At 68.8% G+C, this 56,846-nt stretch carries 54 protein-coding genes (1 of these 54 running past the window's edge); 20 read left to right on the top strand and 34 right to left on the bottom strand.

The window, feature by feature from the left end; translation table 11 throughout:
- Both NM203_RS07485 and NM203_RS07480 read left to right on the top strand, forming a co-directional pair.
- A protein-coding gene (locus NM203_RS07485) for a M28 family metallopeptidase (RefSeq protein ID WP_255059199.1) crosses the window boundary here: on the top strand, nucleotides 1–1,208 show its 3' portion. It extends 289 nt beyond the left edge of the window; only the last 1,208 of its 1,497 coding nucleotides appear in the window; the start codon falls outside the window, past its left edge; its stop codon occupies nucleotides 1,206–1,208.
- Entirely contained in the window at nucleotides 1,205–2,632 is a 1,428-nt protein-coding gene (locus tag NM203_RS07480) for a M28 family peptidase (RefSeq protein ID WP_255059198.1), read from the top strand. Before NM203_RS07485 ends, NM203_RS07480 begins: the two co-directional genes overlap by 4 nt.
- Here NM203_RS07480 and NM203_RS07475 read toward each other — a convergent pair.
- The 4 genes from NM203_RS07475 to NM203_RS07460 are packed head-to-tail and all read right to left on the bottom strand — an operon-like array spanning nucleotide 2,629 to nucleotide 6,874.
- The gene (locus NM203_RS07475; RefSeq protein WP_255059197.1) at nucleotides 2,629–3,780 is read right to left on the bottom strand and encodes an aromatic ring-hydroxylating oxygenase subunit alpha; all 1,152 of its coding nucleotides are present in this window, start codon (nucleotides 3,778–3,780) and stop codon (nucleotides 2,629–2,631) included. The genes NM203_RS07480 and NM203_RS07475 overlap by 4 nt on opposite strands.
- A 50-nt stretch (nucleotides 3,781–3,830) precedes the next feature.
- Complete coding sequence (locus NM203_RS07470; RefSeq protein ID WP_255059196.1) at nucleotides 3,831–4,724, bottom strand: ABC transporter permease; 894 nt, start codon at nucleotides 4,722–4,724, stop codon at nucleotides 3,831–3,833.
- The gene (locus NM203_RS07465; RefSeq protein WP_255059195.1) at nucleotides 4,721–5,611 is read right to left on the bottom strand and encodes an ABC transporter permease; all 891 of its coding nucleotides are present in this window, start codon (nucleotides 5,609–5,611) and stop codon (nucleotides 4,721–4,723) included. Before NM203_RS07465 ends, NM203_RS07470 begins: the two co-directional genes overlap by 4 nt.
- A 15-nt stretch (nucleotides 5,612–5,626) precedes the next feature.
- Complete coding sequence (locus NM203_RS07460) at nucleotides 5,627–6,874, bottom strand: polyamine ABC transporter substrate-binding protein (RefSeq protein WP_255059194.1); 1,248 nt, start codon at nucleotides 6,872–6,874, stop codon at nucleotides 5,627–5,629.
- A 107-nt stretch (nucleotides 6,875–6,981) separates the two neighbouring features.
- Here NM203_RS07460 and NM203_RS07455 point away from each other — a divergent pair, with 107 nt between their 5' ends.
- Complete coding sequence (locus tag NM203_RS07455) at nucleotides 6,982–8,358, top strand: aspartate aminotransferase family protein (protein ID WP_255059192.1); 1,377 nt, start codon at nucleotides 6,982–6,984, stop codon at nucleotides 8,356–8,358.
- Nucleotides 8,359–8,365: 7 nt separating this feature from the next.
- Nucleotides 8,366–9,526, top strand: coding sequence for an ABC transporter ATP-binding protein (locus NM203_RS07450; RefSeq protein ID WP_408633312.1), 1,161 nt, complete (start codon nucleotides 8,366–8,368; stop codon nucleotides 9,524–9,526).
- On the opposite strand, the gene NM203_RS07445 is transcribed toward NM203_RS07450, so the two are convergent.
- Nucleotides 9,480–10,145, bottom strand: a complete 666-nt coding sequence (locus NM203_RS07445) for a TetR/AcrR family transcriptional regulator (RefSeq protein WP_255059191.1) — start codon at nucleotides 10,143–10,145, stop codon at nucleotides 9,480–9,482. The genes NM203_RS07450 and NM203_RS07445 overlap by 47 nt on opposite strands.
- A gap of 108 nt (nucleotides 10,146–10,253) precedes the next feature.
- Between NM203_RS07445 and NM203_RS07440 the strand changes: the two genes are divergently transcribed.
- Both NM203_RS07440 and NM203_RS07435 read left to right on the top strand, forming a co-directional pair.
- Complete coding sequence (locus tag NM203_RS07440; protein ID WP_255059190.1) at nucleotides 10,254–11,897, top strand: phytoene desaturase family protein; 1,644 nt, start codon at nucleotides 10,254–10,256, stop codon at nucleotides 11,895–11,897.
- A gap of 9 nt (nucleotides 11,898–11,906) precedes the next feature.
- Nucleotides 11,907–13,958 carry an acetate--CoA ligase family protein gene (locus NM203_RS07435; RefSeq protein ID WP_255059189.1) on the top strand — a complete coding sequence of 684 codons (2,052 nt, stop codon included), beginning with the start codon at nucleotides 11,907–11,909 and terminating at the stop codon, nucleotides 13,956–13,958.
- A gap of 164 nt (nucleotides 13,959–14,122) precedes the next feature.
- Here the strand turns inward: NM203_RS07435 and NM203_RS07430 are convergent, their stop codons facing one another.
- Together NM203_RS07430 and NM203_RS07425 are read right to left on the bottom strand one after the other, a co-directional pair.
- On the bottom strand, nucleotides 14,123–14,458 hold the full coding sequence (locus tag NM203_RS07430; protein ID WP_255059188.1) for a cupin domain-containing protein: 336 nt from the start codon (nucleotides 14,456–14,458) through the stop codon (nucleotides 14,123–14,125).
- Nucleotides 14,455–15,657 carry an NAD(P)/FAD-dependent oxidoreductase gene (locus NM203_RS07425; protein WP_255059187.1) on the bottom strand — a complete coding sequence of 401 codons (1,203 nt, stop codon included), beginning with the start codon at nucleotides 15,655–15,657 and terminating at the stop codon, nucleotides 14,455–14,457. The genes NM203_RS07430 and NM203_RS07425 overlap by 4 nt, the downstream gene beginning before the upstream one ends.
- A gap of 52 nt (nucleotides 15,658–15,709) precedes the next feature.
- Here NM203_RS07425 and NM203_RS07420 point away from each other — a divergent pair, with 52 nt between their 5' ends.
- A complete protein-coding gene (locus NM203_RS07420) occupies nucleotides 15,710–16,885 on the top strand; it encodes an acyl-CoA dehydrogenase family protein (RefSeq protein WP_255059186.1) in 1,176 nt (391 codons plus the stop codon).
- Nucleotides 16,886–16,904: 19 nt separating this feature from the next.
- Here the strand turns inward: NM203_RS07420 and ddaH are convergent, their stop codons facing one another.
- From ddaH to thiD, 10 genes are all read right to left on the bottom strand, one after another.
- Entirely contained in the window at nucleotides 16,905–17,678 is a 774-nt protein-coding gene (ddaH, locus tag NM203_RS07415; protein ID WP_255059185.1) for a dimethylargininase, read from the bottom strand.
- A 9-nt stretch (nucleotides 17,679–17,687) separates the two neighbouring features.
- On the bottom strand, nucleotides 17,688–18,122 hold the full coding sequence (locus NM203_RS07410) for an SRPBCC family protein (protein WP_255059184.1): 435 nt from the start codon (nucleotides 18,120–18,122) through the stop codon (nucleotides 17,688–17,690).
- A gap of 10 nt (nucleotides 18,123–18,132) precedes the next feature.
- Complete coding sequence (locus NM203_RS07405) at nucleotides 18,133–19,413, bottom strand: uracil-xanthine permease family protein (protein WP_255059183.1); 1,281 nt, start codon at nucleotides 19,411–19,413, stop codon at nucleotides 18,133–18,135.
- Nucleotides 19,414–19,424: 11 nt separating this feature from the next.
- Nucleotides 19,425–20,642, bottom strand: coding sequence for an APC family permease (locus NM203_RS07400; protein WP_255059182.1), 1,218 nt, complete (start codon nucleotides 20,640–20,642; stop codon nucleotides 19,425–19,427).
- Nucleotides 20,643–20,665: 23 nt separating this feature from the next.
- On the bottom strand, nucleotides 20,666–21,526 hold the full coding sequence (locus NM203_RS07395; RefSeq protein ID WP_255059181.1) for a polysaccharide deacetylase family protein: 861 nt from the start codon (nucleotides 21,524–21,526) through the stop codon (nucleotides 20,666–20,668).
- Between the two features lie 55 nt (nucleotides 21,527–21,581).
- A complete protein-coding gene (locus NM203_RS07390) occupies nucleotides 21,582–21,851 on the bottom strand; it encodes a DoxX-related protein (RefSeq protein WP_255059180.1) in 270 nt (89 codons plus the stop codon).
- 30 nt (nucleotides 21,852–21,881) lie between these two features.
- Nucleotides 21,882–23,369 carry a flavin-containing monooxygenase gene (locus NM203_RS07385; protein ID WP_255059179.1) on the bottom strand — a complete coding sequence of 496 codons (1,488 nt, stop codon included), beginning with the start codon at nucleotides 23,367–23,369 and terminating at the stop codon, nucleotides 21,882–21,884.
- Between the two features lie 30 nt (nucleotides 23,370–23,399).
- Nucleotides 23,400–23,828: a septum formation family protein gene (locus tag NM203_RS07380; protein ID WP_255059178.1), complete on the bottom strand. Its 429-nt coding sequence runs from the start codon at nucleotides 23,826–23,828 to the stop codon at nucleotides 23,400–23,402.
- A 247-nt stretch (nucleotides 23,829–24,075) separates the two neighbouring features.
- Nucleotides 24,076–24,690 carry an alpha/beta hydrolase family protein gene (locus NM203_RS07375; protein WP_255059177.1) on the bottom strand — a complete coding sequence of 205 codons (615 nt, stop codon included), beginning with the start codon at nucleotides 24,688–24,690 and terminating at the stop codon, nucleotides 24,076–24,078.
- Complete coding sequence (thiD, locus tag NM203_RS07370; RefSeq protein ID WP_255059176.1) at nucleotides 24,687–25,517, bottom strand: bifunctional hydroxymethylpyrimidine kinase/phosphomethylpyrimidine kinase; 831 nt, start codon at nucleotides 25,515–25,517, stop codon at nucleotides 24,687–24,689. Before thiD ends, NM203_RS07375 begins: the two co-directional genes overlap by 4 nt.
- A 144-nt stretch (nucleotides 25,518–25,661) precedes the next feature.
- On the opposite strand from thiD, the gene NM203_RS07365 reads away from it, so the two are divergent.
- A complete protein-coding gene (locus NM203_RS07365; protein WP_255059174.1) occupies nucleotides 25,662–27,425 on the top strand; it encodes an MFS transporter in 1,764 nt (587 codons plus the stop codon).
- A 3-nt stretch (nucleotides 27,426–27,428) separates the two neighbouring features.
- Here the strand turns inward: NM203_RS07365 and NM203_RS07360 are convergent, their stop codons facing one another.
- Entirely contained in the window at nucleotides 27,429–27,815 is a 387-nt protein-coding gene (locus NM203_RS07360) for a DUF7715 family protein (protein WP_255059173.1), read from the bottom strand.
- 167 nt (nucleotides 27,816–27,982) lie between these two features.
- Between NM203_RS07360 and NM203_RS07355 the strand changes: the two genes are divergently transcribed.
- Both NM203_RS07355 and NM203_RS07350 read left to right on the top strand, forming a co-directional pair.
- Nucleotides 27,983–30,742: a helix-turn-helix transcriptional regulator gene (locus NM203_RS07355; RefSeq protein ID WP_255059172.1), complete on the top strand. Its 2,760-nt coding sequence runs from the start codon at nucleotides 27,983–27,985 to the stop codon at nucleotides 30,740–30,742.
- A 47-nt stretch (nucleotides 30,743–30,789) separates the two neighbouring features.
- Entirely contained in the window at nucleotides 30,790–31,101 is a 312-nt protein-coding gene (locus tag NM203_RS07350; RefSeq protein WP_255059171.1) for a hypothetical protein, read from the top strand.
- Here NM203_RS07350 and NM203_RS07345 read toward each other — a convergent pair.
- The 3 genes from NM203_RS07345 to NM203_RS07335 are packed head-to-tail and all read right to left on the bottom strand — an operon-like array spanning nucleotide 31,071 to nucleotide 33,357.
- Nucleotides 31,071–31,865: an exodeoxyribonuclease III gene (locus NM203_RS07345; protein ID WP_255059170.1), complete on the bottom strand. Its 795-nt coding sequence runs from the start codon at nucleotides 31,863–31,865 to the stop codon at nucleotides 31,071–31,073. The genes NM203_RS07350 and NM203_RS07345 overlap by 31 nt on opposite strands.
- Nucleotides 31,866–31,867: 2 nt before the next feature.
- A complete protein-coding gene (locus NM203_RS07340; RefSeq protein ID WP_255059169.1) occupies nucleotides 31,868–32,761 on the bottom strand; it encodes an N-acetylglutamate synthase, CG3035 family in 894 nt (297 codons plus the stop codon).
- A 2-nt stretch (nucleotides 32,762–32,763) separates the two neighbouring features.
- Nucleotides 32,764–33,357 (bottom strand): peptide deformylase, encoded by a 594-nt coding sequence (locus tag NM203_RS07335; protein ID WP_255059168.1) that lies wholly within the window; start codon nucleotides 33,355–33,357, stop codon nucleotides 32,764–32,766.
- 142 nt (nucleotides 33,358–33,499) lie between these two features.
- Between NM203_RS07335 and NM203_RS07330 the strand changes: the two genes are divergently transcribed.
- The 5 genes from NM203_RS07330 to NM203_RS07310 are packed head-to-tail and all read left to right on the top strand — an operon-like array spanning nucleotide 33,500 to nucleotide 36,816.
- On the top strand, nucleotides 33,500–33,814 hold the full coding sequence (locus NM203_RS07330) for a nucleoid-associated protein NapA (protein ID WP_255059167.1): 315 nt from the start codon (nucleotides 33,500–33,502) through the stop codon (nucleotides 33,812–33,814).
- Between the two features lie 41 nt (nucleotides 33,815–33,855).
- Nucleotides 33,856–34,329 (top strand): LytR C-terminal domain-containing protein, encoded by a 474-nt coding sequence (locus NM203_RS07325; protein WP_255059166.1) that lies wholly within the window; start codon nucleotides 33,856–33,858, stop codon nucleotides 34,327–34,329.
- Nucleotides 34,330–34,338: 9 nt separating this feature from the next.
- Nucleotides 34,339–35,037: a superoxide dismutase[Cu-Zn] gene (gene sodC, locus NM203_RS07320; protein ID WP_255059165.1), complete on the top strand. Its 699-nt coding sequence runs from the start codon at nucleotides 34,339–34,341 to the stop codon at nucleotides 35,035–35,037.
- Entirely contained in the window at nucleotides 35,018–36,169 is a 1,152-nt protein-coding gene (locus NM203_RS07315) for a glutamate--cysteine ligase (RefSeq protein ID WP_408633311.1), read from the top strand. Before sodC ends, NM203_RS07315 begins: the two co-directional genes overlap by 20 nt.
- Nucleotides 36,170–36,195: 26 nt before the next feature.
- Nucleotides 36,196–36,816 carry an LON peptidase substrate-binding domain-containing protein gene (locus NM203_RS07310; protein ID WP_255059708.1) on the top strand — a complete coding sequence of 207 codons (621 nt, stop codon included), beginning with the start codon at nucleotides 36,196–36,198 and terminating at the stop codon, nucleotides 36,814–36,816.
- Here NM203_RS07310 and NM203_RS07305 read toward each other — a convergent pair.
- From NM203_RS07305 to NM203_RS07275, 7 genes are read right to left on the bottom strand one after another with little or no spacing between them, the layout of a single operon-like run.
- Nucleotides 36,802–37,611, bottom strand: a complete 810-nt coding sequence (locus tag NM203_RS07305) for an SAM-dependent methyltransferase (protein WP_255059164.1) — start codon at nucleotides 37,609–37,611, stop codon at nucleotides 36,802–36,804. The genes NM203_RS07310 and NM203_RS07305 overlap by 15 nt on opposite strands.
- Nucleotides 37,608–37,931 carry a monovalent cation/H(+) antiporter subunit G gene (gene mnhG / locus NM203_RS07300; RefSeq protein WP_255059163.1) on the bottom strand — a complete coding sequence of 108 codons (324 nt, stop codon included), beginning with the start codon at nucleotides 37,929–37,931 and terminating at the stop codon, nucleotides 37,608–37,610. The genes NM203_RS07305 and mnhG overlap by 4 nt, the downstream gene beginning before the upstream one ends.
- Nucleotides 37,928–38,206, bottom strand: coding sequence for a monovalent cation/H+ antiporter complex subunit F (locus NM203_RS07295; protein WP_255059162.1), 279 nt, complete (start codon nucleotides 38,204–38,206; stop codon nucleotides 37,928–37,930). The genes mnhG and NM203_RS07295 overlap by 4 nt, the downstream gene beginning before the upstream one ends.
- Nucleotides 38,203–38,739, bottom strand: coding sequence for a Na+/H+ antiporter subunit E (locus NM203_RS07290; protein ID WP_255059161.1), 537 nt, complete (start codon nucleotides 38,737–38,739; stop codon nucleotides 38,203–38,205). The genes NM203_RS07295 and NM203_RS07290 overlap by 4 nt, the downstream gene beginning before the upstream one ends.
- Complete coding sequence (locus NM203_RS07285) at nucleotides 38,736–40,340, bottom strand: Na+/H+ antiporter subunit D (protein ID WP_255059160.1); 1,605 nt, start codon at nucleotides 40,338–40,340, stop codon at nucleotides 38,736–38,738. Before NM203_RS07285 ends, NM203_RS07290 begins: the two co-directional genes overlap by 4 nt.
- Nucleotides 40,337–40,795: a Na(+)/H(+) antiporter subunit C gene (locus NM203_RS07280; protein WP_255059159.1), complete on the bottom strand. Its 459-nt coding sequence runs from the start codon at nucleotides 40,793–40,795 to the stop codon at nucleotides 40,337–40,339. The genes NM203_RS07285 and NM203_RS07280 overlap by 4 nt, the downstream gene beginning before the upstream one ends.
- Nucleotides 40,792–43,665, bottom strand: coding sequence for a Na+/H+ antiporter subunit A (locus tag NM203_RS07275; protein ID WP_255059158.1), 2,874 nt, complete (start codon nucleotides 43,663–43,665; stop codon nucleotides 40,792–40,794). Before NM203_RS07275 ends, NM203_RS07280 begins: the two co-directional genes overlap by 4 nt.
- Nucleotides 43,666–44,284: 619 nt before the next feature.
- Here NM203_RS07275 and NM203_RS07270 point away from each other — a divergent pair.
- Nucleotides 44,285–45,469 carry a hypothetical protein gene (locus NM203_RS07270; protein ID WP_255059157.1) on the top strand — a complete coding sequence of 395 codons (1,185 nt, stop codon included), beginning with the start codon at nucleotides 44,285–44,287 and terminating at the stop codon, nucleotides 45,467–45,469.
- A gap of 50 nt (nucleotides 45,470–45,519) precedes the next feature.
- On the opposite strand, the gene NM203_RS07265 is transcribed toward NM203_RS07270, so the two are convergent.
- On the bottom strand, nucleotides 45,520–45,957 hold the full coding sequence (locus NM203_RS07265) for a DUF1707 domain-containing protein (protein WP_255059156.1): 438 nt from the start codon (nucleotides 45,955–45,957) through the stop codon (nucleotides 45,520–45,522).
- A 198-nt stretch (nucleotides 45,958–46,155) separates the two neighbouring features.
- On the opposite strand from NM203_RS07265, the gene NM203_RS07260 reads away from it, so the two are divergent.
- Nucleotides 46,156–47,208, top strand: coding sequence for a class I SAM-dependent methyltransferase (locus NM203_RS07260; protein WP_255059155.1), 1,053 nt, complete (start codon nucleotides 46,156–46,158; stop codon nucleotides 47,206–47,208).
- 4 nt (nucleotides 47,209–47,212) lie between these two features.
- Here the strand turns inward: NM203_RS07260 and NM203_RS07255 are convergent, their stop codons facing one another.
- From NM203_RS07255 to NM203_RS07235, 5 genes are read right to left on the bottom strand one after another with little or no spacing between them, the layout of a single operon-like run.
- Entirely contained in the window at nucleotides 47,213–49,456 is a 2,244-nt protein-coding gene (locus NM203_RS07255) for an AAA family ATPase (protein WP_255059154.1), read from the bottom strand.
- Nucleotides 49,449–50,306: a CDP-alcohol phosphatidyltransferase family protein gene (locus NM203_RS07250; protein WP_255059153.1), complete on the bottom strand. Its 858-nt coding sequence runs from the start codon at nucleotides 50,304–50,306 to the stop codon at nucleotides 49,449–49,451. The genes NM203_RS07255 and NM203_RS07250 overlap by 8 nt, the downstream gene beginning before the upstream one ends.
- Nucleotides 50,303–51,019 (bottom strand): phosphatidylserine decarboxylase, encoded by a 717-nt coding sequence (locus NM203_RS07245; RefSeq protein WP_255059152.1) that lies wholly within the window; start codon nucleotides 51,017–51,019, stop codon nucleotides 50,303–50,305. The genes NM203_RS07250 and NM203_RS07245 overlap by 4 nt, the downstream gene beginning before the upstream one ends.
- 40 nt (nucleotides 51,020–51,059) lie before the next feature.
- The gene (gene moeA / locus NM203_RS07240) at nucleotides 51,060–52,253 is read right to left on the bottom strand and encodes a molybdopterin molybdotransferase MoeA (RefSeq protein ID WP_255059151.1); all 1,194 of its coding nucleotides are present in this window, start codon (nucleotides 52,251–52,253) and stop codon (nucleotides 51,060–51,062) included.
- 3 nt (nucleotides 52,254–52,256) lie between these two features.
- Nucleotides 52,257–53,177, bottom strand: coding sequence for an SDR family NAD(P)-dependent oxidoreductase (locus NM203_RS07235; protein WP_255059150.1), 921 nt, complete (start codon nucleotides 53,175–53,177; stop codon nucleotides 52,257–52,259).
- Nucleotides 53,178–53,200: 23 nt separating this feature from the next.
- Here NM203_RS07235 and NM203_RS07230 point away from each other — a divergent pair, with 23 nt between their 5' ends.
- The 3 genes from NM203_RS07230 to NM203_RS07220 all read left to right on the top strand — a co-directional run.
- A complete protein-coding gene (locus tag NM203_RS07230; RefSeq protein WP_255059149.1) occupies nucleotides 53,201–53,686 on the top strand; it encodes a PH domain-containing protein in 486 nt (161 codons plus the stop codon).
- Between the two features lie 35 nt (nucleotides 53,687–53,721).
- Nucleotides 53,722–55,128, top strand: coding sequence for a PH domain-containing protein (locus tag NM203_RS07225; RefSeq protein WP_255059707.1), 1,407 nt, complete (start codon nucleotides 53,722–53,724; stop codon nucleotides 55,126–55,128).
- A 116-nt stretch (nucleotides 55,129–55,244) separates the two neighbouring features.
- Nucleotides 55,245–56,846 (top strand): HNH endonuclease (locus tag NM203_RS07220; RefSeq protein WP_255059148.1); only part of this gene is annotated, 1,602 nt, incomplete at its 3' end.

The following is a 56,846-nucleotide window of genomic DNA, read 5'->3' as shown; positions in this document are numbered from 1 at the left end:
GGTTCGACGTCAACACCGACGAATTCGAGGTCAAACTGCCGTTCGCCGACGAACCGTCGGTCACCGTCGACGGGCAGGAGGTCAAGGCCGCGCCGCTCGGTTTCACCATCGGGACCCCCGGTGGGGGCGTCAGCGCGCGGTTGGTGCCGGTTCGCGCCGACGACACGCCGGGGTGCACGGCGAGCGACTACGACGGACTCGACGTCAAGGGCGCGATCGTCCTGGTCGACCGGGGCGCCTGCCCGTTCGGTGTGAAGCAGACGGTCGCCTCGGGCCTCGGGGCGGTGGCCCTCGTCGTCGCCAACAACGAGGACGGCGCCCCAGGCGGCGGCACCCTGGGCGAGGACACCGACGTCAAGATCCCCGTCGTGTCCATCGGGAAGGCCGACGGGGCGCGGTTGCGCGCCACCCCAGGTGAGACCGTGATCAAGATGAACGCGGGTGTGCGCGTCGAACGGACGCGCAACGTCATCGCCCAGACGAAGACCGGTTCCACGCAGAACGTCGTCATGGCGGGCGCGCACCTCGACAGCGTTTCGGAGGGGCCGGGCATCAACGACAACGGGTCGGGGGTGGCCGCCATCCTGGAGACGGCGATCCAGCTGGGCAGCTCGCCTCCGGTGAAGAACGCGGTGCGGTTCGGGTTCTGGGGTGCCGAGGAGGAGGGGCTGATCGGCTCCGCGAACTACATCGGGACGCTGGACCTCGACGCCCTCAAGGACATCGCGCTCTACCTCAACTTCGACATGCTCGGGTCGCCCAATCCCGGCTACTTCACCTACGACGGCGACCAGTCGGCGCCGCGCACCGACGCCGTACCGCGAGTGCCGGAGGGGTCGGCGGGTATCGAGCGCATGCTGGGCGCCTACCTGCAGGGTGCCGGAAAACCGCCGCGGGACACCGATTTCGACGGCAGGTCCGACTACGACGCGTTCACCCAGGCCGGGATCCCCGCTGGCGGTCTGTTCTCCGGCGCCGAGGAGAAGATGAGCCGCGAGGAGGCCGAACTGTGGGGCGGCGACGCGGGTGAGCCGTTCGATCCGAACTATCACAAGCCCGGTGACAACATCGACAACATCGACCGCACCTCATTGGAGATCCAGGGGCGTGGGGCGGCTTACGCGGTGAGCCTCTACGCGCAGGATCAGACCGGTCGCAACGGCGTGCCCGTGCGCGACGACCGCACCCGTCACGCGGTCGAGCAGTGAGGCGCGCGGCGCTGCTCCTCGGTGTCGTCCTCGTCGCCGCGGCCTGCTCGGCGCAGCCCGCCGATCCGCCCGACCCCGAGGAACTGGCGTCGAAGGTCACCGTCGACGGCATGTGGGCACGGCTGGAGAAGCTCTCGGAACTGACGCTGGCGGGCAGGGGTGGCCGCGCGGAGGGCACGTCGGGCTATGACGCGAGTGTCGACTACGTTGCGAACACGCTGCGCGACAGTGGCTTCGACGTGCAGACGCCGGAAGTCGACCGGCTGGCGCTGAAGAGCGAGGGGAAGCCCACGCTGACGATCGGATCGCGCGGATTCGCCGTCGACCAGGCGTCCCTGCTGACGTCGACCCCGCCCGGCGGGCTGTCCGCTGTGACGCTGCGTCCGGCGAAACCGTCCGGCTGTGCCGCGGCCGACTACGCCGGGGTCGACGTCCGCGGCGCGTTGGCGATCGTCGACGATGCCGTCTGCTCGGTCGTCGACAAGCAGAACGTCGCCGTTGCTAAGGGTGCGGTGGGCGTGCTGATGGTCAGCGATACCGGCACCGCGGGTGCGCGCGCCGGCCTGTTCCCGACCGGTTACTACGAGAAGTTGACGAGCCCCGTCGCGGTGATCGACGCGGCCGCCGACGCCGCGTTACGCCGCACGTCGGCGCCGGTTGAGTTGGTGCTCAACGCCGAGACGGTCCGGGTGAAGTTTCGAAACGTGGTGGCTCAGACCAAGACCGGGGACGCCCGCAACGTCGTCGTGGCGGGTGCGCATCTGGATGCGGCGGCGGGCAGCCCCGGTGTCAACGACAACGCGACCGGCGTCGCGGCGGTGCTCGAAACGGCGGTCGCGCTCGGTGGGTCGCCGCAGGTGACGAACGCCGTACGGTTCGCGTTCTGGGGTGCAGGCGGAGCGGGGCTCGAGGGTGTGACCAAATATGTTGCAGGGCTGGATCGTTCGGGGTTGGACGACATCGCGATGTATCTCGACTTCGATATGCTCGGCTCGCCCAACGCCGGTTACTTCACCTACGACGGCGATCAGTCCGGTGCCGCCAGCCCCGATTTCGCGGCTGCAAAGGTGCCCGATGGCTCGGCCGCCATCGAACGGACGTTGGCCGGCTACCTGAACCTGGCGGGAGTGCGGCCGGCCGACATGCCGTTGAGCCGGGCCGGCAACTACAGCCCGTTCCTGTCGGCGGGCGTTCCCATCGGTGGCGTGACCACCGGTGCGAGTCAACGGAAATCAGAAACGCAGGCCAGGCTCTGGGGTGGCCGCGCCGGTCAGCCCTTCGACCCCAACTACCGCACGCGCGGCGACACCCTCGACGACATCAACCGTGAGGCGCTGGGCATCACCGGGCCCGCCGTCGCCTTCGCCGTGGACACCTACGCGCGGTCCACCGGGGGCGTCAACGGGGTGCCCGCGCGGGGCTAGCAGCCCCGATAGGCCGTCGCCACCCGCGTGACGAACTGGTAGACGCCGTCCTCGTCGGGCGCCAGCGGACCCGGCTTGGCGTGAGGTGAGCTGAGGCCGCGCTGCACCGACTCGCACGCCGCCCAGTCCTGCCGGTTGGTGAGATCCCAGAAGTCCACCGCGTAGGACGGATCGAAATCCGGTTGCGCCGCAACCTCTTCGGGGAAGGCCCACGCGCACTCGACATGGGTGCGGTCGGCGGCGAGCGGCGTCATGAGATGTGTCATCACGTAATCGGGATGCAGGCTGACCAGGAGGTTGGGGTAGCCGACCAGATACATGACGCTGCGCAGCTCGTGCTCGGAGAGCCCCGTGATCGCCACCCCGCCGCTGGCACCCGACAGCGACATCGTGTCGGCACCCTCGATGATCGACATCCAGCCGCCCATCCACGTGCCCTCGAGGTCGAGGTTCTCACCGCTCGTCGGTGGGCTGATCCGGGACAGCTCGGGGTGGATCGTCGAGCAGTGGTAGCACTCCTGGTAGTTCTCGGCGATGATCTTCCAGTTGGTGGCCAGCTCGTAGGAATGCCGGGCCACCACGGTCAGATCCTCGGGCCGGTACGGGCCGACAACGTCCTCCAGACCCGCCACGTGGCTGTCGAATTCACCGCCTTCGCCGCTGCTGTCGACGAACAGCCAACCGTGCCAGTCGGTGATCCGTAGCGGGGTGAGCCCGAACTCGCCCGCGTCGAAACCGTCGTCGTCGGAGAAGCCGGGCGCGTTGCGCACCTGCCCGTCGAGCCGGTACGCCCAGGAGTGGTAGGGGCAGACGATGGTGCGCCGCTTGGTCGTCGCGCCGCACGCGAGCAGCTCGTGCCCGCGGTGTCTGCACGTGTTGGCGAATGCCCGCACCTGCGAGTCCTCGCCGCGCACCAGCAGCACGCCGTTGGCTCCCGATCCGACGGCCTTCTGCGCGCCGGCACCCACCAGATCGCTGGCGTGCCCGACGCAGATCCATCCGGAGAAGATGTTGGCCTGTTCCCACTCGAAGACCGCCTCGTCGGTGTACGCGACGCGCGGCAGCATGCGAGACCGTCCGAACGGCGCAAGGGCGGCGGCGAGCTCGTCGGCGGGGACGGGCGCCGGACCGTGCTGCTGTTTGAACATACAGTCAGGATAGTCGCTGAGCGTGCATCCGGTCTACCGCTGAGCACCACCTACATCTCGCCCGCGAAGGCGCCGATCCCGCGGTCCGCGGTGGTGTCGTCGTTGCGGGTCATCCTGCGGAACACCAGGTACCCGATGACGACGGCGGCGAGCGCGGTGAGCAGGAGCAGTGTGGCGAGCGCGTTGAGTGCGGGAGTGGGAGCGCCCCGTGCGGTGTTGTAGATCTTCACCGACACGGGTTCGGTGTCGGCGCCCCCGGACAGGTAGCGCACCAGGATGAAGTCGTCGATCACGTCGGCGAACACGAGCACGGTGCTGGCGAAGACCGCGGGCGTGAGCATCGGGAAGATGACGCGGCGCAGCGCTCCGAACGGCGATGCGCCGAGATCCATTGCGGCCTCTTCGTACTGGGGTCCGATGGTGGCCAGGCGGGCGCGCACCAGCACGGCGGGGTACGACACCTGGAACGTCACCAGGCCGATCACCTGGGCGGTGGTGCCGAGTTGGATCGGCAGCGCCACGGTGGTGATGACGAACAGCAGCGAGACCGCCAGCAGCACCTCGGGCAACACGAACGCGACGAGCATCAGGAAGTTCGCGCCGGCGGGCAGTTTCCCGCGCCAGCGGTCGATGCCGATGGCGAACAGCACGCCCAGCGGCACTGTGATCACCGTGGCGATGACACCGAGCTTCAGGGTCTGGAACAACGCGTCGTGCAGTGAGGCGTCGTGCCACACCGAGTGCGTGGTGTCACCCCAGTACCAGCGAAAGGAGAAGCCCTGCCACGTGGTTCGCGAGCGGCCGTCGTTGAAGGAGTAGAGCACCGCCACCAGCACGGGCAGCAGCGACCACAGCAGGTATCCGATCGTGACCGCGACGAGCACGCGCGGTGGTCGCCACGGGTCGTTCCACCATGCGATCGGACCGCGGATGCGTCGTGTCACGTCGCCACCTCGTCGCGGCGCCCCGTCACGCGGATGTAGTACAGCATCGGCAGCAGCGCCGCGATGAACACCAGCATGACGAAGGCGCCGGCCTGCCCGGTCTGCCCCGGACTCAGCACGCTGTTGTTGATCAGGTTGCCCACCATCGCGGTCTTCGGGGAGGCCGACAGCATGTCGCTGGTGAAGTAGTCGCCCAGCATGGGCAGGCACGTCAGCAGCAGGGCGGCGACGATCGTCGGGCGGCACAGCGGCAGCGTCACCCGCCAGAACGACGACAGCCGGTCGGCACCCAGGTCACGCGAGGCTTCGAGCATGGGCTGGGAGAGCCGATCGAGCCCGGCGTACATCGGCAGGATCATGTAGGGGACGTACCCGTACACCAGACCGAGGATGACGACGACGGGTTGTCCTGTGAGCCAGTCGATGTCGGGTTGGAACAGGCCGCCGAAGCTCAGCACCTCGTTGACCAGACCGTCGTCCTGCAACAGGTTGACCCAGGCGAACATCCGCATCATGTAGCTGATCCAGAACGGAGCGATCAGCAGTGCGAGTAGCAGACCCTTGCGGCGTCCTGCGAGCCGGGCCACGTAGTAGGACACCGGGAACGCGATCAGCAGGCACAGGGCGCTGGCTGCGACCACGTACACCGCCGTGCGCAGCAACGCGGGACCGAAGACGCCGTCGGCGCCGACGATGCGGGTGAGCACGTAGGTGAACTGAGTCGGGTCCCACTGCAGTGGATTCCAGGTGGGAACCGGGGTGCGGAAGATCGGGTCGACTTGACCGAACACGATGCACAGCACGACGTACATCGGCGCGAGGAAGAACAGCAGCAGCCAGATCAGGCCGGGCGCGGCGAGCGCGGGCCACAGGGCGCGGGTGCGCATCCGCAACACCGGGCGTTAAGCCCCGCCGGCCTTGAAGGTCCGCCAAACGTTCTGCCATGCTTCGTCGTTCGCGGCATCCAGCTCCAGCACCCGGTAACCGGCGTCGAAGAACTCGGGTTTGACGATCGACTCCTTGAGGTTCTCCGGGATGAACCCGTCGGCTACCAGCTTGTCTGGGTTGATCGAGTTCTGCGGCGGCTGGTAACCGATCTGCGCGTAGTTCTGCATCGCCACTTCGGGATCCAGCATGTGGTTGAGGAAGTGGTGGGCGAGCACGGGATTCCTGCCGCCCTTGAGGGTGACGAGCATGTCGTTGTCGACCATGCCCTTGCCGTCGGACGGGAACCAGTAACGCAGGACCTCCGGGCCGGTGCCCTCGGGCAGGTACGACTGAGCCATGATGATGTCACCCGACCACATCTGCGCCAGACCCAACTGCCCGGCGGGCAGATCACTGTAGGCGGTGATCGTGACGCGCGGAGACGTGTCCTGCACCAACGCCTTCAACTGCTCGCCGACCATCTTCAGGTCGTCCGGGTTGGACGTGTTGATATCGGTTATGCCCTGGCGCAGCAGGACCATCGCCATGGTGGTGTGCCAGTCGTCGAGGACGGCGACCTTGCCTTTGTACTTGGTGTCCCAGAACGCGTCGTACGGATTATCGAGGGCTCCGATGTCCTCGGGCACCTGGTCGGTCCGCCAGCCGATGCCCGTGGTGTAGATGGTGTACGGCACGGTGTAGCGCCACTCCCCGTCGTACCACGGGTTTTCGAACGTCGGCCACACGTTGGAGATGCCGGGGATGTAGGTGTGGTTCAGCGGGCGCAGCAGATCGCCGGTCACCAGCCGGCTGATCTCGGTGTAGTTGGCGTTGTAGACGTCGAAATCGACACCGCTGCGCAGCTTCGTCAAGGCCTCGCCGCCGTCGTTGTACGTCGACACCTCGACCTTCGTCTTGTACTTGTCCTCGAACGACTTCAGCGCGTCGGGGGCGAAGTAGTCGGCGTAGCTGTAGAGCTTGAGCGGGCCCTTTTCCGGTTCCAGCCCGTCACCGATCGGCTCGTTACCGGGGGCGATCGGCCACGTCACGGGATTGTCTGGCGCCGCGATGGTCAGAGTGGGCGTCGACGTTGCGGAGTCGGGCTTGGAACACGCCGCGAGGAGGGCGCCCAAAGTCGGTGCGCCAGCGGCCAGAATCGCGGCGCGCTGCAGGAACTGGCGGCGGTTGGGACTGCCTCGTCGGGGTCCGATGGGCACTGGCATTCAAGGCCTCCCCGAGGGTTGTCGGCGCGTGTCGCGTGGGTTTACTCTCACATAGACTGAATGCTCAGTCAACCGTTCACGGTCCTTTCCAGCGGGAGGTTTCCTCCGTGTCAACCCCGGTGCTCGAAAGCCCCGTGTCCGACGGCGTCGACGAACTGATCGCCGCAGAGCAGCGGGCGTTTCTGCGCAGGCAGCCGCGCAGCACCGAGATGATCGAACGGGCCAGCGAGCACCTCGCGGGCGGGGCCACCTCCAACTGGCAGATCGCCGACCCGCAGGCGGTCTGGATGAGCCACGGGGCCGGCTCCAAGGTCTACGACGTCGACGGCAACGAGTACGTCGACATGCACGGTGGCTACGGTGTTTCCATTGCGGGACACGCGCATCCGGCCATCGTCGCCGCGGTCAGCGACAGGGTGCGTCGCGGTACGCACTTCGCTCAGCCAACCGAGGACGCCATCTGGATCGCGGCCGAACTGGCGAGCCGCTTCGACCTGCCGCTGTGGCGGTTCGCGAATTCGGGCACCGAAGCCACCATGGACGCGGTGCATCTCGCCCGTGCGCTGACGGGCCGCGACCTCATCATCAAGGTCGAGGGCTGCTACCACGGCCACCACGACTCGGTGCAGGTGTCGGTGCTGCCGGAGGCCGACGAGGTCGGTCCGCGTGACCACCCGACGCGCGTGCCCGGTAACAGCGGCATTCCCGCCGCCATTCGCGATCTCGTCATCGTCGTTCCCTTCAACGACGCGCAGGCCGTCGAGCGCGCGCTCGCCGAGCACCGCGGACGGATCGCCGCGATGATCCTCGAACCGGTGATGATGAACGCGGGCATCATCGCGCCTGCCGACGGGTACCTGGCGACGATCCGAGACCTGATGCACCGGGCCGGCGCCTACCTGATCTACGACGAGGTGAAGACCGGCTTCACCACCGGCCCCGGCGGGGTGACCGCCCTGAGCGGAGTGGTGCCCGACATCGTCTGCCTGGCAAAGGCGTTGGGCGGTGGCATCGCCGTCGCCGCGATCGGAGGCACCACCCAGATCATGTCGGCCATCGCCGATGGGCGCTACGAACAGGTCGGGACCTTCAACGGCAACCCGCTGGCAATGGCCGCGGCCAGGGCGACGCTGTCCGAGGTGCTCACCCCCGACGCCTACCGGCACCTGGCGTCGGTATCGGCGCACCTGCGGACGGGGCTGGAGGCGGTGCTGGCTCGGCACGACCTCGACTGGCACGTGGTGTCCATCGGCGCCAAGGGCTGTGTGACCTTCCGGGGAGACCCGGTGCGCGAGTTTCGCGACTTCCTGACCGTCGACGCCCGATTCGGCCAGCTGCACTGGCTCATGCAGCACAATGGGGGCGTGTTCCTGCCGCCCTGGGGGAAGGTGGAGCAATGGCTCCTGTCCGTTCAGCACGACAACGACGACGCCGACCGGTTCATCGCGAACTTCGCGCGGCTCGCCGAAGCGGTGACGAACTGAGCGCGCGTTGGTAGCCGGTGTCACCGGTGGCGCGATCCGGTTGGTCGAACTCGCCAAGTCGTTCGCGGGCGTCCCCGCAGTCACCGGCATCGATCTCGACATCCCTGCGGGCCAGTTCTATTCGCTGCTGGGTTCGTCGGGCTGCGGCAAGACCACCACGCTGAGGATGATCGCGGGGTTCGAGAAGCCGGACTCCGGTCGCATCGAGCTCGACGGGCGCGACGTCGTGGGCGATCCGCCGCACAAGCGGCCCGTCAACACCGTGTTCCAGACCTACGCGCTGTTTCCGTTCATGACGGTGTGGGACAACGTCGCCTTCGGATTGCGCTACCAGAAGGCGTCGAAGGCCGAGTCCCGTAAGCGCGTGGGAGAGGCGTTGGAACTGGTGGCGATGACCGACTTCGCCACACGTCGCCCCGCGCAGTTGTCCGGCGGTCAGCAGCAGCGGGTGGCGCTGGCCAGGGCGCTGGTGCTGAGACCCAGGGTGCTGTTGCTCGACGAGCCGCTCGGTGCACTGGATGCCAAGCTGCGCAAGCGATTACAGCTCGAGCTACGCGCCGTCCAGCGCGAGGTCGGTATCACGTTCGTCTACGTGACGCACGATCAGGAGGAAGCGCTCACCATGAGCGATCGGATCGCGGTGCTCGCCGAGGGCAGGGTGGAACAGGTGGGCGCGCCAACCGAGATCTACTCGGCGCCGGCCACCACGTTCGTCGCGGGCTTCCTCGGTGCAGCCAACATCTTCGACGCCGATGTGCTCGAGAGCTCCGACGGCACCGCGATGTGCGCGGCGTTCGGCACCCGCCTGGGCGCCGCGGTCGACGGGCCCGCTCCCGTGGGGGATGCGGCGATCGTCATCCGGCCGGAGCGCATCGTCCTGCAGGCTGCCGGTGATCCGGTTAGTGAGGGCCAGAACGTGATTCGCGGCACGGTCGCCGAAGTGGTGTACCTCGGCGCGTCCACTCAGGTGCACGTCGACGTGGGGGCGGCGGCCGCGCTGGTGGTCGAGGTGCCCAACACGGCAGGACCGAACTCCGTGCCGCACCGAACCGGTGCGGAGGTGGCCTGCGTCTGTGCGCACGATGCCGTGCGGGTGCTGCACCGCAGTGCGGCGAGTCCGGTCAGCGACCCCGTGATCGAGCAGGAGCCGGTTTCCTCGACTTCTTGACCGGCGGCAGGTTCAGCTCGCGTTCGGCGAACCGCATCGCGATGTCGTAGGCGACGGTCGAATCCACCTCGGGGTCTTCGAGCGCCACCTGAATGGACAGGCCGTCGAGCAACGCGCCGAACTCGAGGGCGAACATCCTGGCGTCGACACCGCTGTCGAGTTCGGCCGAGGCCTCCGCGGATTTGATGGCGTCGACGATCATCCGGCGCCACCGTGCGTCGAGTTCGACGCGGCCCGCCTTGACCTCGTCGTGCCGAAACGCCTGCGCCCACAAGTCGAACCACAGACCCCACGCGCCGGGTATCTCGTTATCACCGGACGGGACGCACGTCCACTTGATCAGCAGCGACAGCCGCTCGCGCAGCGAGGTCTCGTCGGCCAGCATGGCCTCGGCCGCCTCGTAGAACGACTCCTCGGAGTGGCGCAGCGCATCGACCAGCAGCCGGTCCCTGGTGCCGAAGTAGTAGATGACCAGCGCTGAACTGACGCCGGCGCGCTTGGCGACGTCGGCGATTCTGGTGTCTCCGAAACCCCGCTCGCAGATCAGCTCCGCTGCCGCATGGAGCATTTCGGTTCGACGAGCTTCGTTGTTCTCGGTCGCGGGTGCGGGCTCGGCCATGGTCCCCCTCGTTGAGTGGCGGCGCTGCTACTTGTCTGCAGCCTAACACTCGCTTAGATTGAACAGTCAGTCAGGATGAGTGGCCCGCCCGGTGAGATGAGGTTCCCGATGTCCAGTTCCTACGACGCGATCGTCGTCGGAGGAGGCCACAACGGACTGGTGTCCGCGGCCTACCTCGCCCGTTCCGGCGCGCGCACTCTCGTACTGGAGTCGCGCGGCAGCCTCGGTGGCGCGGCGACCACCGAGGCCCCCTGGGAGGACGCCCCGCACCTGCGGGTCACCCGGCTGTCGTACGTCATGAGCCTGATGCCGCCGACGATCGTGCGGGAGCTGAACCTGGAGCGGCACGGCTACAAGGTGCACCCGATGGGCCCGTACTACCAGGCGTTTCCGGAGGGTGGCTCGCTGACGATCTACGAGGACGATCCCAAGCGCACCCACGACCAACTCGCCAGGTTCTCCAAGCGGGACGCCGACGCCTGGCCGAAGTGGAACGAGTGGCTCGAGGGCATCGCCGACGTCATGGGACCGCTGCTCACCCAGGTGCCGCCCAACATCGGGTCCCGTCGTCCGTCGGATCTGCTGGACCTCGCGAAGCTCGGGTGGAGCCAGCGCGGCATGACCACTCGCATGATGGGCGACGTCACCCGACTGCTCACCATGAGCATCGCGGATCTGCTCGACGACTGGTTCGAATCGCCTCAGATCAAAGGCGCGCTGGCGGTCAACGGCGTCATCGGAACCTGGGCGGGGCCCTACGAGCCGGGCACCGCCTACGTGATGGCGCACCACTCGATCGGCGACGTCGGCGACGGTCAGCTGGGCAGCTGGGGCTACCCCGAGGGCGGGATGGGCGGGGTCTCGGAGGCCATCGCGCGGTCGGCTCGCAGCTTCGGAGCCGAAATCCGCACCAACGCCGGGGTTTCTCGCGTCCTGGCTGCCGGAGGCCGGGTGCGCGGCGTGGTGCTGGACAACGGCGACGAGATCCTGGCGCCGCTGGTCGTCACCACGCTGCACCCGCGGATCGCGTTCCTCGACCACCTACCCCGCCACGAACTGCCCGACGACTTCGTCGGCGACATCGAACACTGGAAGACGCGCAGCGGTGTCGTGAAGATCAACCTGGCACTGGCCGAACTACCCAACTTCACCGCCGACCCCAGTTCGGGCCAGGCCGAGCACCACACCGGGTCCGTCGAGATGGCGCCCACCATGGAGTACATCGAGGCGGCCTTCCAGGACGCCCGCGTCGGCAAGCCCGCGCTGATGCCGTTCAGCGACGGCGTCATCCCCACCACTCTGGACAAGACATTGAATCCCGATGGGACGCATATCATGTCGCTGTTCACGCAGTGGTGTCCCGCGGAGTGGGCCGACGCGCCGCACACCGAGGAACTCGACGCGTACGCCGATCGGTTGATCGAGCTGTACGACCAGGTGGCGCCGGGATTCAAAGCCTCGATCACGCACCGCGACGTCGTCGGCCCGCACGAGATGGAGCAGGAGTACGGGCTCATCGGCGGCAACATCTTCCACGGTGAACTGTCACTCGAGCAGCTGTTCCACATGCGGCCGGCGCCGGGATTCGCCGACTACCGCACGCCGATCACGGGGCTGTACAACGGAAGTTCGGCGACCCACGCGGGCGGGGGAGTGTGCGGCATCCCCGGTTGGCAGGCCGCGAGGGCCGCCCTCGCCGATCAGAGGAAGGGCGGCCGGCGACTGCTCTCGGCGCTCGGTCGGCGCGGCTAGGGTCGGGCGGTGGATGCGCGCCGGACCGCCGTCGCCGCGATGCTCGGCGCGCGCTCGGTAGCGCTCGTCGGCGCCAGCGCCCGGCCGGACAGCCTGGGTGCGCGGATGATCGTCGAGGCGCGACGCAGTTCGGCGCGGATGCATCTGGTCAATCCGCGCTACTCCGATATCGACGGAACACCCTGCGCGCCAACGCTAGCCGACCTTGATGAACCGGTCGACCTGGTTCTGCTCGGCGTGCCGGACAGCGCCCTGGTCGAGCAACTGGAAGCGGCGGCCGCAGCGGGCGTCCGCGGCGCGGTGCTGTTCGGCGGTGCGCACGGCCTGCGCGACAAGGTCGCCGCCGTCGCCGCCGAGTCCGGAATGGCGCTGTGCGGTGCGGGCTGCATGGGCTTCGTGAACAACGCGCTCGGGTTGCGGGCGCTGGGCTACCTCGAACCCGATCCGCTTCCGGTGGGCGGGATCAGCCTGATCACTCACTCCGGCTCGGCGTTCTCGACACTGCTGCGCGCGCATCGCGGCTTCGGTTTCCGAATGGCGGTGTCGTCGGGTCAGGAACTCGTCACGGACGCAGCCGATTACGTGGAGTACGCGCTGGACGACCCCGGCACCGACGTGGTGGCGTTGCTGCTGGAGTCGCCGCGCGCGATGCCCCGGCTGCGCAGCGCACTGCTGCGCGCCGCCGAGCAGGGTGTGCCCGTGATCGTGCTGCCGGTGGGTGGATCGCCGACCGGGCGGGTGTTCGTGGCCGCTCACTCCGGGGCGCTCGCCGGTGAGGGCACGGCTTGGCGGGCCTTCTGCGAATCGGTGGGAGCGGTGATGGTCGGCGACCTGGCCGAGTTCACCGACACCATTGAGCTTTTCGCCGCAGGACGCCGCCCACGTGACGGGGTCGGCAGCGGAGCGATCGCGACGGTGCACGACTCGGGTGCCGAGCGCGCCCTGACGGCCGACGTGGCGCACACGCTGGGCGTGGAGTTCGCCGACCTGTCCCCGAAGACGGTGGAGTCGATCTCCGACCTGCTGGACGACGGTCTGGTCACCGCGAATCCGCTCGACGTGTGGGGGACCGGCGCGGACACGCGAAGACTGTTCCGGGCCTGTCTGCGCGTGCTGACCGACGACCCGGAGGTGGCGGTCACGGCGCTGGCCGTCGACCTGGTCACCGAGTACGACGGTGACACGGCGTACGCCGACGCGGTGCTGGACGTCGCGTCCGATACGCCGGCTCCGCTAGCCGTACTGACCTCGGTCCCGTCGGCGGTGGACCGAGCCACCGCAGATCGACTGCGCAGCAACGGGATACCCGTCCTGGAGGGCACCCGCAGCGGATTGGCGGCACTCGGGCATCTCGCGCGATGGCCCCGGCCGGTCGATACGCACGCGACCACCGTCGACGGAGACCGCAGGCGGCGCTGGCTGAACCGGCTCGCGGGGTGGGACCCGCGGTTGGCGTTCACGTTGCTGAGCGAGTACGACGTGCCCGTCGCCGAGGCGAGGTCGGCGTGCACTCTCGAGGACGTGCTGGCCGCTGCCGAGGTGATCGGTTACCCGGTGGCGCTCAAGACGCTCGGCGCCGAACACAAGAGCGACATCGGTGGCGTGATACTCGGGATCGACGGCCCCGCCGTGTTGCACCAGGCGTACGCCGACCTCGCGGTGCGTCTGGGGCCCGAGGTGATCGTTCAGGCGATGGCGGAGACGGGGGTCGAGATCTCGGTCGGCATCGTGCGTGACGCCGTCTTCGGGCCGCTGCTGGTGCTGGCCGCCGGTGGCACGCTGGTCGAGGTGCTGGCCGATCGCGTCGTGACCGTGCCGCCGGTGTCACCGAAGAGGGTGCTGGAGTTACTCGCCGGGTTGCGCGTCAAGAAGATGCTCGACGGTTGGCGGGGGTCCGCGCCCGCAGACGTTCTCGCGGTGGCGCGGGCGATCGCGGCGTTCTCGACCATCGCCACCGAGCTCGGAGACGCGGTCGAGGCGGTCGAGGCCAACCCGATCGTCGTCACGGCGGCCGGCGCCGTCGCCGTCGACGCCCTGGTCTACCCCCGCACCACCACCTAGCGGGTCACCTTCCTCGGCGAGCGTGCGTGTCTGTACGCCGACACGCCGGAATCCCTACGCGTGCGTGCACGTTCGCGTTGAAACGTTGTAGGGCGAAGGTGCGGTGACTGCCACATGTCAACGGCGTGTCGCGTACAGACACGCACGCTCGCGGATGGGCGAGATCAGAAGATGGAGTAGACCTTTCGCACCGTCTCGTGGACGTCCCAGGTGCCGGTCCAGCCCTTGGGGAACACCGCGACGTCGCCGACACCCACGTCGAGCGGTGTGCCGCCGTCCGGGGTCACCGTCATGCGGCCCGCGACCAGGTAGATGACCTCGTTGGTCTCCAGCGTCCAGCGCGAGGGGCCCGGCGCGCACTGCCAGATGCCCGCCGACGCGTCACCGTCGACCCAGATCTCGAGTCCGTGCGTCGCCATCGGATCACCGGTGGCCTCCTGCAGCGGGCCCCAGTCCTCGAGATCGGCATCGGCTGCGGCGGACAGGCTGGGTGTGATCACGAGGAGGCCTTCTCGGGGAATGGTAGGGAAATCGGTTCGGGGGCAACGCGACTGTTGCCGTCGGCGTCGAAGCGGTCGAGGCCGAGATCGGTCAGGTCCAGCCAGTCGCAGGTGCCCGTGAGCGTCACGTCGGCGGCGACCTGCGCGACGGCGGGGCCCCACATCATGCCGTGGCCCGCCGGGCTGGCGACCACGACGCCGTCGACCGGCCCGTCGTCGGCGAGCAGCGGGCCGAGGATCGGCAGGTGATCGGGGGTGTAGTCGATGGTCGCCGCCCAGGACCGCCGCAAACCCAGGCCGCGAACGGCGGGGAACAGGTACTCGATGCGATCACGCGCCTTGCGGTAGTAGCCCGTGTCGAAGTCGACCGCCTTGCCGGGGGACTCGTCGGGGTTGCTCATCCCCCACAGCACACCGCCGGCTTCACCGGGGCGCCAGTAGATTCCGGATGTCACGTCGAACACCATCGGCACGTCGTTAATGTCGATATCGGCCGGGGCCGCGGTGACGACGACCTGATGTCGAGCGCCACCGGCAGGCACGCGCCCACCCGCGGTCGCGCCGACCGCGGCGAGTTTCGGCCCGCCGGTCAGCACCACCCGATCGGTGTCGACGGGACCGTCCGACGTGTCGACGCCGACAACCCGACCGCCGCTGGTGCGCAGGCCGGTGAACCCGCACCGCTCCCGTACGTCGACACCGTGAGCGACCAACGCCGCGGTGTAGGCCAGAACGTTGCGCGGCGCGTCGATGTACCCGTCACCCGGCGCGTAGGACGCTCCGAGCGTGACGCCGGGCGCCAGGCCCGTGTGCCGTGTGTCGAGATCGTCGCCGCTGAGCCATTGCACGTCGAGGCCGAGGCTCTGCTGCAGCGCGATCCGGTCGTGTGCCTGCTGCACTTCGGTTTCCGTGAAGCACGGCATCAGGTAGCCCTGGGCGACGAAGCCGCAGTCGAGGGGAAAGCGCGCACCGGTCTCCGCGTAGAACTCCTGCGAACGGATCCCCAGCCGGATCGCGGTCTCGGTGCCGCCTTGCGCCCGCACCATGCCCGCGGCGCGACTGCTGGCACCGTCTCCGAGCGTTGCGGCTTCGAGCAGGACCACTGAGCCGACGCCGGATTCGGCGAGCAGGACGGCGGTCCACGCGCCCACCGTGCCTCCGCCGACCACCACCACGTCAGCCACATCGGACCTAGTCATACCAGTGAACGCTGGCATAGACTGAACGCTCAGTCAAGAGCGAGGAGCCCGGATGTACGGACTGACGGACGAGGATCGGCGCATCCAGGAGGTCGCCAGAGGCTTCGTCGATTCGCTGATTCCCCTCGAGGTCGAGACGGAGCTCGCCGGCGGCGTGATACCCAAGGAGGTGGCCGCCGAACACCATTCCAGAGCAATCGAATTGGGTCTGTACGCCACGAACATGCCGGTGTCGGTCGGCGGTCCCGGTTGCACCGCGCTACAGCAGGTGCTGGTGCAGGAGCAGACCGGTCGCGCGACCAACGGACTGGGTTGGGTCATGCACACCCCACCGCAGTGGTGGGTCGACGTCGCCACCGAGTACCAACGCGAACGGTGGTTGCTGCCCGCCGTCCGGGGCGAGAAGCACGAGGCCTACGCGATCACCGAGGAGTTCGCCGGATCGGACGTCTCCGCGCTCGAGACCACCGCCCGCCGGGAGGGTGACGAGTACGTCGTGAACGGTGTCAAGTGGCACGTCACGTCGTACAACCTGGCCGACTACTGCTTCGTACAGGCGCGCCTGGTCAACGGTCGATTCGAGGGCGAACACGTGCTGCTGGTGATCGACCTGCCGTGGCCGGGTGTGGAAGTCGTTCGTACACCGCACTACTCGCACCACATCGCCGACGAGCACCCGATCGTGTCGTTCACCAACGTGCGAGTCCCGGTCCGGAACCTGGTCGGCGCCGAAGGGGAGGGGATGACGTTCTCGCAGGACTGGTTCCGCTTCGAGCGGCTGATGGTTGCCGCCCGCTGCGTCGGGGCCGCGCAGCGACTGCTCGACGAGGTCACGTCGTTCGCACGGGACCGAGTCGTCGACGGCCGACGACTCGGCGATCATCAGCTGGTGGCGGGCATGCTCGCCGACACGGCCACCGAGTTGTTCGCGGCGCGAACCATGCTGTACGAGGTGGCGCGCTCGATCGACGGCGGTGCCGACCGTAAAACGCTGCACGCCCAGGCGTCGATGGCCAAGCTGTACTGCTCGGAGACGGCCGGACGCGCGGCCGACCGCGCAGTACAGATCTTCGGCGGCCGCGGCTACATGCGCGAGAACGTCGCCGAGCGGATGTACCGCGAGCTACGCGTCGAGCGAATCTGGGAGGGCGCCAGCGAGATTCAGCGGATCATCGTCGGCCGCCAGCTGCTGAACCGCGGCCCTGCGGCGGTGCTGGAGGGGCGCTGAACGTGGTATCAACCACCCGCTACAGCCCACGCAGTCGCACCGACAGGCAGGTGACGCACCCCTCCAGCTTCTCGAACTCCGAGATGTCCACCGTCACGACGCGGTAGCCGCGCGCCTCGAAGAGTTTCGCCGATTCCGGTGCCGCGGACGACATGAGAAGGACGTCGTCGTCCAGCAGCACCACGTGGGCGCCGGGCTCCTCGGGCACGGCGAGAAACGCGTCGCCCCAGACGCCCGGGTCGTCGACGACGGGCGCGTAGCCGATGACCGTGCCGTCCGGCAGCGCGGTGACGGCCGACTTGAGGTGCAGCACCTTCGTCAGCGGGATGGTGACGACCCGTGCCCCGAGGGGTTCGAGGGCCGCGGCCAGCTGGGCGATGCCCTCGTCGTTGGTGCGCCCGCCCCTGCCGACCCACACCGTGCCGCCGTGCTTGAGCACGTCGCCGCCGTCCAGGGTGCCCGGCGCCTCGATCTGGACCATCCGGTAGCCGAGCTCGCACACGGTGTCGGCGGCCGCCGGGATCTCGGTCCACCGCTCCTCGGCGCCCGGCCGGCTGATGACCGCGAGTTCACCGTAGACGACCATGGTGTCCTCGACGAATGCCGAATCGGGGCTGTCCGGTGCGGGCGGCACCTCGTGGGTGGTCCAGCCCGCGGCGTGCAGTGCCTCGACGTAGCCCTCCCACTGGCGCAGCGCGAGATCGGCGTCGACGTCGTCGCTGCGTTCGATGTGGGTAACCAGGCCTTCGGCGAGCAGCGGAGACGGCCGACGGACCAGGGCGCGACGATTCATCCGAAGATATTAACCCTCAAGGGCTTTCGCGCAGCCGGCCAGTACCGCGTTGAAGTTCCACGGCAACAGCCGCGAGCTGACGGCCTCCATGGGCTTTCCGCCGCCCCGCAGCGGGTGGGTGTAGCTGGACACCCAGTCGACGTGCGTCCCGGCGCCGGACGGCGTGAACGTCAGCGTGCCGCCCTCGTGGTCGAACGCGGGGAACGACCGAACGATGCGGTACGAGTAGCTCCGCGGTGGGTCGTACGCGGTGATCTCCTCCCGGAACCACATGCCCGCGGCGACGACCTCGCGCATCGCGCCCACCGACGGCGCCGCGGTGCCACGCGCCCACCGGGCGCGCAGGACGAGCGGTGCGGAGGTCAGGCTCCCCGGATCGGCCAGCCAGTCGAAGACCTCGTGCGGTGGTGCGGCGATGGTGCGTTCGACGCGCAGTTCGGCCATGCCGTCGAGGCTAGTCTTCGCGCACCTCGGGTACCCCGTCCGGGCGGGTGTCCGCACGCTCGGCGCCCAGCAGCTTCATCACGTGGTAGATCACCAGCGCCGCGATGGAGCCCAACGCGATACCGCCGAACGTGATGCCCTGGAACGACCAGGTGAAGTCGGCGATGCCGAGGATCAGCGGAATCGCCGCCGTCATCTGGTTGATGGGTTTGGAGAAGTCGACGTGGTTCGTCAGCCAGATGCGCACGCCGAGGATGCCGACGAGCCCGTACAGCACGACCGTCGCCCCACCGAGCACGCCCGCGGGGATCGCGGAGATGGCGGCTCCCACCTTCGGGCACAGCGACAGCGCGATCGCGACGAAGGCCGCTATCCAGTACGCCGCGGTCGAGTACACGCGGGTGGCCGCCATGACGCCGATGTTCTCGGCGTAGGTGGTGGTGGCCGATCCGCCGCCGAGCCCGGCCAGCGTGGTCGCCACTCCGTCGGCGGCCAGTGCGCGTCCCACGAGCGGGTCGACGTCCGTCCCGGTCATCTGGCCGACGGACTTGACGTGACCGATGTTCTCGGCGATCAGCACGACGACGACGGGAAGGAACAGCGGCATCACCGACAGGCTGAACGAGGGCCCGTGGAACTCCGGCAGCCCGATCCACGGCGCGGCGGCGATTGCGTCGCCGCCCTCGAACGCCCCCAGCGCGAGGGCGAGGGCGTAGCCGATCACGACGGCCAACAGAATGGCGAGCCTGCCGATGATGCCGCGGAAGAACGCCAGGATTAGGACGAGCAGGACGAGGGTGACGAACCCCAGCAGCGGGCCCTTCTCGAAATTCTGCTTGGCGACCGGTGCCAGGTTGAGCCCGATGAGCGCGACGATCGCACCGGTGACCACCGGCGGCAGAAGCAGGTCCAGCCACCGGGTTCCGACGAAGTGCACCACGGCACCGACGATGATCAACGACAGCCCCACCGCGATGAGGCCGCCCAGCGCGTGGCCCATCCGGTTGGTGCCCTCGATCGCGGTGATCGGCGCGATGACCGCGAAGCTCGACCCGAGGTAGCTCGGCAACCGGTTGCCGGTGATGATCAGGAACAGGATGGTCCCGACGCCGCTGAACAGCAGCGTCGTCGTCGGCGGGAAGCCGGTCAGCACCGGCACCAGGAACGTGGCGCCGAACATCGCGACGACGTGCTGCGCCCCGATGCCGATCGTGCGCGGCCAGCTCAGCCGCTCGTCGGGCGCGACGACGGTGGCGTCACGTGGGACTGCTCTCCAGGTCAGCGGGATCACAGGTGAGCACTCTAGGGATTTCGGCGTGATTCCGTTCGGTGAGCGATCGAGAACACGCCGAAACCGCAGAGAACCACGACGCTGCCCGCGAGCACCGACTGCCAGGGCAGTGACACGGCCAGCACCACGCAGCCCACCAAGCCGAGTACGGGAATCAGCTTGCCGCGCAACGTGAAAGCAGCCGCATTGGCGATCGAGTAGTAGATCAGGACCGCGAACGACGAGAAGCCGATGGCGCCGCGGAGGTCGACGAGCGCGGCGAGGGCGGCGACGACGACACCGACGGTGATTTCCGCCCGGTGCGGGCTGCCGAACCGCGGGTGCACGGCCGACAGGCCGGACGGCAGATACCGGTCCCGTGCCATTGCGAGCGCGGTGCGCGACACCCCGAGGATGAGCGCGAGCAGCGCGCCGGTCGCCGCCACCACGGCCGCGACCCGCACCACCGGCGCCAGCCAGGGGTGTCCGGCGGCCTCGACGGCGGCGGCGAGCGGCGCGGTGGCGGTGCCGAGGGCGTCGCCGCCCAGCACTCCGAGCACCGACACCGCGACCGCCGCGTACAGCGTGAGTGCGATGCCGAGCGAGATCGCGATGCTGCGCGGGATCGTCACCTCGGGGTTGCGCACCTCCTCACCCAGCGTGGCGATCCGGGCGTAGCCGGCGAAGGCGAAGAACAGCAGGCCGGCGCTCTGCAGCACGTCACCCACGCCAGCGGACCCCGTCAGGGCGAGGTTGCCGGTCTCGATCCGCGGCGCGATGGCCACCACGACGGTGCACAGCGCGGCGATCACGACGACGACGATGATCCGCGTCAGCAGCGCGGACTTCTGGACGCCGAGTACGTTGACCGCCGTCAGAACGAGCACCACCGCCACCGCGACGGCGCGCGCGTGATCGGGCCACGCGTAGGCGCCGACCGTCAACGCCATCGCCGCGCACGATGCCGTCTTGCCGACGACGAAGCTCCACCCGGCGGCGTGCCCCCAGACCGGGCCGAGTCGTTCGCGCCCGTACACGTAGGTGCCGCCGGACTGCGGATACAGCGCCGCGAGCCGGGCCGACGACGTCGCGTTGCAGTACGCGACGGCGGCGGCGATGGCGAGGCCGACGAGCAACCAGGAACCGGCCGCGGCCGCCGCCGGGGTCAGCGCGGCGAAGATCCCCGCGCCGAGCATGGCGCCGAGTCCCACCGTGACGGCATCGAGCGTGCCGAGGCGTCGCGTGAGCACGCGCCGATCCTAGAGGTGCTCGGTTACAGCGGATATGCCGATGTCAGGCGTGACACCTCGGGTTTGGTGAACACGTCGTTCAGCGTGACCGTTCGGAGGTTCCGCTCGGCGATGACGTCGAGCAGTTGGTGGTAGACGCTCGTCACCGGTGGATGGTTCAGGTGGCCGATGACGATGTTCTGCGCGACGCAGTACTTCGCGGCGTTGGCGACGATGTCGGATGGTGCCAGGATCGCGTCGTCGCCGATGTTGCCGTTCCACATCGTGACGACGGTGTAGCCGAGGTCGCCCGCCACCTTGGTGACGAGATCGTTGGAGGCGCCGTAGGGCGGCCGGAAGTACGGCGTGGCGTCCACACCGAAGGTGTCCCGCAGGAACCCGTGGTTGCGGCTCAGTTCGTCGGCGACGTCGGGTGCGCTGAGTTTGGTGAGGTCGCGGTGGCGCCAGGTGTGGTTGCCGATCTGGACCTGGCCCGACTCGACCAGCGGGAGCAGCAGGTCGCGGTTGTCCGTCCACGACGAGTACACGCCGTTGGCGAACATCGTCAGCCGGATGCCGGTGTCGTGTGCGAGTTGTGCGTAGGCGCGGACCACCGCGGTGTCGACCCCGTCGTCGAGGGTCAGCGCGAGCAGGTCGCCGGGTCCGGGCAGCGCGCTCAGGACGGCGCCGCCCGGCAGTGCGATCCGGGCGGCGGGTGGCGGGGGCGGCAGCAGAGCCGGCCACTGCGGCGGGGGTGGCGGTGCAGGCGCGGGCGCGATCTGCGCGGCTTGGCTCGACGGGTCGCTCGCGCACCGCGCCATCGCGACGGCGGTGGCCGACGCCACCACCCCGAGCAGCACCGTGCGCCGTGACACCACACGTGTCACTCCAGTCACATCGGGCACAGATGAAGGGTAGCTGGAAAACGTGGAGAAGCCACGCAACCAGGCCCGTACCGGGCTACCGGTTGCGAATGACGTTGCTCGCCAGGTAGGCCACGTAACCGACCGAGCCGAGCACCGCGAGCTTGCGGGTCTTCGGTGAGAGCAGGCCGACGCCGATGACGGTCTCGATGCCGCCGTTGATCTGGATGTGGCGCGCGGTGTCGGTGGGGAAGGCGCCCTTGGTGATGCCCTCGAACAACTCCGGCTTCGCGAAGTGCGCAAGCCCCGCCCCCGTCAACGACAGGCCCGCGAGGACCGGCAGTCGTGAGCTCTTCTTCTCGGCCAAGGTGTACTCCTTCTCCAATGGTGTGGTGTGTCAGACGATCTGGTAGTCGCTGAGCGGGAACTCGGAGGCCTCCTTGATGGCGGACTCCGTCGACGACGGGCGCAGCAGCGTGGGCTCGCCCGCGGGGTTGAAGTAGTACGACCTCGCGGTGGCGCAGTTGCCCATGGTGAACAGTGACTCGCCCAGGAGCTCGGTCATCCGATCGAGAAACGCCGTGTTGGCCTGCTCCGTCACCTCGAAAGTCGTTGCGCCTCTGCGCTTCACCTCGGAGAAGAGGCGGTCCATGAGCCGCATCTGGTACTCCATGGTGTTGAAGAAGTTCAGGCCGAGGAAGGCGTACGGGCTGGCGAGGCTGAGGTAGTTCGGGAAGTAGGGCATCGACACGCCCTGGTAGGCCTGGAACCTGGTTTCGCGCCACCACTTCCCGAGGTTGCGACCGTCGCGGCCGATGATCTCGACGGCGGGGAAGTTCGCCTCCCACAGGTCGAAGCCGGTGGCGAGCACCAGGGTGTCGACGACGTTCTTGCCGCCGTCGTTGCCGACGATGCCGTCGGCCTCGATGCGTGCGATGCCCGCGTCCTGCAGGTGTACGTGCGGCTTGGTGAAGGCGCGGTAGTAGCCGTTGCTGAATGTCGGTCGCTTGCAACCGAAGTCGTAGTCCGGCGTGAGTCTGCGACGCAGGTCCTTGTCGCGGATCGTCGCGAAGCGGTGGATCTTCGACAGGTCGGCCGCCGAGATGTTGAACCGCCCGCGGAAGGTGCCGTAGTGGCGGACCGCCACCGAGACCATCACCTCGTAAATGCTGTCGGTCAGCCAGCGGATCACGCGTTGCGTCACCGGCACCCGTGCGAACAGCCGCTTGGCGCGCTCGCCGAACCGGACGTCGATCTTCGGCACCACCCAGATCGGGGTGCGCTGATACACGGTCAGATCTGCGGCCCGCTTGGCGAGCTCGGGGATCAGCTGTACCGCGGTCGCTCCGGTGCCGATCACGGCGATCCGCTTGCCCGCGGCGTCGAAGTCGTCCTCCCACTCCGTGGTGTGGATGACCTTGCCCTCGAACGTCTCGATACCCGCGATCTCCGGCACCTTCGGCTGTGACAGGAAGCCGGTGGCGGTCAGCAGGAAGCGCGCTGAGACGGTCGCACCGTCACGTAAAGCGATGCGCCAGAGCGAGGCGTCCTCGTCCCAGCGGGCCCCCTCGACCACGGTGTTGTAGCGGATGTGGCGGCGCACGTCGTACTTGTCGGCGACGTGGTCGGCGTACTGCTTGATCTCCGGTCCGGGGGTGAACAACCGCGACCAGTTCGGATTGGGTTCGAAGTAGTACGAGTAGGTCGTGGTGGGGACGTCGACGGCCAGGCCGGGGTAGTGGTTGACGTACCAGGTTCCGCCCAGATCGTCCTCGCGCTCGAGGATGACGATGTTCTCGTAGCCGAGGCGTTTCAGCTGGATGGCGGCCCCGATGCCGGCGAAACCGGCACCCACGATGACCGCGTCATGGTGTTCCGAAGGCATGCGGTGACGGTACCAGGGGTACCAGCTACCTCACTCCGTGAGCGATCCCGACCGCTTCGGATCGAACGTCGCGATGCAGGTGATCGCCCGGTCGTCCTGCTTCCACGTCTCCGGTGTCGGGTACAGCACGTAGATGCCGATCGAGTCGTCGTCGATCGCGTCCGGGGCGATCGACAACAGCTCGTCGGGGCACCTGTTCTGGTACGCGTCGATCTTCGACTGACCGGGGTAGTCGCCGTCCGGCATGTCGATGACGGCGTACACCTCACCCGAATGCGGCTGGGCGCAGTCGGTCGTCGGCAGCGTCATGACCCGCGCATCGCTGGGGAGGTCGGTGATGCAGTCGCCGACCTTCATGTTGGTGGCGATGGTGTTGTCCTTCAGCGCGAACACCCCGATGATCAGCACGCCGATTCCGAGCAGTATCAGCACGCCCAGGACCGAAAGGCCGATGATCAACGGCTTCTTGGATTTCTTGGGCGGGGTGTACGGATAGCCGGGTCCGCCCTGACCGTAGGACGCGCCGCCGTAGGGCAGCGGTGGTGGCGGTGGCGGCGCCCCGTAAGCGGGCTGCTGGGGTCCGGGAGGCGGCGGCCAGGATCCACCGGGTGGTGGCGGCGGTTGCCCGCCATAAGGTTGGTTCGGGTCTCCGGAAGGCCAGGTCACCTCTGGAAGGTAGCAGCATCCCCGGCACGGTGACGGACGGTCACCCGAGCAGTCGAAGGGCCGCGTCGACGGCCAGTGCCGGCACGTTCAGGGACTTGGAACCGAGGTCGTGTCTGGCGCCGGTGATCTCGACGAACTCCGTTGCGGCACCGACGAGTGCGAGCGCGGCCCGCATCTCCTCCGGCGACCCGAACGGATCGGCCGTGCCGTGGGTGAACACGGTCGGCACCGCGATGGCGGGCAGGTGCTCGGTGCGTGCCCGCTCCGGTTTGCCGGGCGGATGCAGGGGATAGGACGTCAGCGCGAGCACGTCGACCGCGAGCCCGTCGGCCACCGCCACGGACGTCATCCGGCCGCCGTACGAGTGACCGCCCGCCACCACGGGCCCGTCCGTCAGCCCCCTGGCCAGCTCGACGGCTTCGACGACGCCCTCCTGATCCGCTTTCGCCGACCCCGACGGCGGGCCCTTCGGCCTGCGCCGCCGGTACGGCAGGTTGTAGCGGATCGCGAGCCAGCCGCGGCCGGCCCACTCATCGCACAGCCCGACCAGCAGAGCGCCGTCCCGGTTACCGCCTGCGCCGTGCGTGAGTACGACGGCGCCCACCGGGCTGCCCTCCGGTTCGTGGGCGATACCCGCGATGTCGTCGAGCGTCACGCGTTGAGCCTGAACAGTGCCGACACCGGGCCGTGCCCGTGGCCCAACGGGTATGCGGCGCGCAGACATTCGGTGACCCACGCCTTGGCGAACGCCACCGCGTCGGGCACCGGGAAGCCGTGCGCCAGCGCGCACGCTGCGGCCGCGGCCAGGGTGTCACCGGCGCCGTGGTCGTGGGGGGTGTCGATGCGGTCGGCGTCGAACTCGTGGAACTCGGTGCCGTCGAAGAGGACATCCGGGCTGTGATCGGACGACCGCAGGTGCCCGCCCTTGACCAGGGCCCACGCCGGCCCGAGCGCGTGCAGGGCGCGGGCGGCGTCGCGCTGGGACTTCGAGTCGACGACGTCGATTCCGACGATCAGCCGCACTTCGTCGAGATTCGGCGTGACCAGGGTGGCCAGCGGGAACAGCTCCGAGCGCAGCGCGTCGAGCGCCGACGGATGCAGGAGCGGGTCGCCGTGCATGGACGCGCACACCGGATCGACGACGAGCGGGACCTCGTCATCCAATCCGCGCCAGGTGTCGGCGACGGCGCCGATGATCTCCGACGAGGCGAGCATGCCGGTCTTGGCGGCCTGGATGCCGATGTCTCCCGCGACGGCCTCGATCTGGCCGGCGACGATGTCGAGTGGAAGCTCGTGAAATCCCTTGACGCCGACCGAGTTCTGCACGGTCACCGCGACGACGGCGACGCACCCGTGCACTCCGAGCATCGCGAACGTGCGGGAGTCGGCCTGAATGCCCGCACCGCCGCCCGAGTCGGTGCCCGCGATCGTCATGACGCGCAGCGGGGTCTGGCCCGGCGGAGTCAACGGCAGGTAGTCCATGAGCTCAAGGGTAGAGAGGGGCGCTCGCCACGGGTCGCGAAGGCGGCTCCTGCGGGGAATGGAATTGCCCGGAGATCCTTTGTATAGCTAACATATGTATTTTGGCGTGGGCCGGATACGGCCGGATTCGGATTGTGCGAAGAGATGACGACTGAGATCGAGATGACCGACACCGCCCGGACTACCGACGAGGCCCTGTCCGCGACTGCCCGCCGGCGGTCGCGGATGGACCACGATCACCCGCGCTACAAGTGGATCGTGCTGTCCAACACCACGTTGGGCATCCTTCTGGCGGCGATCAACGCGTCCATCGTGCTGATCTCGCTGCCCGCGATCTTCCGCGGCATCGGGTTGAACCCGCTGTCGCCGGGCAACGTCAGCTACCTGCTCTGGATGATCATGGGCTACCTGGTGGTGACGGCGGTGCTGGTCGTGCCGTTCGGCCGCCTCGGCGACATGTTCGGCCGCGTGAAGATCTACAACCTCGGCTTCGTCGTCTTCACCGTGGCGGCCGTCGCGCTGTCCTTCGACCCCTTCCACCTGGGCGGCGGCGCCGTCTGGCTGATCGCGTGGCGGGTGATCCAGGGCATCGGCGGCGCGATGCTCATGGCCTCGTCATCGGCGATCCTCACCGACGCGTTCCCGGCCAAACAGCGCGGCATGGCGCTCGGCGTGAACATGGTCGCCGCTGTGGCGGGCTCCTTCCTGGGCCTGCTGGTCGGTGGCGTCCTGTCCGAATGGCACTGGCAGGCCGTGTTCTGGGTAGGCGTTCCGATCGGCATCCTCGGCACCGTCTGGAGCTACCGTTCGCTGCGCGAACTGGGTGCCCGCACCCCCGGCCGGCTGGACTGGGTCGGTGCGGTGACGTTCGGACTCGGGCTGACGGTCTTGCTCGTCGGCATCACCTACGGCATTCAGCCCTACGGCGACTCCAGCACCGGCTGGACGAGCCCCTGGGTGCTCGGTTCGATCGGCGTCGGGCTGCTGCTTCTGGTCGGGTTCGTCCTCGTCGAACTACGCGTCGATTCGCCGATGGTCGACATCCGGCTGTTCAGATCCGCGACGTTCGGCATGGGCAACCTGGCCGGGCTGATGTCCTCGGTGGGCCGCGGTGGCCTGCAGTTCATGCTGATCATCTGGTTACAGGGCATCTGGCTTCCCCTGCACGGCTACAGCTTCGAGTCGACGCCGCTGTGGGCGGGCATCTACCTGTTGCCGGCCACGTTCGGCTTCCTGGTGTCCGCGCCGTTCGCAGGTTGGCTGTCGGATCGGATCGGGGCGCGGCCGCTGACCGTCGGTGGCATGCTTCTGATGGCCGCGTCATTCGTTGCGCTGCTGCTGATTCCGGTGAACTTCGACTACTGGATCTTCGCGCTGTTGGTGTTCCTGAACGGTGTCGGCGGCGGGTTCTTCACCGCACCGAACACCGCGGCCATCATGTCGAGCGTGCCCGCCGATCAGCGCGGCGCCGCCTCCGGCGTGCGGTCGACGTTCTTCAACGCGGGCAGCTCGCTGTCCATCGGCGTCTTCTTCTCGCTGATGATCGTCGGCCTCGCCCAAACGCTGCCGTCGGCGATGTACAACGGCCTTCAGGCGCAGGGTGTTTCGGCCGACGTGGCCCGGCAGGTGGCCGATCTACCGCCGGTCGGCAGCCTGTTCGCCGCGTTCCTCGGTTACAACCCCATCGAGGAACTGCTGGGCCCGTCGGGTGCGCTCGACGCGCCGGGCGTCGACGCCGAGGTGCTGACGGGCAAGACGTTCTTCCCGCAGCTCATCACCGAGCCGTTCCACTCCGGGCTCACCGTCGTGTTCATCGCGGCGGCCGTGATGATGGTCATCGGTGCGATCGCGTCGCTGTTCAACCCCGGCCGCTATGCCGACGCTCCTGGCGCCGACAACGTCTCCTAACGCCTAAGCCGCGGGTGGGACTCGGAACAGCGCGCCCCTCAGGAACAGGTCGTCAGCATTGCGGACGATGATCGCGCCTGCGGGCAGCCGACTGGCGATCTCGAGGTTGTCGTCCGCGACGTCTTCCGCCCACGCGAGCGGCCAGCCGCCGTCCGGCAGGCTGGTACTGAAGGCCAGTACGACGTCGTCGCGCGTCATCTCCGACTCGACGACCATGGCGGTGGTCGTCGCGCGGTGTGAGGACGCGCCGGCGAAACCCCGTGCGCAGCCGCACTCCTCCCGATCGCAAGGGGTCTGGATCCACACCAGTTCGCCCTCGACGCAATAGTGATAGTCGCTGGGGTTCGTGCCCTGGGTGTGAGCGGTCGCGACGAGGATTCTCACAAGCACGGCTCCAATGATTCGAACATGTGTTCGACAATAGCGATGCTAACCGACGGAATTGCTTTGCTGTCGGCGGGGCTGCGGAAGTGTCTGCTCATCGACGTTCGATGCCGACGGCAGAAGTTAGCTCGATTCCAGTTGTAAGGATCGATATCGGCTGGGAACATGCACGAATGGCAACGGGGGTGGTGGATCGTCCCGCGGAGCAGCGCGCCCTGACCGAGCTGCTGGCTGTGAGCGCCGAACGCCCCGCGGCGCTGATGCTCACCGGAGAGGCCGGTATCGGCAAGACCACGGTGTGGATCGACGGCATAGAGAGGGCCACCGCGGCGGGTTTCCGGGTGCTGTCGACCAGGATCTCCGCGGCTGAGACGGTGCTCGCCTATGCGGGACTCGCGGGTCTACTGAGCTCCGTCGATCCGGAGGTGTACGCATGGCTGCCGCCGACGCAGCGGTTGGCCCTGGACCGGGTCATGCTCAGGGAGGACGCCGACGGTCCGATGACCGACCAACGCGCCGTCGGCGCGGCGTTCGCGTCGGTGCTCGCCACCCTCGCCGGTGCGACGCCCCTGCTTGTCGCCATCGACGACGTGCAATGGCTCGACGTGCCGAGCATGCAGGTCGTGTCAGCGGTGGCCCGTCGACTCGCCGGGCCGATAGGCCTCCTGGCCACCGTGCGCACGGGTGCCGACGACGTGTCGCCGCGGACCTGGCTTGAGCTGCCGCGACCGGAGAGCATGCAGTGGATCACTCTGCAGCCCTTGAGCGTTGGCGCGTTGCACACGGTGGTGTTCGACCGGGTGGGGCGGTCGTTCTCGCGGCCGAGGATGCTTCAGATTCACGAGACATCGGGCGGTAATCCCTTCTACGCAGTCGAGCTCGCTCGCGCAGCCGATGACGGCGCCTGGGACGCCGGAGCCTCGCTGCCGAGCAGCCTCGCCGAAGTGGTCCACCTGCGGATCGGCAACGTCGGCGAGGAGGCCGAGTCGGCATTGTTAGCCGCGGCGGCATTGGCCGATCCGACAGTGGAGTTGGTGGCTCGCGCGACCGACAGCACTCCCGCCGCGGTGGTCGCCGCGCTCGAGGACGCCGAGGAAAAGGGCATCGTCATCATCGACGGGCACCGGTTGCGCTACACCCACCCGCTCCTCGCGCGTGGGGTGTACAGCGCGAGCGCACCGGCACGTAGGCGCAGGATTCATCGCAGGCTCGCCGAGATACTGGACGAGCCGGAACTGCGTGCGCGCCATCTGGCGCTGGCGTCGGCCGAGGGCGACCAGGAGACGTTGGCGTCGTTGGATGGTGCGGCGCAGACGGCCAGACAGCGAGGAGCGCCGGCGTTCGCCGCCGAACTCCTCGATCTGGCCATCGGGCTCGGGGGCGCCACTTCCGAGCGCCGCATCCTCGCGGCGATGAACTACTTCGATGCCGGCGATCTCGCCACCGCGCGCGCTCGACTGGACAGTGTGATCGGCGGGCTCGGCCCCGGTCCGTTGCGTGCTCAGGCGATGACGCTGCTGGCCAACGTCCGCCTGCACGACGACAGTTTCGCGGAGGCGGCCGGTCTGCTCGCCCGCGCCGCCGATGAGTGTGACGATCCCGCCTCACGAGTGCAGATCCTCATCATGCGGAGCTACGCGCTCTTCAACTGCGGCGAGACCGAGGTCGCGACGGCGTACATCAAGGACGCCGTCGCGGAGGCCACCGCACTCGGGCACCCGGCCCTCTTGAGCTCCACGCTCGGCATGCACACCACGTTGCGCTTCCTGGTGGGCGACGGTCTCGATGACGAGGGTTTGCGGCGCGCAATAGAACTCGACGACGATAACGAAGCCGTGCCGGTCGCCGCGCGCATCAGGGTGCAGCACGCGTTGCTGCGTGCGTGGTCCGGCGAGCTGGCCGACGCCGACGCGGAGCTGGCTGCGCTGCGGCGGCGCTGCGCCGAGAGGGGCGAGGAGACGGAACTCATCTTTCTCGGCTTCCACGCTGCCCTCGTCAGCGTCTGGCAGGGCAGGCTGGATTCCGCGGAGGTCGTGGCGACCGACCTCATGCAACGCGCCGTGCAACTCGGCGGTGATCTGCCGATTTTCATCGCGCTGTCGGTGCGCGCGATGGTCGACGCGTACAGCGGCCGAGTCGATGACGTCCGGCGCGACACCGAACGCGCGCTCGCCGCAGGTCGCCGATGCAAGTCGCAACGACTGATTGAGTGGCCGATCTCGAACCACGCCTTCCTGACCCTGTCGCTCGGACGATACGACGATGCGCTCGTGACGCTGCAGCCTCTGGTGGACGGGCTGTTCGCAGCTCCTCGCGCCACCGAGATCGTGTCGGCGTCGTTCGTGCCCGACGCGGTCGAGGCGATGTGCGCCGTAGGTCGCTCCGACGACGCCGATCGCCTGATCACCGTGTTCGAAGCCAATGCCGTTCGGCTCGACAGACCTTGGATGCTCGCGGTCGGCGCGCGCGGCCGAGCGGCCGTGCTGGCCGCACAGGGCGACACGGCGCGTGCCACCGAAGCGGTGACGCTCGCGCTGGATCACCACCGGCGGGTGCCCATGCCGTTCGAACTGGCTCGCACCGAGTTGCTGGCGGGCCAACTGGCGCGCCGTAACCGGCGCCGGGACGCGGCGCAGGTTCTGCTACGCAAGGCGCTCGCCGGCTTCGAGGCGGTCGGGACTCCGTTGTGGGCGGAGCGCGCCCGTGCCGAACTCAGCAGGGTGGACGTGACGGTCCGGCACGCGGACGGGCTGAGCGCGACGGAGCGCGGCGTTGCTGAGCTCGCCGCGACCGGTGCCACCAATCGCGACACGGCCGCCAAGCTGTTCATCAGCCAGAAAACCGTAGAGGCCCACCTAACTCGCATCTACCGCAAACTCGACATCCACTCAAGGGCCGAGCTGGCGCGGATTATGAGCAGAACCGATCCGTAGGGAAACACCCGATTCGAGGGAGCACCCCCCGGCCATATCGTGGCTGGATGACGTGCGCGCGATCGAACTTGCACTTCCTGGCTGAGTGGTACTGGCCGACCTCGACCGCACCTGAGTTCGACGCCGCGGTGACGCACCTTATCGACCTCGCCGAGGCGTCGGAGGCATCGGTGCAGCTGCTCGTCACCGTGCTCGTCGAATCAGACGAGGTGGCTTTCGCGGTGTTCGGCGCGCGCTCCGCGGCGTCGGTGGCGGAGCTCTGCGAGCGAGCGGGGATGCCCGCTCAGCGGCTGACTCAGGTGGCCAACACCCGCTTCCCTTCGGCTGTTCAGGTCAGCTCGACCAGCACCGGCGCGTGATCGCTGGGCGCCGGCGTGCCCTTCTTACCCGGCTTGCGCTCCTCGCGGACGATCTCGGCGTGCGTCACCCGAGCCGCGAATTCCGGTGAGCCCAGAATGAAGTCGATGCGCATGCCCTGCTTCTTCGGGAAGCGCAACTGCGTGTAGTCCCAGTAGGTGAAGTTGCCCGGCGGTGGCGCGTACGGCCGAACCACGTCGGTGAAGCGGTCCTCGATCGCGCGGAACGCCGCCCGCTCGGGTTCGGTGACGTGGGTGGCGCCCCGGAAGTGCTCAACGTCCCAGACGTCGTCGTCGGTCGGGGCGATGTTCCAGTCACCCACCAGCGCGACGGGGGTGGCCGGGTCGTCGGCCAGCCATCCGCTCGCGGTATTGTGAAGAGCGGCAAGCCATTCCAGCTTGTACTGATAGTGCGGGTCCTCGATCGTCCGGCCGTTGGGGACGTACAGGCTCCACACTCTCACCCCGTTGCAGGTAGCGCCGATCGCCCGCGCCTCGTCGGCGTCGTTCCACACCGGCTGTCCTTCGAAGCCGATCTGCACGTCCTCGAGGCCCACCCGCGACGCGATCGCGACGCCGTTCCACTGGTTGAGGCCGATGTGCGCCACGTCGTAGCCCAGCGCCGCGAACGGCATCGTCGGGAACTGGGCGTCGGTGCACTTGGTCTCCTGCATCGCCAGCACGTCGACCTCGGCGCGCTGCAGCCAGTCGGTGACGCGGTCGATACGGGAGCGGATCGAGTTGACGTTCCAGGTGGCCAGTCGCACGGCTAGAGGTTACGGGCGTCGACGTACCGGACCCGGTGCTGGGTGGTGAAGCCCATCGCCTCGAAGAGGTCGATCGCCGGTTTGTTCTCGGTCAGGACCTGCGTGTACGCCCGCGTGGCGCCCTGCTGGTGGCCCCAGTGCACCAGGGCCGAACAGATGCCCCGGCCGTGCCCCCGCCCTCGACTGTCCTCGTTGACGTGCACGGCCGACAGGCCCAGCCAGCGGGTCCCGTCGGGAGCCTCGGTGACGGCCCCCCGCGCCACGGCGACACCAGGGAACGTCGCGAACGCCACCTCGCCCTCGATCACCGCTGTCAGCACGTCGTCGGGTACGCCGCGGGGATCGACGGCGCGCCACAGCGCATCCGGACGCGGCGTGATGACCGGGAGGGTCTCCCCCGACTGCGGGCCGACATCGCTCACCATCACCAGGTTCTCGCCGTCGGTGGCCACGCCCGGCAGCACCCGGAACAGTCGGTCGGGCGCCGCGATCAGCGGGGGCGCGTCGCGCGCCGCGTACCAGTCGATGATCGCGGGCACCGTTGCGGGAGAGGCCCACGCCTCCAACGGAATCGCCGAGTTGGCCCGACGGGTGTGCCCGCCGCCGAAGCGCAGCAGCCAGCCGTCGATCCAGTGCTGCTCGGTGCCGGGCCAACCGCGTGCGGCGGCGTGCTCGAGGTTGCGGATCTGCGAGGTGCGCACCGGCTGCTCTGGAATGATCCGGAACGCCTGAACGTCGCGCGCGTCGACGCTGACCAGTTCGCCGTGCCGGGTGCGAACCCGGACCGTCGGCCCGCTGAGTTCGACGTGGCCGACGACGTCGGTGTACGGCCGTGCCGCGGGTTCGGGCAGCCGGTAGCGCAGGCTGACCCTCGAGCCCTCCGGCGGCAGCTTCACGGCTAGTGCCCGAACGGATCCGGGTCCTCGCCCGGCATCCAGGTGTTGCCCGGCACGCCCCAGCCGTTCGACTTGATGGTCCGCTTGGCGGCCCGCGCGTGCCTGCCGATCAGCCCGTCGACGTAGAGGAAGCCGTCGAGGTGGCCGGTTTCGTGCTGCAGCATCCTGGCGAACAGGCCGTTGCCCTCGAGCGTGATCGGAGTGCCGTCGGCGTCCAGGCCGGTGACCCGCGCCCAGGTGGCCCGGCCGCGCGGGAACGACTCGCCGGGCACCGACAGGCAACCTTCGTCGTCGTTGTCCGGATCGGGCATCGTCTCGGGGATGTCGGAGGTCTCCAGCACGGGGTTGACGATGACGCCGCGCCGCCGCGCGGCCATGCCCCGTTCGTCGGCGCAGTCGTAGACGAACACGCGTTGCGACACGCCGATCTGGTTGGCGGCCAGGCCAACACCGTTCGCGGCGTCCATGGTGTCGAAGAGGTTCGCGATCAACTCGGCGAGTTCCGCGGGCAGGCTTCCGTCGTCCCCGACGGGCACGGGAGTGGTCGCGGTGTGCAGGACGGGATCTCCCACGATGCGGATCGGAACAACGGCCATGTGCAAAGCGTAATGAGCAGCGTTTCGTCGGCCGACTCGCGGGTGACGATCACCGCTCAACTCGTGCCGCCGTGGTTGAATGTTCGCCGACAGCACCGGAATGTCACTGAGTAAGTCGTAGTTGGAGAGGGTCCTAGCAGCAATGGACGGCGCCATCGCGCGGACCGAGGGGTCCGGGGACTCCGCGGAGAACACTGTCACCGACGGGCTCACTCGCCGCGAACACGACATCCTCGCCTTCGAGCGGCAGTGGTGGAAGTACGCGGGCTCGAAGGAAGACGCCATCAAGGAGCTGTTCGCCATGTCGGCGACGCGCTACTACCAGGTGCTCAACGCCCTCGTCGACCGTCCCGAGGCGCTTGCCGTCGATCCGATGCTGGTCAAGCGGCTGCGTCGGCTTCGCGCCAGCAGGCAGAAGGCCCGCGCGGCCCGTCGTCTCGGCTTCGACGTCACCTGAGCTTTTCACCTCGTGGGCGCCTCTGAAATAGTGTGGGCTCGATGAACCAGCGAGAGTCCTCCGGGCTGCCCCTGCGCGCCATGGTGATGGTGCTGCTGTTCCTCGGCGTGGTCTTTCTGCTGGTCGCCTTTCAGGCGATGGGTGGCAGCGACGACGACTCGGACACCTCGAGCGCCACCTCGGTGACGTCGACCATCAACCCGACCACCACGACGACCCCCACGTCCACGGAGTCCGACGCGCCTCGGCCCGAAGTGCGCGTTTACAACGTCTCCGATGTCGACGGTGCCGCGGACCGCGTGGCCACCCAACTCAAGGACCAGCAGTGGAATGCGCGGGCGGAGAACCTCCCGCTCAACGAGGTGCCTGCGGAGACGACGGTCTACTGGGGTCCGACGCCCGGCGAGCGCGCTGCCGCCGAGGACGTCGGGGCGATCCTGCAGGCGCCCGTCGTCGAGCGAATTCCCGAACTCGGAGACCAGCCGCCGGGAGTAATCGTGGTGGTCACCGGTTAGGCTTTGCGCATGCCGATCTCCGCCCCGCTTCGCCTTCTCGCCGCCGCGGCGCTCGTCGTCCCGATCGCGAGTGCCTGTGCCCCGTACGAGCCGGAAACGGACGCGCCGTACACGACACCGCCCGTCTGGACCGGCTCGCCTGCGCCGGCCGCCGAGGGCGAGTCCGAGAGCGAGACGCCCGCTGCCTCGGCGGAGCAGTTGACCGCGGAGCTCAAGAACCCCGCCGGCGTCACCGTTGCCACGGCGGAGTTCTCGTTCGCCGACGACGTCGCGACCGTCACGGTCAAGACCGTCGCAACGGGGTTGCTGACGCCGGGATTCCACGGCATGCACATCCACTCGGTGGGCAAGTGCGAACCGAATTCGGTGGCTCCGGCGGGGGGTGCGCCCGGCGACTTCAACTCCGCGGGCGGACACCTCCAGGTGGACGGCCGCACGGGACACCCGATGAGCGGTGACCTCTCGTCGCTGTTCGTCCGTGAGGACGGCAGCGCCGAACTCGTCACGACCACCGACGCGTTCACCGCGGAGCAACTGCTCGACGGGCAGGGCACGGCCATCATGATCCACGAGAAGGCCGACAACTTCGCCAACATCCCGCCCGAGAAGTACCAGCAGGTCAACGGCACTCCGGGACCCGACGAGAACACATTGGCCACCGGCGACGCAGGCAAGCGCGTGGCGTGCGGTGTCGTATCCGTCTCGTAGGGCGTCGGCCGGCCCGCGGCCGGAGCGGATCGCCTTCAACCGCTCGCAGCGGCCGACCGTCGGAGTCGAGTGGGAGTTCGCGCTCGTCGACCCCGTGACCCGTGACCTCGCCAACGAGGCCGCGGGCGTCATCGCCGAGATCGGCGAAACCCCGCACGTCCACAAGGAACTGTTGCGCAACACCGTCGAGGTCGTCACCGGGATCTGCAAGAACGCGGGCGAGGCGATGGAGGATCTGCGCGGCACGCTCGGCATCGTCCGCCCCATCGTCCGCGAGCGCGGCATGGAGTTGTTCTGCGCGGGCACCCATCCGTTCGCGGAGTGGGAGAAGACCGAACTGACCGACGGCGCGCGCTACGCCGAGTTGATCAAGCGCACGCAGTGGTGGGGCCGCCAGATGCTGATCTGGGGTGTGCACGTGCACGTCGGCGTCTCGTCGGCGAACAAGGTGATGCCGATCATCACGTCGCTGCTGAACCACTACCCGCACCTGCTCGCCCTGTCCGCGTCGTCGCCGTACTGGGACGGCGAGGACACCGGCTACGCCAGTAACCGCGCGATGATGTTCCAGCAGCTGCCGACGGCCGGGCTGCCGTTCCACTTCCAGAGGTGGTCGCACTTCGAGCGTTTCGTGCACGACCAGAAGAAGACCGGAATCATCGATCACATGAACGAGATCCGTTGGGACATAAGGCCGTCCCCGCATCTCGGCACCATCGAGGTGCGGATCTTCGACGGGGTGTCGAATATCGCCGAGCTCGGTGCGCTGGTGGCGCTGACGCACTGCCTGATCGTCGACCTGGACCGCCGCCTCGACGCGGGCGAGCAGCTGCCGACCATGCCGCCGTGGCACGTACAGGAGAACAAGTGGCGGGCCGCGCGGTACGGGCTCGACGCCGTGATCATCCTCGACGCGGACAGCAACGAGAGGCTCGTCACCGAGGACCTCGACGACGTGCTGAACCGCCTCTACCCCATCGCGACGTCGCTGGGTTGCGCCGACGAACTCGCCGCGGCGTCGTCGATCGCCGTCAACGGGGCGTCCTACCAACGCCAGCGCCGCGTCGCCGAGGAGAACGGCGGAGACTTGCGGGCGGTCGTCGACTCGCTGGTGGCGGAGCTGGAGCTGTGAGCGACTCAGGGGGCGGGATCTCTCCCATGTTCCCGCTGGAGTCGGTTCGGCTCCCCGGCGAGGACCTGCCGCTGCGCATCTTCGAACCCCGCTACGGCGCCCTGGTTCGAGACTGCCTCGCCGGCGAGGCGACGTTCGGCGTGGTGCTGATCTCCGCCGGGCGCGAGGTGGGTGGCCAGGATGTGCGCCACAACGTCGGCACGCTCGCGCGCATAGTCGCGGGGGAGGAGTACGGCGAGGGCCGCTATCGCATCGAGTGCGAGATGACCGACCGCATCCGCGTCGACGCGTGGCACGACGACGACCCGTACCCCCGTGCGACGATCTCGGTGTGGCCCGACGAGCCCGGTGCCAACGTGACCGGCGCCGACATCGGCGATGTCGAGGATCGGGTGATGGACCTGTTCGAGCGCATCGCGTCGGCGCAGGAGGCGCAGCTGCCCCCGCGGGCCACGCTGCTCGGCGAACCCGAGCCCGGCGAGGATGCCGGCGCCCGGCTGTTCGCACTGGCCTCCCGCATCCCGATCAACCAGGCCGACAGGTACGCCGTGCTCGCCGCCCCGTCGGCCGCCGACCGGTTGGATGCGTTACGCGATGCGGTCGAGACGGTCGCCGCGCTGGTCGAATTCCGGCTAGCAGCTGAGTAACTCGCCCGACACGAACTCGGTGCGGGGCATCACATCCGGAACGTCTCGGTGGTAGTGCTCGAGGAGGTTGGCCGCCGGTGTGACGCTGGTCCGCCAGCCGTGGTTGGCCAGCCAGTCCGCCACGTCGGAGCGGTCCTCGAGGTATTCGGGGTCGAAGAAGTCGGGCCCGAACGCCTCGACGGCGAACCGGCTGCCGGCGGCGCTGAGCTCGTGCACGCGTGCGAACAGCAGATCCTGACCCGCCGCCGGTAGATAGCTCAGCAGCCCCTCCGCAGACCAGGCGGTCGGCTCGGAGGCGTCGAAGCCGTTGTCCCGCAGTGCTGTCGGCCAGTCCTGCCGAAGGTCGACGGCGACCGCGGTGTACCGGGCGGCCGCCTTGACGCCGTGGTTGCGCAGTGTCTCGACCTTGAACGCGAGCACCTGCGGCTGGTCGATTTCGTAGATCCTGGTGGTCGACGTCCACGGCAGGCGCCACGCTCGCGCGTCGAGTCCGGCTGCCAGGATGACCGCCTGCTCGACGCCGTTGGCGCCCGCTGCGATGAAGAACTCATCGAACCACTTGGTGCGCGCCGCGGCGTAGTCGCCGAGGTGGGCGATGCGTTCGGTGATCGCGCGGGACGGTGGGCTCCATCCGCGCTCCGACGCCGCGTCGATGAACTGCTGCGCGTGCGGATCGGTGAAAAGCGGTTGCTTCGATGAGGATTCGCGAGCTCTCGCCCACGCCACGCCCAGCGCGGTCGCGCCAACGCCCTCGGTGACATCCCAGCTGTCGTCTTCGGTGCGGCCTGTGGTCATTCGCCCATCTCGTCCTTCGTCAGCAGGTCATCGCGGAACGCCTGCTCGCGGTAAGCGAGTTGACCGACGCGGTTCGCGACCACCGGGGCGGTGATCACGGTGAAAAGTCCGGTGAGAAGCACCATTCCGACGTCGGGGTGGCCGCGCAGCCGGATCGCCGCCCCGGCCAGCACGAGCAGCAGCCCGAGCACCTGCGGCTTGGTCGCTGCGTGCATACGCGACAGCGTGTCCGGGAACCTGACCACGCCGATGGCCGCGGTGAGCGCGAGCACCGAACCGGCGAGCACCAGTACCGCGGCGACGACGTCGAGTGCGTTCACGTGATACCGCCTTCGCGGTCGGTGTCCCGAACCCTGAAGCGCGCCACGCTAACCGAGCCGACGAAGCTGATCAAGGCGAGCGCCGTCAGGCTGTAGGTGACCGTGGTGTCGAGGCTGAACGCGGCCCAGGTGCCGATCGCGCACATCGTCACCGCGACGAAGGTGTCCAGGGCCACCAGTCGGTCCAGGGTGCCCGGCCCGGCCAACAGCCGGAACATCGTGATCGCGGCGGCCGCGGTCAACAGCACCGCGGCGATGATCCAGATGACGGTCACGAGGCCTCCTCTCGCTGCGGGGAAGGCCGCCAGTGCGCCTCTCGTTCGAACGTCGCGACCATCAGCCGCTCCACCGTGGCGACCTGCCGGTAGAAGCGGTTCACCCCGCGCTCCGAGCCGACGTCGATGACGTGTGCGTAGATCATCCGGCGGTTCTGGTCGATCTCGAGCACGATGGAACCGGGGATGAGGTTCATGATGTTGACCGAAAGAGCCAGCACCAGATCCGATTTGAGGTTGAGGTGTGCTCGCAGCACCGCGGTCAGCGGAGGCGGCCCCGGACGGATCGCGAGCCACGCCACCTGGACCGACGACAACACCAGCGAGTAGGCGACGTAGCCGATGAGCCGGATCAGCGACAACGGGTGCAGGCGGCCCTCGGTCGGCACCGGCGGTAGCGGCAGCAGCACCGTGATCACCAGGGCGATCGCCAGCCCGCTCACGGCGTTCGCGGCGGAGACCTCGCCCCACAGCAGCATCCAGACCAGAATGAGGAAGCACAGCACCCAGATGCGCAGCAGGGCCTTTCTCATCGCGCACCACTCCCATCCCCGAGCACCGCCGTCAGGTACTGCCCACGATCCAGCACCTCGACCGCCGCCCGTTCGCTATACCCGAACATCGGTCCGGCGAACACCGTGAGCGCGATGCCGACGGCGAGGAGCGCACCGGTGGGGATGAGCATGCCGACGGGCATCCGGCCCACGTCGTCCCGCTCGGTGAACACGACATCCTCGGTGTCGTCGACGAGCGCCGACGGACTGGCCGCGGACATCTCGCCTTCGGGCGCGTCGGCGCGCTCCCGCCAGAACGCCTTGGTCCACACCCTGGCCATGACGTAGAGCGTCAGGAGGCTGGTGACCACGCCGCCGCCCACCAGTAGCCACGCGAGCACCGAGCCGTCCTGCGCGCCCGCCTCCAGCAGCGCCACCTTGCCGATGAACCCCGAGAACGGCGGGATGCCGCCGAGATTCAGGGCGGGGACGAAGAAGATCAGCGCCAGCAGCGGGCTCGCGGCGGCCAGCCCGCCGAGTCGCTGCAGGGTCGACGCGCCCGCCTGCCGTTCGATCAGACCCACCACCAGGAACAGCGTGGTCTGCACGATGATGTGGTGCGCGACGTAGTAGACGGCGCCCGACATCCCGAGCTCGCTGGAGAGCGCGATGCCGAACACCATGTAGCCGATGTGGCTCACCAGCGTGAACGACAGCAGCCGCTTGATGTCGCTCTGCGCCATCGCGCCGAGGACGCCGACCACCATCGTCAGGAACGCCGCGATCAGCAGGACGTCGTCGAGTGCGCCGCCGGGGAACAGCAGCGAGTGCGCTCGGATGATCGCGTAGACACCCACTTTGGTGAGCAGGCCGGCGAACACCGCCGTCACGGGCGCGGGCGCGGTGGGATAGGAGTCGGGCAGCCACGACGACAGCGGGAACACCGCGGCCTTGATACCGAACGCCACCAGCAGGACGGCGAAGAGTGCGCTGCGGGTGCCCGCGGGAACGTCGTCGAGGCGGACCGCGATCTCGGCCAGGTTGAGCGTGCCCGTCGCCGCGTAGATCAGCGCGATGCCGATGAGGAAGATCAGCGACGAGACCATCGACACCATCACGTAGGCGATGCCCGCACGGACCCGCTCGGCGCTGGCCCCGATCGTCAGCAGGACGAAGCTCGCCGCCAGCAGCACCTCGAAGCCGACGAACAGGTTGAACAGATCGCCCGCCAGGAACGCCGTGCAGACGCCCGCGGACAGCACGAGGTAGGTCGGCAGGAAGATCGAAACAGGTTGGCGTCCATCGCCGTCCCGGATGCCCTGGCCGATGGCGTAGAAGACGACGGCCAGCAGCACGGCCGCGGACACCACCAGCATGAGAGCGGACAACCGATCCAGGACCAGCGTGATGCCCAGCGGTCCCATCCCCGGCTCGGTCGGCCCCCAGCCGCCGACCTGCACCGCGATGGTGCCGTCGCGGTCGGCGAAGTAGACCAGCGCGCAACACACGGCGAGCACCGCGGCCAGCGAGACCACGGTGATGCCGCGCTGCAGTCGCGGCCTGCGGCCCGCGATGAGCGTGGCGGCCGCCGCGATCGTCGGAATGAGCACGGGCAGCGGGACGAGAGCGCTTGGATTCATCGCGATCCCTCGTGCCCCGGCAGCGCGTCGAGTTCGTCGGGTTCATCGGTGTCGCGCCGCATGTCCGGGGCCGGCGGGTCCTCGTCGAGCGTCGTCGACTCCGTCTTTACTCTGGTGTCCTCGACGTCGTCGTCCACGTCCTCGTCGGAGTTCAGTCGGTACGAGCGGTAGGTGAGCGCCAGCACGAACGCGGCGACTCCCATGGTGATGACGATGGCCGTGAGGATCATGCCCTGCGCCAGCGGATCCGAGGTGGCGGTTTCACCCGCGCTCGTCCGGCCGCGAACCGGCGGATTGCCGGCGGGCCCACCAGCGGTGAGGATCAGCAGGTTGACTGCGTTGCCGATCAGCAACAGGCCCAACAGCATTCGGGTCAGCGTGCGTTCGAGGAGAAGGTAGACACCGGCACTCGTCAGGCCGCCGATGAGGACGAGGGGGACAACGAAGGTGGTCATCGTGCCTCCGCCCGCTGCGCGACGATCTCCTCGTCGACGCGCGCGCCGAGGCTGCGCAGCACGTCCAACACCAGACCCACCACGATCAGGTAGACACCCAGGTCGAAGAACAGCGCCGTCACCAGCTTCACCGAGCCCAGCACCGGCAGGTCGAACGCGATGACCGCGGAGGACAGCACCGGGGCGCCCAGGAACAGCGACGTCACCGCGGTGCCCGCCGACAGCGCGAGACCCGCGCCCAGGATCTTGCCCGCGTCCAGCGGCAGCGTCTCACCGAGTTCGTAGCGCCCGCCCGCCAAGTAGCGCAGCACCAGCGCCAACCCGGCCGTGAGGCCGCCCGCGAAACCGCCGCCGGGGGTGTTGTGGCCGGCGAAGAAGAAGTAGGCCGACAGCAGCATGATGAGCGGGAAGATCAGGCGCGTCGCCACTTCCAGCACCAGCGACCGGTTGCGCGGGTCGCGCAACTCGCTGCCGCGCAGCCAGGTGACGTCGCCGGAGGCCGGGCTGGTGCCGAGCGCGGGGATCCGGCCGATATCGGGCTGGCCGGCATCGGCGACCCGCGGGGCGGCCCCGAACCTCCTGTTGCGGAACACCATTGACGCGACACCGGTGGCCGCGACGAGAAGCACCGAGATCTCGCCCATGGTGTCCCAGGCGCGGATGTCGACCAGGAGCACGTTGACGGTGTTGGAGCCGTGGCCCCGGTAGTACGCCGCATCGGGCAGCAGTTCGGCGATCGGCCTGGTCGAGCGCGCAGCCATCGCGAACACGGCCAGCAGGGTGACGGTCGCCCCGACGGCGATCGCGAGCACCGCCCGCGGCAGCCGGTTCAGGGTGATGTTGGCGCGGTCCGCCTCGGCGGGCAGCGACCTCAGCACCAGCACGAAGATGACGAGCGTCAGCGTCTCGACGAGAAACTGGGTGAGCGCGAGATCGGGAGCGCCGTGGAACACGAAGATGGCACCGCACCCGTATCCGGTGACACCGACGAGGAGGACCGCGGCCAGGCGGTTGCGCATCACGGTGGCGCTGAGAGCGGCCGCGAGGATGATGAGTCCGACGACGACCTGTAGTGGGTGGTCCCACAGCCGCAACTCGGGGACCGACCGCGCCCCGAGCAACAGCGCGACGATCGGGAAGACCACCAGCGTCGACAGGATCACCGCCTGGGTGGCCGGAATCGAGCCGCGCTGGGTGAGCGAGGTCAGCCGTACCGCCAGTACGTCGGCGCCGCGGACGACGCTGTCGTAGATGCGGTCCGCGTTGCCCAGCGGCAGGTACCCCACCCTGGTCCGGGGCAGTTTGGATCGGGTGAAGAACGAGGCCGCGCCCACGGCGAGCACCAGAAGCGACAGCAACAGAGGAAGATTCACGCCGTGCCAGAGCGCGAGGTGGTAGCCGGCACCGCCGGGCGCGGTGTCGGCGTACTCGGCCAGCACGGCGTCCAGGCCCCCCGGCCAGAGGCCGAACACCAGGCCTGCGGCGGCGAGGACGGCGGGTGCCGCCAGGAAAGTCGCTGTCGGACGGTGCATTTCGGCGACCCGCTGGCTGGGCTCGGCCCGTCCCTTATCGGCGAATGCGCCGTAGACGAAGCGCAGGCTGTAGATCGTCGTGAACACCGAGCCGAACACCACGCCCGCGAGTACGAACGGACCGGCCCACCCGAGCGCGGTGGTCTCCGCGAGCGTCGTGAGATCCGCCTCCTTGGCGACGAATCCGAAGAACGGCGGAATGGCCGCCATGCTCGCGGCGCCCGCGAGCCCGATGACCAGCAACGGTTTACTGCGCCGGCCCAGCCCGGCGAGACGGCGAATGTCGCGAGTACCGGTGGCGTGGTCGATGATGCCCACGACCATGAACAGTGCCGCCTTGAACATCGCGTGCGCGCACAGCATCGCCAGGCCGGCGAGCAGCAGGTCGCCGCTGCCGCCGCCCACCATGACGGTGATCAGGCCGAGCTGGCTGACCGTGCCGAAGGCGAGGATCAGCTTGAGGTCGTACTCGCGGACCGCACGCCAGCCGGCCATGAGCATCGTCAGCAGCCCGAGTGTGATGACCATCGGTCGCCACGGCGCGGCATCGGCGAAACCGGGCGCCATCCGGGCCACCAGATAGACCCCGGCCTTCACCATCGCCGCAGCGTGCAGATAGGCGCTGACGGGAGTCGGCGCGGCCATCGCGCCCGGCAGCCAGAAGTGCAGCGGCACGATGGCCGATTTCGACAGCGCACCGACGAGGACCAGCACGACGCCGACCGACGCGGCGGTGCCGGTGGGCGGCGCGGCGACCAACTCGGAGAGCAGATAGGTGCCCGACATCTCGCCGAGGATGATGATGCCGACGAGCATCGCCAGCCCGCCCGCGGTGGTGACGAGCAGCGCCTGGGTCGCGGCGCGCCTGCTGGTCGCGCGCTCGGCGTAGTGACCGACCAACACGAACGACAGGACGGTCGTCAGCTCCCAGAACAGGTAGAGCAGCAGCGTGTTGTCGCTGACGACGAGACCGAACATCGCGCCGGAGAACGCGGTGAGTTCGGCGGCGAAGCTCGGCAGCCGCTTCTCGGTGTGACCGTCGTGGTGGTGGAAGTACTCGGCGCAGTAGAAGAGGACGAGCGCTCCGACGGCGAGCACCAGCACGCTCATGATCGCGGCGAGGGTGTCGAAGCGCAGGTCGATGTTCATCGACAGCTCGGGGACCCACTCCATACGCACGCTCGGCGCCGCCCCCGGACGGGGCCAGTTCAGCACGACCCAGCTGAGCGAGAGCAGCGGAACCACCGCGAGCCCGTAGAACGCGTGCCGTCCCCACCGCCGCACGAGCAGCGGCGCGAGCGCGGCGGCGACCGCGTGCGCGCAGAGGATGGCGAGCATGGCACTCTTTCCGGCTCACGTCGGCGAGCGCTTTCATCGGGATTCGTCGTTACTTGGAGTTGATCAAGATTCTACGGATCCTGCTTTTCCCCGAGCGTCCGGTCAGAAGTACCGACCCCGAAGCGGAGCCACGCCAGCAGCGTCTCACCATGTGATACGGGTCGCATCGACCCGCTCGTGTGAGCCACCTCGCATTGGGCAAAATCGCCGTGCGTGTAAAGCGACGACGGGCGCGGTTGCCGATGACGGCACCCTCATCCGCGTCGACGTTCGGCCAGCGAACGCCTTGGCGCGCCCACGGACACTGCTTTGCTGCCCATGAGCAGCGAGTGAACTGACCCGCCAGTAAGTTGGCTCGCGTTCCAGCGATGCCCTGGCAGATGTTTTCAAGATCAACAATCTCGTTTGCAGATTTGCAAATGGGTGTCTGTGGTGAACATTTTGCAGCAACTGTGCAGTGGACTCACGGTAAGAAGAGATGGCCTAGCTAAATCCCTGAACTGCAAAAACTTCACTTGACCAAGACCTACTGACCGGTAAGTTCTCGGTTCGCGGGGGAACTGACGGTTCGGAAAGGATGGACATGCAATTAGCTGTACGGTCATCATTCGCTGCGGGCGTGGCGATTTTGGGAGCTGGGATCCTCGTCGCCGCTCCGGTGCGGCCGGTGGCCCTGGAGCTGCCCGATCCGGTAGCCGCAGTTCGCTCCGCCTCGGTGGAGTTGTCGGCGGCGGTCAGCCCGCTGGTGGTGCAGCCTGCAGCCGCGTCGATCGCGGCGCTACCCGATCCGGGGGCGCTCCTCGCGGTGGCGCAGGCGTTCGTCGCCCAGTTCGGGGAGGGGCTCAAGCAAGCCCCCGGCCTGCTTCAGCAGGCCATTCAAGAGGTCCTGGCCGGGCAGATCACCCAGGCTCTTAACACCGCGGCGAACATCGTGCTCACGCCGGTCACCGGGCCCGTTCTCGACGCGATCTTCAGCGGCGGCGGGCCGCTGGTCGATCTCGTCGACGTCCTGCAGCCGTCGCTGGCCTTCTTCCCCCCGCTCGCCAACGTCGTCGGCTTGCTCAAGAACCCGGACTTCCTCCTCACGGTGGGTCTCGGCCCGCTGCAGTCGATCTACTCGATCAACACGGTCATCGGCGGTGCGGCGGAGACGGTGCTCAAGGCCGCCCAGGCGGGCGACCTGAGCGGCGTGGTCAACGGTGTCATCAAGGGCCTGGTCGACTTTCAGGGCACCGTGGTGACGCAGTTGTTCGCCGCGGGCACGGGACCGTACTACTACGACCGCGGTCTGATCGGAAGCCTGATCGCAGCGGGTCAGATGGTCATCGACGCGATCACGGCGCCGGCCGCGACTGTCACCGCTGGGGTGCAGACGGCGGCGAAGGTGGAAACCTCTGCGCCGGAGGCCCTCTCGGCGTCATCCGAAGAAGCCGCCGCCGCTGAGGCCAAGCCGTCCGCATCGGCGGCCGAGGAGGCGCCGGCCGCCACCGAGGTGAAGCCCGCCACCGAGGTGAAGCCCGTCGCCGAGGTGAAACCCGTCGCCGAGGTGAAGCCCGTTGACGAGGCGGAGCCAACCGCCGAGCCCGAGGTGCGCACCGGCATCGTCGCGGTGCCGGGCAAGGGTGTCGTCAGTGCCCCGGCTGGCAAGGACGAAGCCGCCACGACTGGCGCGCAGGAGGATCCGCCGGCGACGGACGCGACGACGAAGGCCGACGCCGCTTCGACCACATCCGACACAGGCGACGGCGCCACGGGTGACGGTGCCGGGAGCGGTTCGGACGCGGGCGGCTCGGACGGCGAGTAACGATCGCGACCGTCGGCCCCTCCAGTTACGTGCTGGAGGGGCCGTACGCGTCAGCGCCGCGCGGCGCACATCCTGATCGGGATCGCGTGGCACAGCAGGCCGATGCCGGCGCCGAGGATCGGCCAGATCGGCCAGAAGTACGTGGGGCCGCCGGATACGGCGACCGCCGTCCACACGGTCAGCACGATCACGACCATCAGCAGGTAACCCGCGAGGTGCAGGCGAACCGACAACCGGGCGGCCGCGCGCTGCGCCTCGCGGCGCCGCGGGTCGTTTCGGTGTAGGAGTGCGAGCGGTAGGTCTGCGACCAGTTCCCGAAGCTCACCGGAGGTCTGCGCGGCGAACGCCGAGCCGACGCGGCGTTCGTACTCGGGCATGTCGAGGTAGCCCTGAGCGAGCGCCAGCCCCAGTTGACCGGCCGCGGTCTCGCGCTCGCGGTCACCGGCGCGGACTGGAGTGCTGTGGGTCCCGGAAGGTGCAGCAGTCATAGGTCAACGCTGACATGTCACTAGTGGAATGTCAACGGGTGGAGGTGAACGAATCGATGGCGTCGCTCGACTGGCTGTCCGGCCTGGTCGCGTCAGCCTGATCCGGTTGCTCGCCGCTCGTTTGGTGAATGTGCTGCAACCGGCCGACCGCGCGCTCACCATGAGGTCATCCGGGCCGAACTACGAAACGAGGCTGCGATGGCTATCGACGAAACCACCTTGAACGCGTTCATCGGGAAGGCCGTCGGCGACCTCGGTGCCGCGATGAGCGCGGCACTGATGCTGGTCGGCGACCGTCTCGGGTTGTACCGCGAACTGGCCAAGGGCGCGGTGACGTCAACCGACTTGGCGAAACGCACCGGTACCGACGAACGGTACGTCCGCGAGTGGCTGGGCAACCAGGGCGCCGGCGGCTACGTCGAGTACGACTCCGCATCCGACACCTGGTCGCTGAGCGAAGCGCAGGCACTCTGCCTTGCAGACCCGGCGGGTCCCGTCGACCTCCCCGGCGCGTACAACATCGTGGAAGCGACCTTCCACGCGCTCGACCGCACACTCGAGAACTTCCGGTCGGGCGCGGGCCTCGAATGGGGCGAGCACCACCCGTGTCTCTTCGAGGGCACCGAGCGATTCTTTCGCGCGGGTTACCACACCAACCTCATCGATGCCTGGTTGCCCGCACTCGACGGCGTCGTCGACAAGCTTCAACGCGGCGCGAAGGTGGCGGATGTCGGGTGTGGACACGGCGCGAGCACCATCCTGATGGCGGCGGCCTTCCCGCAGTCGGAGTTCGTCGGTTACGACTATCACGGGGAGTCGATCCGGGTGGCCGAGGAGAAAGCCGCCGCGGCGGGTGTCGCGAACGCCCGGTTCGAGGAGGCCGATGCCGTCGGATACGACGGTAAGGGCTTCGATCTCATCGCCTTCTTCGACTGCTTGCACGACATGGCCGATCCGGTCAGCGCGGCCAGGCATGCGCGAAGTGCGGTGGCCGATGACGGCGTCGCGATGATCGTGGAGCCGTTTGCAGGAGACCGGGTGCAGGACAACATGAATCCGGTGGGCCGCGTGATGTACGGTGCCTCGACACAGATCTGCGTCCCGGTGTCTCTGGCCCGCAACGGCCCCGCCCTCGGCGCGCAGGCGGGAGAGGCCAGGCTGCGCGACGTCGTGGTTGACGGTGGTGGTTTCAGCCGGTTCCGCCGCGCAACCGAGACGCCGTTCAACCTGGTACTCGAGGCCCGACCGTAGGGGGCTAAACCTGCCGCCCTTCGGCGAACGCCCGTAGCGAATCGACCTGTACCGGATCCAGGGACGGCCGGACGTTCTGGCGGGCCTTGGCCACGTCATCGGCCGTGACGTCGGCGGCGTCGATCGACCGGCGCATCGCGGTGAGTGCGGCTTCCCGAAGCAGCGCAACGCAATCCGCTGCGCTGTAGCCGTCGAGGTCGTCTGCCAGAGCGTCGAGGTTGACGTCGTCGCTGAGCGGGATCGACTTGCCCGAGGTGTGCAGGATCGCGCGTCGCGCCTCGGCGTCCGGTGGCTCCACGAAGACCAGCTTCTCGAGGCGGCCCGGCCGCAGCAGCGCGGGGTCGATCAGGTCCGGCCGGTTGGTCGCGCCAAGCACGATGACATCGCGTAGCGGGTCGATGCCGTCGAGTTCGGTCAGTAGCGAGGCCACGACGCGGTCGGTGACACCGGAGTCGATGCTCTGACCGCGCCGCGGCGCCAGCGCGTCGATCTCGTCGAGGAACACCAGCGACGGCGCGGAATCCCGCGCACGCCGGAACAACTCGCGCACGGCCTTTTCCGACGAGCCGACCCACTTGTCCATCAGCTCGGCGCCCTTGACGGCATGGACCGACAGCTTGCCGGTGCTGGCGAGCGCACGCACGACGAACGTCTTGCCGCAGCCGGGCGGGCCGTACAGCAGCACGCCGCGTGGCGGATCCACGCCCAAGCGCTGGAACGTGTCGGGGTGCTGCAGTGGCCAGAGGACGGCCTCGGTCAGCGCCTGCTTGGTCTCGACCATGTCGCCGACGTCCTCGAGCGTCACCGAGCCGACGGAGACCTCCTCGGTGGCGGATCGCGACAGCGGGCGGATCACCGACAGTGCGCCGACGAAGTCGTCCTGCGTCAGCGCGGGGGGCTTGCCGTCGGCGCTCGCCCGCGCCGCCGCCCGCAGCGCGGCCTCGCGCACCAGCGCGGACAGATCGGCGACGACGAAACCCGGTGTCCGGGAACCGATCTCCTCGAGATCTAGTCCCTCCGACGGAACGCCGCGCAGCAGCACCTCCAGCAGCGCCTTGCGGGTCGCGCCGTCGGGAAGGCTCATGCCCAGCTCGCGGTCGCACAGGTCGGGTGACCGCAACCGGCTGTCGAGTGTGTCGGGCACCGCCGAGGTGGCCACGAACGCCACGCCCTTCGTGCCGATCGCGTTGCGCAGCTCGGTGAGGATGAGCGTCGCGACCGGTTCGGCGTCGGCGGGTAGCAGCGCGTCGATGTCGGTGATGAGCAGGACGCCGCCGCCGTCGCGTACCGTCGCGACGGCTGCGGACACACTGGCCAACCGGTCCTCGGGGCGCAGTGCGCCGACCTCCGGGCCGTCGAGCTCGACCAGCCTGCGCTCGGCGCATACCGCGCGTACCAGCGTGGTCTTGCCGACCCCCGCCGGCCCCGTCACCAGGACACCCAGATTGGCTGTGGCGCCCAGGGTTTCCAGCAGCTTCGGCTCGTCGAGCGCCAGCTTGAGCCACTCGGCCAGCCGGCCCGCCTGCGTGTGCGCACCCTTGAGATCGTCGAAGGGAATCGCCGGTGTGGACTTCTCGGTGGGGGCGGTCACGGTGACCTGACCCGTTGGCGAGGGGGCGACGGCGGTGTCCGTGCTCGCCGAACCGCCCGACCCGTCGCCCCAGGTGACCAGTGAATTCGGTTGCACGCTCACGGGTCCCGGCGGATCGACGCTCGTCACGGTCAGCAGTTCGGATGTCCACGTGATGCCGACCGATGACGCGAGGGCGGTGGTGGCCTCCGATGTCGACGTGCCGGGGCCCAGGTCGCGCGGCAGCAGTGACACGGTGTCGCCCACCGTCATGACCTTGCCCAGCAGGGCCAGTCGCAGCGTGGCCGCTGACAGCGACTGGGTGGCGAGCCGGGATCCGCTGAGCGTCACCGACTTCGCTCCGTACACGGTGACCGGCGCGACGATGACGGTGCTGTTCTCGGGCAGCCCGGCGTTGGACAGGGTGACGTCGTCGATGAGTGCGGTGCCCGCGGGAGTGCCCGGCGGGGCGATGCCCACGACCGTCGCGGTCGTACGCGAACCCGTCAGCGACACCGCGTCCCACTCGCGAATGCCCAGTGCCGCAATGACTTCGGGATGCAATCGGGTGACACCGCGGCGCGCGTCGAGCGCCGACGTGTTGAGGCGCGCCGTCAGCCGCAGGTGCGAGGGACCGGAATCCTCGACGGCGAGTTCCTCGTCGCGCCGCTCAGTCATCCCGCGAGCCCGGCTTGCGCAGGCCCAGCCGGACCACCGACCGGCGATTGGGCGCGGCTCGCCGTGCCGCTCGGCGGATGTCGCGCCGCTGCTTGGGCTTGGTGTCCCAGGCCTCGGGCCGCGCGGCCACCCACCGCTGGCTGCGGACTGTGAACGGGATGATGCACAGGTACCCGGCGATGATCAGCAGCAGCAGGATGTACGGGAACAGCAATAGCCCCGCCGCGGCGGCGGCGATGAGGATCAGCAGGATCGGTGCGGCGTTGGGCGGCACCGAGATCGCCTTGAGCGCGAGGGTCGGGATCCGGCTGACCAGCAGCGCGGCGTTGATCGCCAGCCACACACAGACGAACCACGAGGACGTCCACCAGCCGTGGCCGAACTGCATCATGGCGACCAACGGGCCGATCGACCCGACGGCACCGCACGGAGCGGGCATGCCGGTGAAGAACTGGCGGGTGTAGGCCGGCTGGGTGTCGTCGTCCAGAAGCGCGTTGAAGCGGGCGAGTCGCAACACCACGCACACCGTGTACAGCAGGACGAAGATCCAGCCGACCTGCGAGCCCTCGAGCATGCTCACGTAGATGACCAGCGCGGGTGCGACGCCGAAGTTGACCGCGTCGGCGAGCGAGTCGATCTCGGCGCCCATCCGGGACTGCGCGTTGAGCGCGCGGGCGATGCCGCCGTCGATGCCGTCGAGGACCGCCGCCGCGCCGATCAGGGCCAGCGAGATCCACGGCTTCTCGTCGAGCGCGAACTTTATGGACGTCAATCCGGCGCAGATCGCGAGCACCGTCGTCGCACTGGGCAGAATGCGCATGGAGATCGGCGGCGTCTTGATGCGACTCATCGAGGCAGCTCCGCGAGGATCGTCTCGCCACCGATGGCGCGCTGCCCGATCTCGACGCGCACCTCGGCGTCCGCGGGGAAGTAGGTGTCCAGTCGCGAGCCGAACCGGATGAGCCCGTACGTCTCGCCGAGCTCCAGCTTGTCGCCGACCTTCGTCGAGCAGATGATGCGCCGGGCGATGAGGCCCGCGATCTGCACCGCGACCACGTCGACGCCGTCCGACGTGCGCAGCCACACGCTGTTGCGCTCGTTGGACGTGCTCGCCTCGTCGCGCTCGGCGGAGCCGAACTCGCCCGGCTGGTACTTGATGGTCACGACCTCACCGGCTACCGGCGCGCGCTGAACGTGCGCGTCGAACACCGACAGGAAGATGCTGACGCGTGTCATCGGGACCGCGGGCAGGTTCAGCTCGGTGGGCGGCTGCACGGTCTCGATCAGCGTCACCCGACCGTCGGCCGGGGCCACGATCACGCCGGGCCGAGTGGGGGGCACGCGTGGCGGGTGCCGGAAGAACAGGGCACTGAAGCTCGCCGCCGACAGCCCCGTGTTGCGCAGCCAGCGATGCCGCCGGCCGGCGAGGGCGATACCGAGGCCGCCCGCGATGAACGGCAGGCCCGCGGGGTGCAGGGGAGGGACGGTCATGCGGACGAGGTCGACCAGTCGGGAGAGCTCGGATTGGTCGGGGGCGTCGGCTGGGCGCGCTGGTCTGGCCATGGGGCTCCGATTCTACGGTCGGGACGGGTTGCCGGGACTGCTAACCCAGGTCCCAGACTCGGACGGTTGAGCCTGCGGGCAACTCGACGACGTCCTCGCCCAGTTCCAGCAGGCAGTTCGCCGAGGCCAGCCACCGAAGGTGATGCGATGCCGGAGGGCCGTAACTGGTCACGGTCCCTCCGCGGGCGTCCAGCACGCCGCGCCGGAACTGCCGCTTACCCCGCGGCGAGGTCAAGTCCTCGGTCAGTGTCGCCTCGACGCGCGGGCGGTCCGGTTCCGGCTGGGCCATCGCAGTGCGCAGCGGCGAGCGGATGAACACCTCGAACGACACCAGGGCGCTGACGGGGTTACCCGGCAGCGTGATGATCGGCGTGCCGTCGACCACGCCCGCGCCCTGTGGCATCCCCGGCTGCATGGCGACCTTGACGAATTCGACCTCCTCGCCGAACGAGTCCTTCACCACCTCGTAGGCGCCCGCGCTGACACCGCCCGTCGTGATGATGAGGTCGGCGTCTGCCGAGTGCCGGGACAGTGTCTCGCGGAACGTCGCGACGTCGTCGCCGGTCATCGTCGACGCGACCACCTCGGCGCCGGCGTCGCGGACGGCCGCCGCCAGCATCACCGCGTTGGACTCGTAGATCTGGCCCGGCTCGAGCGGGGTGCCGGGGGCGACGAGCTCGGTGCCCGTCGACATCACCAGCACGCGCTGCCGGGGTACCACCTCGAGGTGCCCCAATCCGAGCGCGGCCGCGAGGCCGAGCGCGGCGGGCGTCAGCACCTGACCCGCGTGCAACACCGTGGTGCCCGCGGTGACGTCCTCACCTGCGTGCCGGAGGTGTTGTCCGGTTCTGGCGCCGGCCCGGATCGTCACGGTGTCGACGCCGCCGTCGGTGACCTCGACGGGCACCACCGCGGTGGCACCGTCCGGCGCCGGCGCGCCCGTCATGATGCGGTGCGCGGTGCCCGGCGCCAGCGTGAGCCTGTCGGTGCGGCCGGCCGGAATGTCCTCTGCGACAGGAAGAGTCACCGGATTGTCTTCGGAGGCTCCGGCGACGTCCTCCGCCAGCACCGCGTAGCCGTCCATCGCCGAGTTGTCGAACCCCGGCAGCGACAGCGGTGCCACGACGTCGGCCGCCAGCACCAGGCCGAGGGCTTCGGCAAGCGGAACCGGTTGCGGCTCACGGGGCCTGATGAGGCCGGCGACAACCCGCTGATGCTCCTCGACGGACCGCACGGGTCAGACCTCGATGGTGACGCCGGTGAGCTGTTCGGACACCGTCCAGAGCCGCTCCTGAACGCTCACGTCGTGTGACTGCTTGCTGGACGACACCAGCACCGGGTGCCCCATCAACTCGCGGAACCCGTCCGGACCGTAGTACTGGCCGCCCTGGGCCGCCGGGTCGGTGGCGGCGCGCAGGGTCGCCAGCGCGCCCGTGAACGGGCTGTTGGTCACCAGCCCGGCGGCTTTCATGACGCCCGGCAGGCTGGTTCCGGGCACGTGCCGCATGAGTTCGGTATTGGAGATGCCGGGGTGCGCGGCCAGCGCGATCGTCTTCTGGCCGGAGGCCTCCAGTCGTCGCTGCAGCGTGTACGCGAACATCAGGTTGGCCAGCTTGGATTGTCCGTACGCAGCGACGCGACTGTAACGCCGGCGCTCCCATTGCAGATCGTCGAAGTCGATCTTCGCCTGGATCTTGTGCGCCATGCTGGCCACCACGACGATGCGTGAATTCGGCACGGCCAGAACGTTCTTCAGCAGCAGGCCGGTCAACGCGAAGTGACCGAGGTGGTTGGTGCCGAACTGCAGCTCGAACCCGTCGGCCGTCGTCGACTTCGGCGGGTACATGACGCCCGCGTTGTTGATCAGCAGGTCGATGCGCGGGTAGGCCGCCGCGAGCTCGGCGCCGGCCGTGCGGACCGAGTCGAGCGACCCGAGGTCGAGTGCGTGCACCGCCACGTTCGACGACGGCGCCGCCTTCCTGATCGTGGCGGCGGCGGCCTCGCCCTTGCCGGTGTCGCGCACGGCCATCACGACGTCCGCGCCGCGCCGCGCGAGCACCTTCGCCGTCTCGTAGCCCAGCCCGGTATTCGACCCCGTGACGAGGGCGACGCGGCCGGACTGGTCGGGAACATCGGCGTCGGTCCACTTGGCGCTCATGAGCACGACCATACTGATTCCCTGTGAAGCCCCTCGTCGATCCCGCCAATCGACCGAGCCGCAAAGCCCCGCTGGTGTGGGCTGTCGCCGCAGCGGTGCCGTGGGCGCTGCTGGCAATCGGGCAGGTGGTGTGGTGGCTGCTCGACGCTCGGTGGCCGCTCTGGCACGGCCTGGCCGCCGCGGCGACCGCAGCGGGTGCGCTGTTCTTCATCGGGGTGGTGCCGGTGTGGCGTTACCGGGTGCACCGGTGGGAGGTCGGTGCCCAAGCGGTGTACACCCGTACGGGGTGGCTGGTGGAGGAACGCCGCATCGCGCCGATCTCCCGCGTGCAGACCGTGGACACTCAGCGCAGCCCGCTGGATCGCCTGTTCGGACTCGCCAACGTCACGGTCACGACGGCGTCGTCGGCGGGTGCGGTGCAGATCGTCGCGCTGGACTCGGACGTCGCAGACCGCATCGCCGCGCAGTTGACCGACATCGCCGCGCTGGGCGAGCAGGACGCGACGTGACGCAGCCGGATGGGTGGCGCCGGCTCAGCCCGCGGATGCTGCTCGTGAGTCCGGTGCACGAGGTCCTCGGCCAGCTGCCGCTACTCATCGGCGCGGTGGTGCTGGGCACCGCGACGGGAAACGTCTGGTACTCCGTCGCCGCTCTGTCGCTCATGGTGCTCTACGGCATCGCGAAGTGGTTCACCACGACCTACCGGATCGACGTCGACCAGATCCAGCGCCGCGAGGGCGTCTTGCAGCGCAAGGTGCTATCCGTGCCGCGCAACAGGATTCGCTCCGTGTCGACCGACGCCCGGCTGCTCCACCGGCTACTCGGGCTCGCCGTCGTCAAGATCAGCACGGGTCAGGAGGGCGGCGGCCAAAGCGAGTTCGAGCTGGACGCCGTGCCCGTGGCGGAGGTGGCCTCCCTGAGGGCGCTGCTCGTCGAGGAACGGCAACCCGACGAGCTCGAGGGGCCGCGCGAGCAGGTGCTGGCCCGCTGGCAACCGTCCTGGCTGCGGTACAGCCCGCTCAGCTTCACCGGCCTGGCGACGATTGCGGCCGCTGTCGGGGTGGTCTACCAGACGGGTGCTGCTGCGGCGCTTGAGAATTCGGAGTTGACCCGCGCCGGCCTGGATGCGGCACAGCGCGCGGGTGTGGTTGCGACGGTCGCCATCGCGGTGCTCGGACTGCTGGCGATGTCGGTCCTGCTGTCGGTCGCCAGGTCGCTGTTCGCCTACGGCAACCTGCTGTTGTCCCGGCGCGATGACACGCTGCATCTGCAGCACGGCCTGCTCAGGTTGCGCGAGCACACCTACGACACCGCGCGGTTGCGCGGCGGCACACTGCGGGAACCGTTGCTGGTGCGGCTTTTCGGAGGCGCGCGGCTCGATGCGGTGATGACGGGCGTGAACGGCGCCGGCGAGGCGTCGTTGCTGTTGCCGCCGTGTCCCCGCGCGACGGCGCAGCGTGTGCTGTCCGAGTTGACCACTGCGGACGTGGTTGATCGCGCGTTGGTCGGCCACGGGCCCGTCGCGACGCGCAGGCGGTGGACGAAGGCGTTCACCGTCCCACTGCTGCTCGCCGTCGGACTGGGCGCCGCGTCGTGCTTCGTCGGGATTCCGGTCTGGGTGTGGGTGGGGTTGGGTGTGTTCGGCGCAGCCAGTGCCGGATTGGCTGCGGATCGGGCTCGCGCACTGGGGCACTGGGTCGACGCGCAGTGGCTGGTGGCCCGCGCGGGCAGCGTGGACCGGCGGCGCGACTGCATCGCCGCAGCGGGCATCATCGGGTGGACCGTGCGGCAGACCGTCTTTCAGCGTCGCGCGGGAGTGGCGACGTTGATCGCGGCGACGGCCGCTGGCGTCAAGGGTTACCGGGTCCTCGACGTGCCCGCCGACATCGCATGGGAGGTCGCGGCGTCGGCGTCACCCTGGGTGGCGGACAACGAGTGGGTGCGGGCCTAGCATACGGGTGTGACACGAATCGTGTTGCGGGCCTGAGTCATCCACAGTCCGGGTTTCATCCACAGGTCGATCGTCCACCGTGGCGAGAGGTCCTCGACGTCCGGATAATCGAATGTATGTGCGAAGCGTTTCGGGATCCGGCGGGGATGGACGATGCCGCGCTGAACCTCGCGATCACCGGGTACGCGCGGATAGAGGCCGCGACCGCCGGACACCGCCTGGCCGCGATCGCCGAACTGATCGACCGGCGCCTGGGCACCGAGTTGGCGCGGTCGCGGGAACGGTCGGCCTGCGACGCCTGGGATTGCTGTGCCGCCGAGATCGCCGCCGACCTGATCGTCAGCCACCGCACGGCCTCGGGGTTGATGTACCAGGCCCTGGACCTACGCGACCGGATCCCCCTGACCGGGGACCTGCTGCGCCTCGGCGACATCACCCCGAAGGTGGCGGCCACCGCGTCGTGGCGCACCCAACTGATCGTCGACCCCGACGCGCTGGCCCGGGTGGACGCCGACCTCGCCGCAGTGGCCACCCGATGGGGCGGCTACTCCGAGCAGAAACTCGCCGACGCCATCGACGCCGCGATCGAACGCCACGACCCCGACGCGGTGCGCCGGTTCCGCACCGCGCAGCGCTCGCTGAACATCGCGTTCGGCAAACCCGACGACGCCACCGGCACCCGCTCCATCTACGGACGGGTCAGCGCCCTGGACGCCGAACTGACCGACCGCCGCCTGGACGCCATGGCCACATCGGTGTGTCCCGAGGATCCGCGCACCCACGGCGAACGCCGCGTGGCCGCCCACGGGATCATCAACGCCGGCGGCGATCACCTGCCGTGCCTGTGCGGATCCCCGGACTGCCCCGCCACCGGGCCCGACGCCCGCGGTAAGCACTTCGAGATCCTCGTCCTGACCGACAACCCCCACCCCGCCGACGGCCCGGCACCCGACGACGGCCAGGATGACGGCCCGGATGACGGGCCGGACGACGGTGGGCCGCGCTACGACCGCGACTACGACTGGGAGCAGCACTGGACCGACGAAGCGCCACCCGAGGACGAGGAAGAGCCCGAACTGCCGCCCGGCGACGGGGAACCGGACCGAGACGTCGACCCCACGCGTGACGACGGTGTAGGTGACGACCCGGTCGTCAACTGGGAACACCATCGGCCCGCCGACGACGAGCCCGACGAGCACCCGGAGCCGCCACTCGACGAGGAATCCGCGCCCGAACGAATGGATTCCGTCACCGAGCCCGAGAACGCCGAATCCGCAACGACTCCCACCCCCGCGACCACCACCCCGTGCGGGTATACCGCGATCGTCGCCGGCGGTGGCGTCCTGCCCGCCGCGCTGCTGGCCGACCTGTGCCGGATGGGCGCCTCCATCCGCACCATCGCCACACCCGAGGACCTGACCGCCGAGATCCGCTACCGACCCTCCATCGCGACCCAACGTCTCGTCCGGGCCCGCGATATGACGTGCCGGTTCCTCGGCTGCGATCACCCGGCCGAGTACGCCGATCTCGACCACACCGTCCCCTACGGCCGCCCCGGCGGGCTGACCCATCCGGGCAACATCGCCACGCTGTGCCGAAAACACCTATTGGTGCACAGTGATGGCAACCGGACGGCTTCGACGGGGGTCGATCCGGTGGGCTGCTGGGTGACTCGGAAAACACTTGCCATAGATGGCTTTCAAGGTGATTTGTCCATA

The sequence above is a fragment of the Mycolicibacterium arenosum genome, assembly GCF_024320865.1.
Classification (GTDB): domain Bacteria; phylum Actinomycetota; class Actinomycetes; order Mycobacteriales; family Mycobacteriaceae; genus Mycobacterium; species Mycobacterium arenosum.
This window is presented reverse-complemented; position numbering and strand designations above follow the sequence as displayed.

What these genes read in the sequence shown, in the direction of transcription:
- NM203_RS07250 (WP_255059153.1), bottom strand. Translation starts at nt 50,306, where the DNA reads ATGAGTCGCATCAAGACGCCGCCGATCTCCATGCGCATTCTGCCCAGT.
- NM203_RS07465 (WP_255059195.1), bottom strand. Translation starts at nt 5,611, where the DNA reads ATGCGCACCCGCGCCCTGTGGCCCGCGCTCGCCGCGCCCGGCCTGATC.
- NM203_RS07310 (WP_255059708.1), top strand. Translation starts at nt 36,196, where the DNA reads ATGTTCCCGCTGGAGTCGGTTCGGCTCCCCGGCGAGGACCTGCCGCTG.
- NM203_RS07410 (WP_255059184.1), bottom strand. Translation starts at nt 18,122, where the DNA reads ATGGCCGAACTGCGCGTCGAACGCACCATCGCCGCACCACCGCACGAG.
- NM203_RS07275 (WP_255059158.1), bottom strand. Translation starts at nt 43,665, where the DNA reads ATGCTCGCCATCCTCTGCGCGCACGCGGTCGCCGCCGCGCTCGCGCCG.
- NM203_RS07290 (WP_255059161.1), bottom strand. Translation starts at nt 38,739, where the DNA reads ATGAGAAAGGCCCTGCTGCGCATCTGGGTGCTGTGCTTCCTCATTCTG.
- NM203_RS07385 (WP_255059179.1), bottom strand. Translation starts at nt 23,369, where the DNA reads ATGCCTTCGGAACACCATGACGCGGTCATCGTGGGTGCCGGTTTCGCC.
- NM203_RS07260 (WP_255059155.1), top strand. Translation starts at nt 46,156, where the DNA reads ATGGCTATCGACGAAACCACCTTGAACGCGTTCATCGGGAAGGCCGTC.
- NM203_RS07425 (WP_255059187.1), bottom strand. Translation starts at nt 15,657, where the DNA reads ATGACTAGGTCCGATGTGGCTGACGTGGTGGTGGTCGGCGGAGGCACG.
- NM203_RS07245 (WP_255059152.1), bottom strand. Translation starts at nt 51,019, where the DNA reads ATGGCCAGACCAGCGCGCCCAGCCGACGCCCCCGACCAATCCGAGCTC.
- NM203_RS07265 (WP_255059156.1), bottom strand. Translation starts at nt 45,957, where the DNA reads ATGACTGCTGCACCTTCCGGGACCCACAGCACTCCAGTCCGCGCCGGT.
- NM203_RS07475 (WP_255059197.1), bottom strand. Translation starts at nt 3,780, where the DNA reads ATGTTCAAACAGCAGCACGGTCCGGCGCCCGTCCCCGCCGACGAGCTC.
- NM203_RS07350 (WP_255059171.1), top strand. Translation starts at nt 30,790, where the DNA reads ATGACGTGCGCGCGATCGAACTTGCACTTCCTGGCTGAGTGGTACTGG.
- NM203_RS07445 (WP_255059191.1), bottom strand. Translation starts at nt 10,145, where the DNA reads ATGGCCGAGCCCGCACCCGCGACCGAGAACAACGAAGCTCGTCGAACC.
- NM203_RS07325 (WP_255059166.1), top strand. Translation starts at nt 33,856, where the DNA reads ATGAACCAGCGAGAGTCCTCCGGGCTGCCCCTGCGCGCCATGGTGATG.
- thiD (WP_255059176.1), bottom strand. Translation starts at nt 25,517, where the DNA reads ATGGACTACCTGCCGTTGACTCCGCCGGGCCAGACCCCGCTGCGCGTC.
- NM203_RS07365 (WP_255059174.1), top strand. Translation starts at nt 25,662, where the DNA reads ATGACGACTGAGATCGAGATGACCGACACCGCCCGGACTACCGACGAG.
- NM203_RS07440 (WP_255059190.1), top strand. Translation starts at nt 10,254, where the DNA reads ATGTCCAGTTCCTACGACGCGATCGTCGTCGGAGGAGGCCACAACGGA.
- NM203_RS07420 (WP_255059186.1), top strand. Translation starts at nt 15,710, where the DNA reads ATGTACGGACTGACGGACGAGGATCGGCGCATCCAGGAGGTCGCCAGA.
- NM203_RS07225 (WP_255059707.1), top strand. Translation starts at nt 53,722, where the DNA reads ATGCTGCTCGTGAGTCCGGTGCACGAGGTCCTCGGCCAGCTGCCGCTA.
- NM203_RS07280 (WP_255059159.1), bottom strand. Translation starts at nt 40,795, where the DNA reads ATGACCACCTTCGTTGTCCCCCTCGTCCTCATCGGCGGCCTGACGAGT.
- NM203_RS07460 (WP_255059194.1), bottom strand. Translation starts at nt 6,874, where the DNA reads ATGCCAGTGCCCATCGGACCCCGACGAGGCAGTCCCAACCGCCGCCAG.
- NM203_RS07355 (WP_255059172.1), top strand. Translation starts at nt 27,983, where the DNA reads ATGGCAACGGGGGTGGTGGATCGTCCCGCGGAGCAGCGCGCCCTGACC.
- NM203_RS07235 (WP_255059150.1), bottom strand. Translation starts at nt 53,177, where the DNA reads ATGAGCGCCAAGTGGACCGACGCCGATGTTCCCGACCAGTCCGGCCGC.
- NM203_RS07330 (WP_255059167.1), top strand. Translation starts at nt 33,500, where the DNA reads ATGGACGGCGCCATCGCGCGGACCGAGGGGTCCGGGGACTCCGCGGAG.
- sodC (WP_255059165.1), top strand. Translation starts at nt 34,339, where the DNA reads ATGCCGATCTCCGCCCCGCTTCGCCTTCTCGCCGCCGCGGCGCTCGTC.
- NM203_RS07285 (WP_255059160.1), bottom strand. Translation starts at nt 40,340, where the DNA reads ATGAATCCAAGCGCTCTCGTCCCGCTGCCCGTGCTCATTCCGACGATC.
- NM203_RS07305 (WP_255059164.1), bottom strand. Translation starts at nt 37,611, where the DNA reads ATGACCACAGGCCGCACCGAAGACGACAGCTGGGATGTCACCGAGGGC.
- ddaH (WP_255059185.1), bottom strand. Translation starts at nt 17,678, where the DNA reads ATGAATCGTCGCGCCCTGGTCCGTCGGCCGTCTCCGCTGCTCGCCGAA.
- NM203_RS07335 (WP_255059168.1), bottom strand. Translation starts at nt 33,357, where the DNA reads ATGGCCGTTGTTCCGATCCGCATCGTGGGAGATCCCGTCCTGCACACC.
- NM203_RS07255 (WP_255059154.1), bottom strand. Translation starts at nt 49,456, where the DNA reads ATGACTGAGCGGCGCGACGAGGAACTCGCCGTCGAGGATTCCGGTCCC.